Consider the following 57,671-nt stretch of genomic DNA (forward strand, 5'->3'; position numbering starts at 1 on the left):
CAGCCCAATTGCACCGGGCTCTGAAGTGTACCCCCTCTCCCACGCTGTTTGTGGGAGAGGGTCGCACGCGTGTCAGCGCGGCGGGGTGAGGGCCCCACGGCAGCCGAGGCCTCGGCTACAATGACCGCTGCTGCGCCCAGGCGGAAGGGCGTCCGCGGCTAGATCCTTCGCCCCGCGGGGATTCGCGTGCAGGTGGGTGCGGTGCGCCTGGGGCTGAATAGAAAAAGTCCAATTCGTTCAAATTCCAAACGGCGCCCGCGAACCTCTTTTCATTCCTCAGGGTCGGCCGCAGGACGGTGACAGACTCAGGATGACAAATGGGTGCGCGTAGATGGGGTGAGGGCCCCATAGTGGTCGACCGCACGCTGAACCTTCGCGAGCACGTCCTCGGGGGTGATGCGCTCCATGCGGTCCAGCTTGGGGAACCAGCCGCTGGGGTCGGGCTGCGCACCGGGATCGGTGTAGGTGTCGATCCACAGGTCGTGGTACTTTCGCCACGGCCCCACCCGCCACGGGTTGGTGTGCCCGTACAGTCCAATGACCGGCTTTTCCATCGCCCGCGCGATGTGCACCGGGCCGGTGTCGGGCCCCAGCACGAGTGAGCTGCCGTCCAAGAGCCAGGCAAGACGCCGGATGCCGTCCCCCAGCGCCCACACCGGCTTCGTCGCCGCCCGCTCGGTGATCTCGCGCGCGATCGCCTGCTCCCGCGCCCCTGGCCCGCCCACGAGGATCACCTGGAACCCGAAGTCGCGATCCAGCGCGTCCGCCACCCGCGCCCAGCGGTCCGCGTACCAGTCCTTCTTCGGGTTCGCCGTCGCGGGAACGACTGCCGCCACCGGCCGCCCATCCAGCCCACCGAAGAACTCCGCCTGCGCCGCCCGCTCGTCCTCCGTAATGGGGATGCGCCACGCCAGCTCGGCGGGCACCGGCAGCCCCACCGCCTCCATGAATTCCAGGAACATGTCCTGGGTGTGTGCGCGCGGCCGGCGCTGCAGGTGATGGTTGCTGAACATCCACACGCCCTCGAACGACCTGCCGCGGTCGAATCCCAGCCGGTGCGGCGCGCCGGAGAGGACCGTGGGCCACACGCTCTTGAAGTACACGTTCAGGTTGAGCGTGGTGTCGAACTTCCGCCCCGCCAGCTTGCGGCGCAGGTCCAGCACGCCCTGAAGTCCGCGCTTCTTCTCGTAGACGATCACCTCGTCCACGGAGGGATGCGGGGTCAGCAGGGGGGCGGGCATGGGCTCGACGATCCAGGTGATATGGCGCGCGGGATCGTCGTCCTTCAGCGCGTTCACCAGCGGCAGGCCGTGCACCACGTCGCCCAGGCCCGTGAGCAGGACGATGCAGATGTTCTGCGCGGGCCAGCGGAGATCGCTCACTCGGCCGCCTGTTGGGCGAGGTAGGCCAGCTGCATGAGCATCAGCTCGCGCAGGGGATGCCACTGGCGGACGCCGGCCTGCAGCTCATCGCCGGGAGCGTCCACGAAGATGTCCCGGAGCGGCGTTTCCCACGCGGGGCGCTCGCGCTGGACGCGCTCGGCCGCGGCGGAGCGGGCGACGGTGCGCCACTTGGGCCAGGGCTGGTGCCGCGCCCTCACCTGCCCCGTCGCCAAGGCCCGGACGCCGCGGGTGATCCGTAGCCCGGCGCTGAGCGGCAGGTTGGCCGCATGCCCAAAGAACGGGAACCGCCAACGCGCGTGCGGCACGAACCACGAGCGGCGGAACAGGGGTTTCATCGCCGCGTGGAAGAGCTTGCGGTTGTACTTCCACTCCTGCGGCACCGACGCGGCCAACGCGACGACGGCGACGGCGTGATACACCTCGTGGGCGGCGAACAGGCGCCGGTTGCCGTGCACGTTCGCCGAGTGCTTCCGCTGCGTGAACGGCCACAGCTTCTCCCACTCGGTCGCCGTCTTCGGACGGAACTCCGCCAGCCAGCGGCGGAACCGCAGCCGCCGCTCGATGACGGCATCGCGCAGCTCGGGGCGGATGACCTCCGCGTTCGGCAGTTCGAAGCGCTCAACGTTGAACGCGGTGTCGGGCGCGTGCTCGGCCTTGAGGAACGAGTCCGACGAGAGGCCGCCGAGCACCACGGGAAGGTCGCGGATGCCCAGCCGCTCGTGAAATCCCCACCCGTGCACGTCCATGAAGTTGTTGTGGGCGCCGATCATCCGCGCCACCGGTTCCAGCCCGTCCACGTAGTGGTCCGGCTCGCGCGGTCCGAAGGTGCACGCGGCGCCGTACGCCCGCGCCACGGCCTGCGCCACCTTCACCTCGCGGTTCTGCCAGTCGGCGTAGACGAACGCGCGCACCTGGATATCCGGCGGCACGGCGCCCAAGACAGCGCGCGCGTCCTCGCCCCCGCTCAGCAGCAGCCCCACCTCGCCGGCGCCCTCGCACGCGGCGCGAACGTCACTGACGACCGCGGACCGCAGCGCCTCCGCCGCTTGATCGAGCGACCCGTACCCGGAGCGCTCCACAGGCCGCCAGTACGCGTGCGCCTCGTCCCATGCGCCGTCCGACCCGAACCGGCGGGCGGTACCTGGCGGGAACTGCTCCACGCCGCCGTAGACCGTGTGCGGGAAGGTGCAGGTCAGGTTGATCGCCAGATCGGCGGCGGAAACGGGATCGATGTCGCTGCCGCGCCCCGCCGTGCGCGCCACCGCGTCCACGTGCGTCCCGACCACCAGCTCCCCATCCGCCACCCGCGCGACGAACACGGGCACGAATGAGGCGATGTCCGTCAGCACCATCCCGCCACCTCTCGTATCGATCGCGATAGCGGCGAACCCGCTCTCGATCGACCGCTCCCACGCGCGGCGCGGCGCGGACCGCAGCAGCCGGTGCACCGCACGCCTGCGATCCCCCACGCTCGCCCGGGCGGACGGCTCCCCGTCCGCGTGGACGACCGGCTCGCCGACCAGCACGCTCAACCAGCCGTCCTCCTCCACCAGCACATCCGCGGGATCGTGGTGGCCGCGCGCGACGGCCAGCGATCCCCATGCCCCGTGCCGCTCGTCGATGGAGACCGACACGTGCGCCAGGTAGCGGGCGAGCGCGGACTGCAACTCGCCGGGCGAACGCTGGCGGGTGGAGAACAGGAAGTCGCTCATTCGTCCGGCGCGGCGGGGAGCGGCGTCTGCCCTTCGACCGGCGGCTTGCTCTTCCAGCGGCGGTGGAACCAGAAATATTGCTCCGGCGCCTCGCGGATTTCTGCCTCCAGGCGTGCGGCGAGGGCAGCGGTCAATGCCTCCACGTCATCATCCAGCCGGCCGGTGCGTAACACGTCCACCTGCTGTCCGGAAACGCGGTACCGCACTCCCGGGCCCGGCAGCCGCCGCGCCACGCAGGCGAAGGCCGGAGCGCCGAACCGCAGGGAAAACACGGCCGGGCCGCGGTGCGTGGACGCGGGCCGCCCAAAGAAGGGCACGAAGATCCCCGCGCCCCGCGCGTCCTGGTCGCCCACGATCCCCACGACGCCATTCTGCCGCAGAAAGCGGGGCACGCGGGACGGCGCCTCGCGCTGGGAAATGGTCTGCACGCCCAGCCGCTCGCGAGTCGCGGTAAGCCGCGCGTCGAAGAGCGGGTTGCCCTGGCGGCGCACGATGGCGGCGATGGGGATGCCGCGAGCCGCCACGGCCGCGGCGGCAAGCTCCCAGTTTCCGTAGTGGCCCGTCACCAGCAGCAGGCCCTTTCCGCCAGCGAGCGCGGCCTCCAGCTTGGGCCAGTCGTCCGTGACGTCGGTGCGGTCGATCACCGCCTGCCGGTCCAGCCGGGCGAGGCGCAGCATGGCCGCCGCCTCGCGCCCCAGGTGCTCGTACGAGGCCCGCGCCGTGGCCTGCACCCACGCAGGATCGGCGGCCGGATAGGCGAGCCGGAGGTTGGATTCCACCACGTCCCGCCGCAGCTTCAGCCTGTGCGCCATCCGTCCCAGCCCCGCGCCGAAGTCGTCCGCTGCACCCTCGGAGAGCGAGCTTACGGCCGCTTCCAGGCTGCGCGTGAGCCCGAACTCCAGGCGATGCGCGAAGCGGGGCTTCTTCCCCGGGCGGGGGGCCGGCGCGGCGTCGTTCACGTCGTTCTTCATCGGCGGGTCAGATACGCGAGTTGCAGCAGCGCGAGGCGGCTGAGCGGTGGCCACCCCGTCCGCACGGCGGCGGCATCCGGGCCCGGCGCGAACACGGCGGCGATCGGCGACTCGGCGGCGGGGTGCCGGGCCTCAGCGTCGTTCATCCACCCCGTCTGCACGAGTTCGGCCCAGACGGGCCATGACTCCTGGTTGGCCCGCAGCTCTCCCGTGGCCAGAGCCCGCAGGCCGCGCGCGGCACCTAGCAGCGGCCTCACCGCCGCATTGAGCACTGGCGGAAAGTACGGCAGGCGGTTGCGGGTGTGCGGCACGTACCAGGAGCGGGCCAGCAGCGGGCGCATGGCGCGGTAGAACAGCTGCCGGCCCACCTTCCACGACTGCGGCACCGAGGCGGCGATGCGCGCGACCGGGTTGCTCATGTACGGCTCGTGGCTGCGCCACAGCCGCCGGTTGCCATGCAGATTGGCCGCGTACTTCCGCATGCTGAACGGGTAGATGAACGACCATTCGTCCGCCGACTCCGGCCGCAGCTCCGTGAGCGAGCGGCGGTAGGCGTCGCGCCGGGCCATCGCCTCAGCCAGCAGTTCGGGGCGGACGCCGGGGAGCGCGGGCGGGCGCAGCGTACGGAACCCGGCTTGGCCGCCGCGCCGCACGCGCTTCGATGCCTTGGGCGGCACATTGTCGGCCTTGAGGAGGGCGTCGGACGAGAAGCCGCCCAGCACCACGGGAAGGCGGTCGAGCCCGAGGGTGGCGTGAAGGCCGTAGCCATGCACGTCCACGAACTCGTTCTGCGTGCCGATCATGGCGGCTACCGTCTCCATGTGCAGCAGGTCGTGCCCCGGCGGGCGCGCAGCAAAGGTGAGCGGCACGCCGTAGGCGCGGGCCACGCGGCGGGCCGCGCGCACCTCGCGCCGCTCTGCTTCCGCGTAGATGAAGCCGCGTACCGGGACGCCACGCGGGATCGCGCCGAGCACGGCCCGCGCGTCTTCCCCGCCGCTCAGCAGCAGTCCTACGTCCGATTGGCCGTGGACGGCGAGCGCGAGGTCGTCCACCAGCGCCGACCGTAGCGCGCCGGCCGCCTCGTCCAGCGAGCCGAACGCGGTCTGCTCCACGGGACGCCAGTACACGTGCTCGCCCGTCCATCCATCCGTCGAAAACCGGTGCACGCAACCGGGACGCGCCTGTCGAACGGCGGGATACAGCGTCCGCGGATAGGTGATGGCGTAGTAGCCCATGAATTCCACCGCGGAAACGGGGTCGATCTCGCCCAGCACTCCCGCCGCCTGCGCCACCGCGTCGGTGTGGGTGCCGGCCACGACGCCGCCGTGCCGCGAATCCGCCTGGAAGACCGTGATCCAGGCGAAGAGGTCCGTCACCACTGACCCGCTGGTGCCGGACGCGTCGAACGCCAGCGCGGCGAACGGTCCGTCCAGCAGGTCCTCCCATCTGTCGTCGCCACCCGCCAGGAGCCGCTCGTGCAGCACCTGCCTGCGCGCGGCGTCCACGGCCGGGCCTTTCGGCAGCGGAGGAAGATCTGCGAAGGGCTCGCCGATCAGCACCGTAATGCCCCGATCGTCCTGCACGACCGGTGGCGGGTCGTGCGGCGCGCGGACGACGGCCAGTGTGCCCCAGGCGCCGGCGTACTCGTCCACGGCGGCGGTGACCGGGCCGAGCCAGCGGTGGAGAACGGCGTTCAGTTCGCCCGGTGGACGCGGACGCGAGCAGAAGAGGAAATCGCTCACTCGTCCTCCGGGCCCTTCGGCGCGAGCGCGGCTTCGTAGCCGCTGACCATCGCGTCCATGCTGAACCAGTGGGCGGCACGCCAAGTCGCCTCTCGCACGCGATCCGCCACGACGGGCGAGCCGGACCGGATGGCGTCCACCACCTCGCGCAGGCCAGCCGCGATCGCTTCCGCGTCGTTCGCCTGCACGATCCATCCCGCGGTCGAGCGGCCCATGCGCGGCGCAAGCGCGTCCGGGGCGCCACCCACGTCCGCCGCAACGACGGGCACGCCGGCCGCCATGGCTTCGAGCATCACCAGGCCGAAGCCCTCGGACCGGCTGGGCATCACGAACACGTCGCACGCAGCCGCCACCGCGCGCGCATCACTCCGGTGCCCCAGGAAGTGCACCCGGGCGCTCACCCCCAGCCGCCGGGCGCGCTCCTCCATCGCCGCGCGCGCCTCGGCTGTGCCGCCGCCGACAAGGACGACGTGGACGCCGCCGTCCAGCATCGCAGCGGCATCGATCAGCAGGTCGAAGCCCTTGTTGGGCTCCATCCCGCCGATCGCCACGGCGAGCACAGCATCATCCGGCACCCCCAACCCGTCACGGAGCGGGACCGGCGAAACGGGAACGATGTCGATGCCGTTGGGCACCAGGGATACACGATCCGCCAGGTCTGGCAGCGCCGCCGTCACGTGATTCGCGACGCGCAGGCTGTTGGTGACGATGGCGTGGTACCAGTGCCGCAACGCGTACCGCTCCAGGCTTCCGCGCTTCTCGCCGATCGGCTGGATGCCGCCGATGCGGAACACTACCCGCGGCACCCGGGCCACGCGTGCGGCCCAGCCGGAGATGAACGCCCGCTTCCACGAGGTGAGCAGGACTGCATCGAAGCGTCCGCGGCGCAGCCACGCGGCGAACCACAGCGCGTTCACCGGGTCGGTGTCGCCGCCGGGGCGGATGCCTGTGGCCGCAATGCCGAGCGCCTGCAGCTCGGCCATCACCGGACCGCCCTTGCGGCAGGAGACGGCGACGTGGTGGCCGCGGTCGCGCAGCCCGGCGGCGATGGCGATCACCTGCCGCTCGTTGCCGCGGATGATGGGGCCGTCCACGTGGATGGCAACCCTCATCCGCCACCGCTGGCCAGCAGCCGCTCCCAATCGTCCAGGAACCGCTCCCACCCGAACAGCCGCTCCGCCCGCTTCCGCGCCGCAACGCCCATCGCGCGTCTCGCATCCCCGTCGCGCACCAGCTCGGCGAGGGCGTCGCGCAGCGCATCCTCCTCCACCGGCACGACGATGCCGGGGCGGGGCTCGCCCGCGTCCGGCTCCAGCGCCTCCCGTGCGCCGCTGACCTCGGTGCTGACGACGGGAAGGCCGAACGCCATCGCCTCGAGCATGGCGTTCGCCAGCCCCTCGCGGTCGGACGAGACGACGAACAGGTCCAGCGCATCGAGCACGTCACCCACGTCGGCACGAAACCCGAGAAGGTGAAGCCGATCCCGCATCCCCAGCTCACGCGCCAGCGCTTCCAGCCGCGCCCGCTGTGGCCCCGCACCCGCGATTACGCAGTGGACGGGCTGTGGAACGCCAGCCAGCGCGCGCAGCAGCCGGTCGAAGCGCTTCTGCGACGCCAGCCTGCCGACGGCTCCCACGACCACGGCCTCCGCGGGAATTCCGAGCTCCCGGCGCACCGTTCCGGCGGGTGCCTGCCGGACCGGCGCGCGCACCCCGTCGAGCAAGGTGATCACGCGGGACGGGTCCAGGCGCGGATCGCCGGCCAGGAAACCGCGTCGCATGCCGTGTGCGTTCAGCGCTACTCGATGAACGAACCGGCGCAGCGCAAAGCGATACCGGGCCGAGCGGGCCGGCGTGTCGCCTTCCAGGCCGATCCGCTGGACCACGAAGGGCACCCCGGCAATGCGCGTGGCCATGCCGGCGAGCAGCAGCTTCTTGAAGGTCGTCAGCAGGACGGCATCCGGCCGCTCCCGGCGAAGGCGCGCCGCGAGGCGCAGCGCGTCCGGCAGCATCACGTCACCCCCGATGGGCTGTACGCCCGTGGGGATTCCGTATGCGCCGATGCGAGCGGCCAGTTCGTCGTTCCGGCAGAGCATGAGCACACGGTGGCCGCGGTCCCGCAGGCCGGCGAGCAGCAACGCCGTCCAGATCTCGCCGCCGCCCAGCACGGCCGACGCGTTGTGCGCGATGACGTACATGGAGGGAACTACAGTGCGTGAGTGCGGGGTGCGTGAGTGCGGAAGTGGCCAACGCGCACCCGGCCCAGCGGCGCGCTCGACATCCACTCACGCACTAGCGCACTAACGCACTCACGCACTTTCTTATTCTCCAAAGAAAGCACGCACCGATTCCGCCACGTACTCCAGCTGCGCCTGCGTGAGCTCCGGAAAGACCGGGAGCGACAGCACCTCGCGGCAGGCGCGCTCCGACTCGGGGAACTGCCCTTCGCGGTATCCCAGGTAGGCGAAGCACTCTTGCAGGTGCAGCGGCACCGGATAGTACACGCCACTGCCGACACCGCGCTCGCGGAGGAAGTCGGCCAGCGCGTCGCGCCGGCCATCGCGGACGCGGAGGGTGTACTGGTTGTAGATGGACTCGTGGTCCTCGCCCACGACGGGGGTCTGGATCCCGCCGATTCCCGCCAGCGCCTGGTCGTAGAAGGCGGCGTTGCGGCGGCGCGCGTCGCTCCAGCCCTTCAGGTGAGGCAGCTTGGCCGAGAGCACGGCGGCCTGGAGCGAGTCGAGGCGGGAGTTGTATCCCACTTCCTCGTGGTGGTACATCTGCCGCCCGCCGTGCACCCGCAGCTTCCGCAGCCGCTCGGCGGTGCCGTCGTCGCTCGCCACCGTCATCCCCGCGTCGCCGAATGCGCCCAGGTTCTTGGTGGGAAAGAACGAGAAGGCGCACGCGTCGCCCAGCGTGCCCGTAGTGATCCACGCGCCGCCCACCCGCTGCCGCGCCCCGATCGCCTGCGCCGCGTCTTCCAGCAGCGACACGCCGTGCCGGTCGGCGAGGGCGCGGAAGGCGGGCATGTCGGCCATCTGCCCGAACAGGTGCACCGGCATCACCACCCGGGTGCGCTCCGTGACCGCGGCCTCGGCGGCGGCGGGGTCCAGATTGAAGGTGCCTGGCAGGATGTCGGCGAACACCGGCCGCGCGCCGACGTTGTGGATGGCGCCCGCGGTGGCGAAAAAGGTGAACGGCGACGTGATCACCTCGTCGTCGCGGCCGCAGTCGAAGGCGCGCAGGGCCAGCAGGATGGCGTCCGTCCCGCTCGCGCAGCCGACGGCGTGGCGCACGCCCAGGTACGCCTCCATCTCGCGCTCGAAGCGGTCCACCACTGGACCCAGGATGAAGCGCTGCTCCTCGATGATCGTGTGAAGCTCCGGCATCACCTCCGTGGCGATCCCGCGATACTGAAGCGTAAGGTCCAGCAGGGGTACTTGCATCGATCCGTCAGCTTGAAAGGTCAGTCACCTGCAGGGGAGGGCCCCTCCCCCGGCCCCTCCCCCGGCAAACTGCGCCGGGACAGGGGAGAACTTCGGTCGCGCAGAGGCCAGGCCGGCGCATGCCACGGGTGCCCCCCTCTCCCGGCCTCTCCCCCGCAAACTACGCGGGAGAGAGGAGCACTTCTCACGAGGTTCGGCCGGCGATGGCTCATGCTGCGGGAGGCCCCCTCCCCCCCGGCCCCCATCCCCGGCCCCCATTCCCCGCTGCGCAGGGGAGGGGGAGACCTGAAATGCGCTGCCGAGACGCACTCGACCACGCGTGCAGTCCGCGAAGGCGGACTTCGGGCCTTTGTTGCCGCGACTTCAGTCGCCCCAGCGGCGCCGAGGGCTTCGCTCCCTACGCCGCCCGGTCCCCCGCGCCCGTGATCGACTGGGCATCGTCGGGGATGTCCGCCGGGGCGCTTTCGACGCCATCGTCCGCGTCCACGCGACCGGCGCCGGGCTCGGCTGCTTCGAGCGCGCCGGGGGGCTGCATCCCGAACTGCATGTCGTACAGGCGGCGGTAGGTGCCGCCGTGCGCCAGCAGCTCGTCGTGCGTGCCTCGCTCCACGATCTCGCCTCCGTCCAGCACCAGGATCTGCGTGGCCCGGCGGATGGTCGACAGGCGGTGCGCGATCACCAGCACGGTGCGGTGCGCCATCAGCTCCTCCACCGCCTGCTGGACGAGGCGCTCGCTCTCCGTGTCCAGCGCGCTCGTGGCCTCGTCCAGGATCAGGATCGGCGGGTTGCGCAGCAGCGCGCGCGCGATGGCGATCCGCTGCCGCTGCCCGCCCGAAAGCCGCGTCCCGCGCTCGCCCAGCACCGTGTCGTACCCCTGCGGAAGGAGCGCGATGAACTCGTGCGCGTTGGCCGCCCGCGCCGCCGACTCGATGTCGTCCTGGGTGGCGGCGTCCATCCCGTAGGCGATGTTGGCGCGCACCGTGTCGTGAAACAGGATGGTCTCCTGCGTGACGATGCCCAGCAGCGCGCGCACGTCCTGGAGCTTCAGCTCGCGGATGTCCACACCATCCAGGGTCACCCGCCCGTGCGTGGGATCGTAGAAGCGCGGCACCAGGTCGGCCAGCGTGCTCTTGCCAGCGCCGCTGGGCCCGACGAGCGCCACCACCTCGCCAGGGCGGACGACGAAGTCGATGCCGCGCAGCACGGGCGAGCCGGGGGCGTACTCGAACGAGACGGCCTCAAAGCGCAACTCGCGCTCGAAAGCCGTCAGCGAACGCGCGCCCGGCTGGTCCATCACCTCCACGGGCGCATCCAGCAGCTCCATCGCGCGCTCCGCCGCCGCCAGTCCCGGCTGCACGACGGACGGGTACTGCGCCACGGCCTTGAGCGGCGTCATCAGCCGCGCCGCCACCAGCAGCGCCGTGAGGAACGCGTTGGCACCCATCGACCGCTCCACCAGCACCAGGTGGCTGCCGTAGACCACCAGCACCATGATGGACGCCGCAGTCACCACCTCCGTGGCGGGCGAAAAGAACTTGCGCCACCGTTCGTTGCGCGCGAACGCCTTGTACTGGCTCTGCGTCAGCGCGCGAAAGCGGCGCTCTTCCCACCGTTCGGCGCCGCTTGCCTTCACCAGCCGCATCCCCGCAACCGTCTCCTGCAGCTGCCCCGCCACCTCGCCCACCGCGTTCAGCACGCGCAGCACGCCCTTGCGAAGGCGTTTGCGGAAGCGCGTCCACAGCAGCACCATCGGCGGGATGGCGACCAGCGCCACCAGCGTCAGCCGCCACGAGATGATCACCAGGAAGGTGATGAGCGCGATCGCCTGGATGACCGACGAGACGGCCTTGATCAGGTTGTTCGTCACCAGGCTGCGCATCTGGTCGACGTCGCCCGTCACCCGGCTGATGATCTGCCCCGCGCGCGTCCGCTGGAAGAAGGGAAACCCCAGCCGCAGCAGGTGCGCGTAGATGTCGTTGCGCAGGTCGCGCGTCACCAGCCCTTCCACCAGCGCCGTCGTGTAGTTCTGCGCGTACAGGGCCAGGTTCTTCAGCAGCAGCGCCACGAAGATCACCGCGACCACCACGTACAGCGCCTGCATGGGGGTGCGCTGGTCGGCCCCGGTGCCGATCACCATCGACATCACCGAGTCGACCACCCGCCCCGCCCCGCCACCGAACATCTCCGACGCGCCCCCCGGGCCGAACTCGCCCCCACTGAACAGCACGGCCAAAAAGGGCGAGAGCAGGCTGAGGCTGAACGCATCCAGCGCGGCGTGAAGCGTCATCGCCAGCACCGAAAGCGCCAGCAGCCCCCAGTGGGGGCGAAGGTAGCGCAGGATGCGCAGGTACAGCTTCATCGCGGCGTCAGCAGGGCCACCGGCAGGATCATCTCTTCCGGGCTGATGCCCCCGTGAAGAAAGCTGCCGCGGTAGCGCGCCTGGTACTGGCGCAGCTTGGTGGGATACACGAAGAACACGTCTTCCAGCGCGATCAGGTAGTTGGTGGCCGCGCGCCCGGCGGGAAAGCGCAGCACCTTTTCTTCGCTGGTGGAGAACGCGAGCGACGAGTCCTCGGCGCGCAGGTCGTCGCCGAACTTGTAGCGCAGGTTGGCGGTGGTGTCGCGCTTGGCGAACACCGTCGCGGGGCGGTGGCAGTGGATGGAGCCGTGGTCCGTGGTCACCAGCACCGGCACGCGGTGGCGCAGCGCCTCGCGGATGGCGGTGAGCGCCTCGGACCGCTCGAACCACTGGCGGGTGAGCGCGCGCAGGGCCTCCTTGTCGCGCGCCACCTCCAGCAGCACCGACGACTCCGAGCGGCCGTGCGTGAGCATGTCGACGAAGTTGAACACCAGCGCCGTCACCCCCGGCTGCGACAGGTAGCCCGGCAGCCGCTTCAGCATCTGCTCGCCGTCACCCGCGTCGAACACCTTTTCGTAGTGTACGGGCACGCGCTTTCCCGCCACGCGGTGCACGTGCTCGCGGAACAGCTCGGCTTCCAGGTTGTTCAGGCTGCCTTCGCCCTCGCGCCCCCACCACCCGGGCATGCGCTCGGCCAGGCCGTCGGGGTACAGCCCCGAAAAGATGGCGTTGCGCGAGAAGGGCGTGGCGGTGGGAAGGATGGAGTAGTACAGCGCCTCTTCTACCTGGGCCAGCGGCTCCAGCAGGGGCACCAGCGTGCGCCACTGGTCCAGGCGCAGGCAGTCGATGATGATGAACAGCGCCGAGCGGTCGGGCCCCAGCAGCGGTGCCAGGTACTCGGGAACGATGTCCACGGAGAGCGGGGGCCGGTCCTCGTCACCTGACGTCCAGTGGCCGTAGTCGTCGCAGACGAACTTGCAGAACTCGCGGCGAAAGTCGTCCAGCAGCGTCTCCAGTGACGCCAGCAGCCCCGTTTCGCCGGCACCGCGCAGGCGCAGCTCCCAGTCCACCAGCTCGGAGTAGGTGTCGCGCCACTGCCGCCACCCGCGGTAGGCGTTGCGCTCGCCCATCAGGTCGCGGAACCGCTGCGTGAACTCGCGCGCGGTCACCTGCTGCTGAAGCTGGCCGCCTTCCAGCAGCCGGGTGACGACGGACAGCACCTGCCGCGGCGACGTGGGCTTCACCAAGTAGTCCGCCACCCGCCGGCCGATGGCCTCGGTCATGGTGCGGTCTTCCTCGCTCTTGGTGACCATCACCACGGGCACGCGCGGGTCGATCCGGCGGATTTCGTCCAGCACCTCCATCCCGGTGCGGCCGGGCATCTGCTCGTCGAGCAGGATCAGGTCGTACCCCCGCCCGCGCACCAGCTCGATGGCGTCGTCGCCGTTGGAGGCGGCATCGACGTGATAGCCCCGCCCCTGCATCAGCAGCAGGTGCGGACGCAGAAGGTCGATCTCGTCGTCTACCCAGAGCAGTCGTTTCGTCGCGGCCGGCATGCGGGAAAGGTAAGTCCTTTGGTGGCAGGTACGAAAGTACGCGCCCCGGCCCTGCTGGGCGGGTGAACACACGCACCTGCCGAAGCGCATCTGTCATTCCGATGGAGCGACCTCGGAGAGCCCTGCCCGAACATTGTCGATGGCAGCGACTGAGGAATCCGCCACACACCCCGCAGCCCTGCGCCGGAACGGCAGACACGTCATTGCCCCGTTGCCGTTCGCGCGTGCGCGCATCCGCGTTCACGCCTGGAAAAACAGCGAACCGGCTCATTCCAAGGTCGGCAGCCGTTTGGCGAAGTGTGTGGCGGATCCCTCGGTCGCTGCGGTCTACGTCGCCAGGGCCGGTTCGGCGTGGCCGCTCCGTCGGGATGACAGCATGCGCGGCGCACTGGCCGAAGCGCCGTCGAATTCTCCCCTCTCCCGCTTGCGGGAGAGGGGCCGGGGGAGAGGGCAGGCGCGCTATGCGCCGGACCAACCCAGACGCAACAGACTCCGCCAGCGGTGCCCGCCCCCGCACCGGCAACGCTGGATGCACACGGCACTGGCTCCCTTCCCCCGCGCAGTTTGCGGGGGAAGGGCTGGGGGTGGGGGGCGCCGGCCCACGCACCGGACCCAATCCTCCGCGATCCGAGTTCTCCCCTCTTCGCACAGCAGTGTCGTGCCGCGAGGGGCCGGGGATCGCCCTCCGCACTTCCGCCCATCCACATTCGCGCCCATATTCCGGAACAGACGTAACGCCGTACGAGTACACTTCGTCTGCCCCGCCCGCGGTTCCTCCCACCCCCAGCTGTACCATGCCGCTCGCCCCCGCGCTCGCGGAGCGCCCCGCTACCACGGGCGCGCGCACCGGTCCACCCGCACGGCTCCGCGCCACCGTCGTCGCTCCGCACGAGCTGAACGCCGCCACGCGCAGCGCCGCCTTCGCCCTGTTCCGCGCCCACTACGAGGGCGCCGACCAGGAGCGCTTCGAGCGCGACCTAGCCGGCAAGCAGCGGGTGATCCTGCTTCGCGACCGGGCCACGGGAGCGCTGCAGGGGTTTTCGACCGTGCTGTACCGGCCCGTTCGCATCGGCGCGCGGGAGGCGATGGTCGTCTTCAGCGGCGACACCGTGATCGACCGCTCCTGCTGGGGGCAGAAGATCCTGCAGAGCGCCTTTGCCAGCCTGCTCTTCCGCCTCAAGCTCGGTCATCCCGGCCGGCCGCTCTACTGGTTCCTGATCTCCAAGGGATGGCGGACGTACCTGCTGATGGCCAACGCCTTTCCCCGCGCCGTGCCGCGATACGACACACCCGCGGCGCCCGAGCTTCGGACCGCGCTGGACGTGGTGGCGGCGGAGCGGTTCGGCGCGGAGTACGATGCGGCGGCGGGTGTCATCCGCTACGCGACACCGCACGAGCGCGTCCGCGAAGGCGTGGCCCCGGTGGACGCGTCGGTGCTCGCCAACCCGCACGTCCGCTATTTCGTCGAGCGGAATCCCGGGCACGCGGACGGCGAGGAGCTGGCCTGCCTGGCGGAGGTGCGGCTGCGCGACCTGGCGCGCGTTGCGGGCCGCATCGGCGGGGCGCGGATCTTCGGCCGGGGGGTGCGGTGAGCCTGGGGCCCCGCGTCGCCGGCGCGCTGTACCGGGCCGCCGCCGCACCCGCGTCCCTGCGCTTCGCGCGGGCGCTGCGCGATCCCGCGGCGGCGCAGGCGGCCATCCTCGCGCGCATCGTCCGCGAGAACCGCGACACGGCGTTCGGGCGCGAGCACGGGTTCGGGGAGATCCGCGATGCCGTCAGCTTCCGCGCTCGGGTGCCTGTCCGCGACTTCGCCGGGCTGGAGCCATGGATCCGCCGCGCGTGCGACGGTCAGCCGGATGAATTGACACGAGCGCCGGTGCGATTCGTGGAGCCTAGCGGCGGCACGTCCGGGCTGTCGAAGGAGATTCCCTACACCGCGCCGCTGCTGGCGGAGTTCTCCGCGGCGACCCTTCCGTGGATTGCCGACCTGCTGCGGAGCCGCCCCGCCCTGCGCGGCGGCCGTGCGTACTGGGCCGTGTCGCCTCCGGCGCGGCGGCGTGCGCGGACGGACGGTGGAATTCCCGTGGGGATGGAGCACGACAGCGACTACTTTCCGCCTGTCGCGCGAGCGCTGCTGGACCGCACGCTGGGCGTGCCGCGCGCCGTCTCGCGCATCGCCGACCTGGCCGCCTGTCGGCGCGTGACGCTGCGCGCGCTGCTCGCCATGCCTGACCTGGCGATGATCTCCGTGTGGAGCCCGACGTTCCTCACGCTCCTGGCCGGGGCGCTGGACGAGGCCTGGGAAGACGTCCTCGCGTCGATGGAGAGCGGCCGCCTTCCGGCCGCGCTCGCCCCGGAACTGCGCGGCGAGTTGGAGCGGGCGCTCCCCGCACGGCCGGACCTCGCCCGCCATCTCCGAAGCCGCTTCGGGCCACGCGCGTCGGAGGACCTGGGCGAAGTGTGGCCGCGGCTGGCGCTGATCTCCTGCTGGGCCGACGGGCACGCGCGGCGGGCGCTGGAGGGCATGACACGGCGCTTTCCGCGCGTCGAGGTGCAGGGTAAGGGATTGCTCGCGACGGAGGGCGTCGTCTCCATCCCCCTGTTCCACACCGAGGCGCCCGTGGCAGCGGTAACGTCGCACTACCTGGAGTTCCTGCCGGAGGGGGACGCGTCCGCCGCGGCCGGCGTGCACGAACTGGAGCCCGGCGCTACGTACGAGGTGGTGCTGACCACGGGTGGCGGGCTGTATCGCTACCGGCTGAAGGATCGGGTGCGCGTCGAGGGGCGGCTAGAGCGCACGCCCACGCTGCGCTTCGTCGGCCGGGCGGACCGGGCGAGCGACCTGGCCGGGGAGAAGCTGACACCGGAACTGGTGGAGCAGGTGCTGGCGCGCGCGGTGGCGGAAACGGGCGTCCATCCGCCATTCGCGCTGCTCGCGCCAGCCTGGGGCGAGCCGCCGCGCTACCGCCTGTACGCCGAGGCGCCCGCGCCGCACGTTCGCGCGCTCGCCCGGGCCGTCGAGCGGATTCTGCTGGATGCGCACCACTACGGCCTCTGCCGGCAGCTGGGTCAGCTGGGCGCCATCGAACCCGTCGCCGTCACGGATGGCGAGCGCGCGTACGAGCGGGTGTGCACCGCGCGCGGGCAGCGGGCGGGCTCCATCAAGCCCCCGGCGCTGGACGCGGGGACGGAATGGGCCGAGGTGTTCGCGCCGGCGGCCGGCCTAGCAGCCTCAGAAAAGGGACCAGGATGAGCGGGGGCGAGATGGTTTTGCGCGCGGTGTTGGCGCTTCTGGCGGTGTACCACCTGTCGATGGGACTGGTGTCGATCTTCTTTCAGCGCGGGGCGGCGGGGCTGGCTCGCGGGCTGTACGGCATCGAGATGGAGGACTCCGGCCAGCGCTTCAGCTACGCGCTGCGCATGCTGGGGCTGTATGCGCTCGCGTTCGGCTTTCTGCTGGCGCGCGCGGCGATGGATCCGGCCGGCCATCGCTCCGTGATCGCGGCCGCCATTCTCCTGCAGAGCGTGCGCGCGGCCTCGCGGCTGGCATCGGCGGGAACGCTGCGCGCGGCGTTTGGGGTGGCGCCGGCGCGCAACGGGCTGAGCGCCGCCGCCCTCGTCGCCCAGGCGGGGCTGCTCGCGTGGTTCTTTCCGTGAACGTCACGATGGATCGAGAAGAGCTGGCGTCGGAGCGCGCCGCGATCCGCGGAGAGGTGGACCACGGCCCCAACCAGGCTGCGCGCGCCACCGCCGCGGCGCGGGCGAAGATCTCGGCGGGCGTCGAGGCGCAGATCGCGGCGCTTCGGCAGCCGGACGCGCGCAAGCGGCTGGGCGAGCTGGCTACGTTCGGCGCACTGTGGATGGCCGGCGGGGCGCTGGTGATGTGGGGGTTGGCGCTGCCGCCGTCCGCGGCGCACTGGGCGTTGCGGGCGGCGGGGACGCTGCTCGCGGCGCTCACCATCCACGTCTGCCTCCTGCTGCTGCACGACGGCATCCACCACTCGCTCTTCCGCGGGCGCCAGCTGAACCGCTGGGCGTCGGTGGCGCTGGGCAGCGCGTCGCTGATCTCGTTCAGCGCGTACCAGGTGCTGCACGAGCGGCACCACATCTACCTGGGCGACCCGCGGGACCCCGACGACTATCGCAACTACAGCGGCAATCCGCGCGTCGTCTGGACGATGCACTACGTGCGGCTGTTCCTGGGCGCGTTCGTCTACATCCTGGCGATTCCCGTGGTGGCCTACCGGAAGGGCACGCCGCGCGACCGCCGCCGCATCGTGCAGGAGTACGCGGTGCTGGGCGTGGTCTACGCCTTCCTGGCGTGGATCGTCCCGGCGCAGGTGCTCGTCCACGCGTGGCTGCTCCCGATCATCCCGGCGGGGCTGATGGTGAACGTCCGCTCGCTGGCGGCGCACGGCATCACCGACGCCGCCGACCCATTCCTGGCCAGCCGCTCCATCCAGGCGCACCCCGTGGTCGCGTTCTTTCTGCGCAACGAGAACTACCACCTGGAGCACCACCTGTTTCCCGAGGTGCCCAGCTACAACCTGAAGCGCGTGCACCAACTGGTGTGGCACCGGATGCCGCGCGCGGTCGGCGGGCGCTCGTACCTGGGCTTCGTCGCGCGCTTCGTGCGCGCCTCCGCGCGGATGGACGACCGGCCCATCGGCCTCACCACGCCCGCCGCCGCGGCCGGGGGAGCGCCGGCCGCGGGATGAGCATGCTGCGGAGGATTCCGGCCTGGGTGTGGGTGGCGGGTGGGGTGACGGGGGCGGTGTTCGCCTTTGCGCGCAAGCAGAACCGGGGCGACCGGGTGGGCGGGCCCATCTCACTCCCGAAGACGCTCTGGCTGAACTACACGCTGATCTCCTGGTTCGTGATCCCGGGCGCGCTGCTGCGGCGCGACGACCTGTCGCCGGGCGCGCGGGCGGCGCTGCAGGCGCACCTGATGAGCTTCGTGGCGCGTGGATCGGCGGAGATGTGGCTCCTCTATCGCACGCACTCGTGGCGAGTGGCGTACGGCGTCGGGCACGACGCGCTCGATCTGGCGCTGATCACGGTGGCGCTGCGGCGGGGCGGTCGCGGGGGAGCGGCGGATGGGGTCGCACGGCGGCACCTGGATGCGATCCGCGCGACGCTGCTGTTCGAGATGGCGTTCGCGTCTCTCTTCCACCTGGCGATCGACGGCAGGACGAAGGGGGAGGACGGCATCTACTTCGCCTCCAACGAACCACAGTTCCGCCGCATCAACGCGCTCACGGCCGCGGTGGACGTGGCGGCCTACGCCCGGCTGATGCTCGTGATGCGCGACATGGTACGGCTTCGATAGAAGCGATGCGCAGGGCCTACCAGAGGTGGTCGGCGCCGATCACCCGCGCGATTTCCGGATCGCGGGTGATGAGTGGATAACCGAGGGCCGCGGCCGTGGCTGCGATCAGGCGATCGCCGCGCTCGGGAATCTGGAAGAGTTCGTGCGCGTGAAGGACAATTTCGGGGGTGAGGCTCACCAGTTGGTATCGCGACGGGGTCGCCTCGAGCCGACGCACGAAACCAGGGAATGGCTCAGGGAAGCTAATGCGGCGCCTGGTAACAGCTTCATCGATTTCGACCAGAGACATCGTGGAAACGCAGACGACAGCTCGGGCGCTATCCACCTGATCGAAGAACGCTTGGGCTTGCCGCCCGAGTTGGTGGCGCTGGTCAGAGAGCCACCAAAGCAACGCATGCGTATCCGCGACTGCGATCTCCGGAGTGGCCATTACGCCTCGTCGCTGTGGCCACCGAGAATGGAGTCGAGCTTCGCCCGTGCCAGTTCCGCCTGCTCCGCTCGGTCCCGAGCGAGAAACACTTCGGGATCCGCGTGCAACGTCGCGTATCCCCGGAGCGGCCGGGGCTCAACGCCTACGCGTGCACGAAGCGCGTCTAGGTCGGCCTGGAGCCCCTCGATTTCGCGTTTGCGAACCAGCACCACGTGTTCGTCGTAGCTGCGGTGCGAGAGTTCAACCCTGGACCGGCGACCGGTCAGCACCTCCTCGACCAGATCGAATAGCCGGCTGCGTGCGGCGGTGATGGGCAGGACTTCGTTCTTGTTCGGCTGAATCATCCCGGCCTCCAAGGTGTACAGGTTCACGTACAGGTAAGCTAATCCCGCAGCTCGGGCACAACAAGTCGGTGATCCGCTGAAGATCCGGAACCCACATCCAGGCAGTCCCATGCAGGTTCAGACCTCCATCTCCGTTCCCGCCATCACCGGGTGCCCGAGCGAGCGCCCGACCGATGCGTGCGAGTCGCGCCCCATCATGCGGTTCCGTTGCGGGACGCTGCACGAGAACTGGTACATCGCCGCCCTCTCCAAGCAGGTGACGGCGAAGAAGCCGTACGCGGCCACTATCATGGAGGAGCCGATCGTGCTCTTCCGCGGCGGGGACGGCCGGGCGACGGCGCTCATCGACCGCTGCCTGCATCGCAACGCCGCGCTCAGCAAGGGCGACCTGTTCGACGGGTGCATCGGTTGCCCCTACCACGGGTGGACGTACAACGCCGAGGGCGAGCTGGTGATCATTCCCTCCGAGAGCCCCGAGGTGCGGCCGCGGGAGGGGCGGCGGCTGGAGCGCTTTCCCGTCCGCGAGCAGGACGGCTTCGTGTGGGTGTACCTGGGAACGCCGGAGCGCGCGGCGGAAAAGGAGCCCTTCCGCTTTCCGCACGCGGACGAGCCGGGGTGGCGCTCGTACGTGATGCTGACGCCGTTCGAGGGGGACGTCACGGACCTGGTGGAGAACTTCATGGACGTGCCGCACACGGCGTTCGTGCACTCCGGCTGGTTCCGCAAGGCGGCGAACGTCAAGCGCGCCGAAGCGACCATCGAGCGCACGGCGGACGCGGTGCACGTGGAGTACTTTCAGCCGGACGACTCCATCGGCTTCAGCAAGTGGCTGCTGAACCCCGACGGCAAGCCGATGGTGCACACGGACCGCTTCTTCATGCCCAACATCACCCGCGTGGACTACATGTGGGGCGACCAGCGTGGCTTCGTCATCACCTCGCAGATCACGCCCATCACGCCCGACCGAGCGATGGTGTACACCGCCATCACCTTCCGCTTCGGCGTCTTCAACCCGCTCGCGCGGTGGCTGCTTCCGCCGTACACGCGCACCGTCATCCAGCAGGATGTGCGCATCATGGAGGTGCAGACCGGCAACCTCCGCCGCTTCGGGGCACGGCGGTTCAGCGGCACCGCGGCGGACGAGATCCATCGCGCCATCGAGGCCCTGCGCGACCACGCCGCCGCCGGAGAACAGGGCCCGCCGCCCGAGCCGATCAGCACCCGCATCGAGTTCTGGATGTGACGGATACGGCCACCGCCGCCATCCACCTCCGCCGCGCCAATGAGGACGATGGCGCGGCGATGTGCGAGCTGTTCGCGCGCGTGCCAATGGAAACGGAACTGGCGCTCTCCATCCGCCGCGACCCGGACTTCTCCGCCCTGCTCCGCCTGCAGTCGGACGATTGGGAGTGCTGGGTGGCGGAAGAGGATGGATGCGTGGAGGCGATGGCGTCGCTCGTCTTCCGCGACGGCTACCTGGGCGGGGTCGAGCATCGGATTGGCTACCTGGGGGACCTCCGCCTGTCCCCGGCGGTACAGGGGCGCCACCTGCTGAACCGCGTCTACGGCCCTACACTCACCGCGTCGATGGAGTCGCGCGGGTGCGCGGCGTCGCTGACGGCGGTGATTGCGTCGAACGAACGCGCCCTCCGCGCGCTCGCGGCGCAGAACCGGCGGCAGCGCGGGATGCCGCGCTACACGCCCCTGTGCGACTTCCGCATCCGCAACGTGCACCTGGCGCTGCCCCGGTTCCGCCAAGGCAGCGCATTTCGAGTGCGGAGGGCGACGGAAATCGACATCCCCACGCTCGCCGCGTTCCTGGACGCGGACGCGCGCCGCCGCCCGTTCGGCCAGCCCATGCCGGAGGCGGAGCTGCGGCGGCGCCTGCGCGAGTGGCCGGGGCTTCGCATCGACTCGTTCTACCTGGCGGAGGACGGCTCCGGCGCGCTCGCCGGATGCGTGGCGATGTGGGATGCGGCACCAGTCAAGCGCACCATCGTTGCCGCGTACCGTGGCGGGATGCGTCGCGTGAAGATGGGCTACGACCTGGCCGCGCGGCTGCTGCGTTTCCCCCGCCTGCCCGATCCCGGGCAGGAGCTGCGCTACCTGTACGCCACGCACCAGGCCGTGCCGTCCGGCGATCCAGCCGTGCTGCGCGCGCTGCTACACCGCGTCTACGCAGACCATCGCCGCCGCGGCTACGTGCTGCTCTCGTTCTTTGCGCCCGAAGGCGATCCGCTGGACGCCGCGTTCCGCGGGTTCCAGTTCACCGATTTGCCGGCCCGCCTGTTCGTCGTCACTCCGCCGGGCGTGGAGCCGCCGGCGGAGTGCTTCGCGCCCGGACGCCCCGGCTTCGAAATGGCCCTGGTATGACGCCCCCCATCTCGACCCCCGCCGCACCGCCGGCCCAGGTGCCGGCGCTACGCGTCGCCTCCGGCGGCCCGAAGGCGCCAGGCTGGCGCGGCACCATTCCGTCGCGCCGCGACATGCGGTGGCCTTTTGCCGCCATCCTGACGCTGTACGCGGTGATGGGCGTTTCGTGGCTGGGCTTCAACCGCTCGCCCGCGCAGATCCTGCTGACCATCGCCGCCGGCTGCGCGCTGGACGTGGTGCTGCACCGCATCCTGCGCCGCCGCGAGTGGCTGTTTCCGCTCAGCGCGTACATCAGCGCGCTCTCGCTGTCGCTGATCCTGAACTACTCGCACGACTACTTCCTGCTGCTGCTCCCGGTCGCCATCACCATCGGCTCCAAGTACCTGCTGACATTTGGCGGACAGCACACCATCAATCCCTCGCTCGCCGGCGTCGCCACCACGCTGCTGTTCGCGGGCGGGCTGATCACCACGGCACCCGCGTACCAGTGGGGCGGCCACTGGGCGATGTCGGCGTTCATGGTGACGGCGGCGCTCTCGCTGTTCGTGTTTCGCGTGGGCCGCGGGTGGCTGATCGTGTCGTTCCTCTTCTTCTACGCGCTGCAGACGGCCCTGCGCGCGTACGTCATGCGCCACCACCTGCCGCCGGAGATGCTGTTCCTGGGGACGATGACCACGCCCCCTTTCTTCCTCTTCACGTTCTTCATGCTGACGGATCCCAAGACGTCGCCACCCAATGCGCGCGGACAGGTGGCGCTGGCCTTCGGGATCACCGTGGTCGATCTGTATCTGCATACGAAGGAGAGCGTCTTCACCTTCTTCTACGCCGCGTTCGCCATCGCGATCAGCCGCTGGGCATTCCTTCACCTGCGCGAGATGTGGCGGATGGGGGCGCTCCCGCACCTGCGCGTGGCGGTGGACCGGGGGACGCTGCGGACGGTCGGCGTGCTGGGGGCGATGGTGACGATCGGCGGGACGGCGTACGCCACCGTCATCCGCCCGCACGTGGTGATGGACGACGCAGGGTTCGTGCTGCGCGAGGTGCCCGCGGCGGAGAGCGGGCTGGGCGTCACGATGGACCGCGGCAGCTACGACCTGGTGGATCCGCGGCTGCGCCACATCTCCAAGTGGCTCCTGTCCGTCGGCGCCTCGGTGGCCGCGGGCGACGTGAACGGTGACGGGCTGCCGGACCTGTTCCTCACCCATCCGCTCGCGAGGGACGAGGACCGCGCCGCGCTGTACCTGAACCGTGGCGGCTTCCATTTCGAGCGCGTCGCCGTCCCCGCGCTGGACTCGCTGCGGATGGCACCCGAGAGGCACGGCTTCGCCTCGTACGGGCTGTTCTTCGACTACGACGAGGACGGCGCGCTGGACCTGCTGGTTCCCGTCTCCTTCGGGCGGACGCGGCTGCTGCGCTCGCGGGTGGCGGAAACCGGCCGCGTGGAGTTCGAGGACATATCCGTGGCCGCTGGGATGCCGGAGTACACCATCTCCGTCGCCGCCAACGTGCTGGACTATGATCGCGACGGGCGCCCGGACCTGCTGATCGGCAACGTGCTCGATCCGTGGCTGCCCGGGTACGAGCACCCCACGCGCCTCAATATCTTCGAGCTTCCGCAGCCGGAATTCGACGGCGACCGGCGCATGTTCCGCTTCATGCACGACGGCTGGCACGACGCGCGGAACGGCGGGCGCAACGTGCTTCTGCGCAACGTGGGCGGCCGGTTTCAGGAGATGAACGCGGCGGCGATGGGTATGCCGGAGACGCACTGGACGCTCTCTATCGGCACGGCCGACCTGAACGGCGACGGGTGGACGGACCTGTACCTGGCCAGCGACTTCGGGCGCGACGACCTGTACCTGAACCAGGGTGGACGCGGCTTCCGGCGCGTGGCCGGGCGCCTTTTCGGACACGTGGGGATGGATACGTACAAGGGGATGAACTCGTCCATCACCGACTTCGACCGCAACGGCTGGCCAGACGTGTACGTGAGCAACGTGCACCAGGAGTTGCAGGCCGAGGGGTCGCTGCTGTGGATGAACCGCGGACCGGACGTCCGCGGCACGCCGCGGTTGCGCGACGAGGCGACGGGACGCGGCGCGCTGAACGAGGACCGCTTCGGGTGGGGCGCGGGGGTGGGAGACCTGAACAACGACGGCTGGCCGGACGTGGTGCAGGCCAACGGCATGGTCGACGACCGGCTGGACGAGCGGTACGCAGGGTGTCCGGACTACTGGTACGTGAACCACAAGCTGATGCAGGCCGGCCGCGAGGTGCACACCTATGCCGACATGTGGGGTGACATCCGGGGCCGCTGCACCTATCCCAACGAAAGGCGCCGCGTGTACCTGAACCGCGGTGGCGATGCCCGCCCGCAGTTCGTGGACGTGGCCCCGCTCGTGGGCCTCACGGCCGGCGACAACTCGCGCGGCGTCGCCATCGCCGACCTGGACGGCGACGGCCGCCAGGACGTGGTGATCGCGAACCAGCACGCAGGTCCCACCCTCCTGCGCAACGCCCCCTCCGCCAAGGCAAAGGCATCGCACTGGATCGGCCTGCGCCTGGTGGGAAACGGCAAGAGATGCGGTCGCGAAGCCTACGGCTCCACGGCCACGGTGCTCATCCCCGGCGAGCGCCCCCAAACGCGCGAGGTGCAAGCGGCCAACGGCTTCTCCTCCCAGCACGACACCCGCCTGCACTTCGGGCTAGGGGCCGCCGCGCCGACGGTGGTAAGCGTCCGCATTCGCTGGTGCGGCGGCGCCACCACGGAGCACCGGCTGACGCGGGACGGGTATCATGTCTTACGGCAGGGATGAAGCTCGCTTCAGAGAGAAAACCGTTGTGACTGCCCCAGTCCTCTACCTCGATACACTTCACATCTCGCGCTTGGCTCGCCATCCCGGCGAGACGTCCTGTGCGGCCGTGTTGGAGCTCCTACAAAAAGGATCCGCTCGACTGGCGTTTTCGGTGTTGCACATGGTCGAACTCTCTGACCCTGGATTCAAGAGCTTTCCCGACGTGTGCACTCTTCTCGACACAGTACCAATCGCATGGGCAATAACGCCAGAAAAGCTCTTCGACCGCGAAGTCGAGGCCGGATTCGCCCGCGCACTCGGAGCGCAGCCACCGAAAGTGCGTGCCTTCTTCGAAACCCCGGCAGCAGCCCTCAACTATCTGGCCTTGGAGAATGCTCCTCCTTCGGACGCTCTCCAAGTGATGCGCGAGAACCCGCACCTTCGTGCCATCCTCCTTGATGAGGCCGACGTCCACGCTCGAGATTACGACACGATAAAGACGGAAGCCGCTGCGGTACGACGGCCGCTTGAGCCGCTACGTGCCCGCATTCGTGATCAACAGATCCGACAGACACCTGCGGGAATTCATCTTCCGGTACCCTTACCGCCGGACGTCATCGTCGAGCGCGCTGGAGGACTGCGTGGTTTCCCCGCCTATGAGGTATTTCAGACACTCAACGTCACCCGGTTAAGAGACACCAAATATCGCACAGAGAGGAACACGATCATTGATGAATGGCACGCGGTTTATTCTCCTTACGTCGCAGCGGTGGCCCTCGACCGGGCAACAGCTAGGCGCTTTCTATCCACGCGCTTGCCGGCAACAGACCGCGTGACAGAGAAAATTGCGGATATTCCCGGTCTGCTTGGGGCTGCGGTTTAACCGTTTAGAGTTGCCGACAGCTGCACGGTATTCTACGGCACCGATCTGCGCCTTCTCAGCATTTCAAGAACAAGCCCCCACCGGAATCGGCAGGGGCGTCGGTATCGCGCGAACTCCGGCTAGTTGCCCTGGCTCGACGGCGGAACCATGCCCTTGATGCGCATGTACGTGACGATGTTGCCGTAGTGCTCGAAATCGTGCCCGGCGTTCATCACCAGTGCCGCCAAGCCCGTCCGCTCCTGGCCGAAGAGCCGCACCGTGCGCAGCGCCGCCTCGTCGGAGATGGCGTAGGCGCGGTCGCAGATGGCGTTCGCCGCACGGAGCGCTTCGATGATCGCCGCCTTGTCCGTGAGCTGCTCCGCGTTCTGCGCGTTCTGCCGCTGCTCACCGAGTACTGCGGAGCAGATGGCGCCCTCCGCGTTGGCGACGTGGCCGACCAGCTGTCCGAAGGTGCGCACGTTCTCCGTGGGCCGGAAGCCGTACTCTTCCGCCGGCATCTGCTCGGCGGCGGCGAGCACGTAGTCGCGCGCCGCGGTGTAGATCGAGCGCACGGAGCTTACGGCGGGATTAGCCGGTGCGGCGGCGGGCGCCTGCGCGAGGACGGGCGTCGCACACAGCGTGAGCACGGCGGTCATGAGCCACTTCATCGTTGCCTCTCGTTCGATGGACCTGCAGGACGGCAGGGGATTGCTCGGGTCGCGAGCGTCCGTGTATATGGGTGCTGCAGGGGCTGAATGCAAGGTTTTTCGCTCGACCCACCGATCCGGGATCAGTTGACCCACAACACGCCGATGTCGACATCCACGGGAAGCGCAAAGTCGGAACGTACTGATCGGTTACGCGACAGCTACGCGGACTGTGATTACGCCGCGCTCACCCCACGTAAGCTGGCGGGGGTCACACGGGAGCACGGGGTGGATTTCGCGACGGCGCTGCTGTACGACCGCATCCGCCACGCGGAGCCGCACCGCGCGTTCATCGACGCGGTAGATGCCATCGATCCCGCTGCGTCGCTTCCGCCGACCTCGGCGCGGCTGCTGATCGCGCCTGCTGCGTTCTGGCGCGAGTACCCGCAGTTGGGCGCGGATGGCGCCGCCGTGCTGAACATCGCTCGCGAACTGGGGATCAGCGCCGAACGCATCCCCACGCCCAGCACCGGCGGCGTCACCGAGAACGCACGGATCATTCGCGAGGCGCTGGCGAAGGAGGAGGACGGCTCCGTCATCCTAGTTTCGCTCAGTAAGGGCGGCGCGGACGTGCGGGTAGCGCTCGAAGAAGGCGGGGCGCCGCTGCGGAAGGTGCGCGCGTGGATCAACGTCTGCGGGCTGGTGCACGGAACGCCACTCGTGGACCAGTTCTTCGCTGGGCCGTGGTGGCGTCGGATAGTGGTTCGCGCGTTCCTGGCGCGCCATCGTGCGGACTTCCGCCTGATCCGCGAGCTGGGGCACGCGCCGGGGTCGCCGCTCTCCGCGCGCGCCGTGGCGCCTGAAGGCGTGCACGTGATCAACGTGATCGCCTGCCCGCTTTCGGATCACACCTCGGGCGCCCTCGCGAAGCGCCATCGCCAGCTCTCCGCGCTCGGCCCCAACGACGGGAGTACGCTGCTCACCGACGCCATCGTGGACGGCGGGGTGATCTATCCCGTCTGGGGTGCAGATCACTATTTTCGCACGCCCGATGCGCCGATGCTCATCCGGCGCATCCTGCTGCACCTGGGCACCGCCAGTCATCTCCCCGCCTCCCCCGCTGCATGACCGCCTCCACCGAAGCGCCGTTCGTCTTCGATCCGCCGTCGCGCGCCGCCGCCTGGTACCTGCTTGCCCCCTCGTCTTCCCTGCCCCGCGGCCGGGTGCTGACGCGGCGCATCGGCGAGGACGAGGTGGTGCTCTTCCGCGCCGAATCGGGTGCGGTGGGCGCCTTGGCCCCGCACTGCTGGCACATGGGCGCGCACCTGGGCAACGGCTGCGTCACCGGCGAGCACCTGCAGTGCCCGCTGCACCACTGGGCGTGGGATCGCGACGGCGTGGCCGGCGAGATGGCCGGCGGCGGGCGCGCGCCGGCGTCTGTGCGGCAGCCGGGGTACGCCGTGGCGGAGCGGCTGGGCGGAATCTGGGTGTGGATGGGGGACGGGCCGCCGGGCCCGGTGCCGGGTTTCGAGACGTTCGCGGACGACGAGCTGCTGACCTCGCACGGCCGCCCCGTGCGCCTCCGCTGCGCCTGGTACGCGCCCGCCGCGAACGGCTTCGACGAGCAGCACCTGAGCACCGTGCACGGCCGCGCCCTGCGCGAGCGCCCCGAGGTAGACGTGCCGGAGCCGGGCCGCATGCGGATGCGCTACCTGTCGCGCGTGACGGGAACGGGCTTGGCCGACCGCATCATGAAGCGGCTTTCCGGCGATCACATCCGCGTGCAGATCAACTGCTGGGCGGGCAGCACGGTGACGGTGGAAAGCGACCTGGGCCGCACCCGCAGCGCGCTTCTCCTTGCCTTCGTCCCCGTCGCCGGCGAGGTGGAGGTGACGCCCGTGTTCACCACGCGCCGTGGCGGCCTGCCGGGGATGGCGCGCCTGCGCCTGGCGGCGGCGCGTTTCCTCTTCACCCGCTTCATCGAAAAAGACGTGCAGGTGATGCAGGGGATGCGCTTCCGTCCGCGCACTCCACTCCGGGGCAATGAAGCGCTGGAAACCTTCCTCCGCTGGGCCTCCACCCTCCCCGGCGAACGCACTCCGTATTCAAGCACCCCCTGACGCCGCTCCACATCGCCGCCCCACCGCGCGATCTGTCATCCCGATGGAGCGACCGCCCCGAACCTGCCCGTGTACTGGGGTTCGCAGCGACTGAGGGATCCGCCACACAGCACGCAACTCAGCTCCGGAGTGGCAGACGCCGTCGATGCCGGTTGTCGTTCGCGCGTGCTCGTACGCCACCGGCGACACCCCCAGAACAGCGGATTCGTGCCCTCCCGGCCGCAACGCGTCCGCAAAATGTGTGGCGGATCCCTCAGTCGCTGCGGTCTACGTCGCTACGGCCGGTTCGACGTGGCCGCTCCGTCGGGATGACATCGTGCGCGCCCCACCTGCCGAAGCGCGATCGAATTCTCCCCTCTCCCGCTTGCGGGAGAGGGGTCGGGGGAAGAGGGCGGCCGAGGCATGCGCCGACCCGATTCGAGCCGCCGTGATGTCGCGGCCTCTGCACAGGTGACCGCTGCCGCGCCCGAGCTTGGAAGTGCCCCAAGCTAGATCCTTCGCCCCGCGAGGGATGTTGTGCGAGCTAGTACGGCGCGCTTGGGGCTCAGGATGACAGTTGTGCGGAAAGGCCGGTGTAACGCACGGCACTAGCTCCCTTCCCCCGCGCAGTTTGCGGGGGAAGGGCTGGGGATGGGGGGCGGCCGAGGCATGCGCCGGCCCACGTCGTACCTCACCCAAGGCCCGCCAGGGTAATCCGTTCGGCTGCGGCGCACCTTGCCGTCCCCCCTCCCGCACGGCAGGTTCCCGGGAATGGATTGGAAGACCTACGTAGGCCGGCACGCGCTGGCGGACTTCGTTCCGCTGGAGCACCAAGGCGCTCGCATGCTGGTGCGCAGCGGCTACGAAGACGCCGCGCGCCTGCTGGTCGAGCAAAAGGCGCTTCCGGCCATGGAGATGCTGGGGGGCGGCCGCCAGGCGCACCCCGTGGTCCTGCTGCAGACGGGCGAAAAGGTCGTCGTGCGCCACTACCGCCGCGGCGGGCTGGTGCAGCGCATCAACTCGTCGCGCTACTTCGGCGGGAACCGCGCATTCGACGAGCTTCGCGCCACGGAGCGGGCGCGCGCGGGGGGCGTGAGGACGGCGCGGGTGCTGGCCGCCATCGAGCGGCCGCGGACGCTGGGATACCACGCCACGCTCGCCACCCTGCTCATCCCGGGCGCGACGGACGCGGCTGCATGGCTGGAATCGGCGGCGGAGGGGCGGCGCGAGGCGATGCTGCGCGAAGCGGGACACCAGATCGCGACGATGCACGAGGCCGGCGTGGCGCATCCGGACGTGAACCTGCGCAACCTGCTGGTGGTGGAGCGCGACACGGCGCCGGAGGTGTGGCTGCTGGACTTCGACAAGGCGCGCGTGCACCCCGGCCCCGTCCCCCGCGCGCGCCGTGCGGCGGAGCTGCGGCGGCTGGCGCGCTCCGCCCGCAAGCTGCGCGCGCCCATCGATCCCGACGGGTGGATGGCGGTGCGCGAAGGCTACGGCGACGGCTGGCCGCGCGGGCTGGTCCTGGGATAGTCCCGCAGCGCCCGTTCGACCTTTCCCGCCACCTCGTCCACCGTGATGCGCTCCATCCGCCCCGGCCGGTGCCCCGCCGTCACGGCGTAGTCCTCTCCCGCCTCGCCGAACGCATCCACCATCAGGTCCAGAAAGCGGCGGTACGGCCCGTAGCGCTTGGGATTGGTGTAGCCCATCAGCGCCACCGTGGGCGTGCCGAGCGCAACGCCCACGTGCAGCGGCCCCGTGTCGGGCGACACGAGCACGTCCGCCCGCTCCGTCAGGTACGCCAGACGCCGCAGGTCCCACTCGCGCAGGTCCAGCGGCGGGTTCCGGGCGAGCCGCCGAATGGTCGTCGCCGCTTCCTCCTCTCGCGCCGACCGACCGCCCACGAGTACCGTCCACGCGCCGAACTCCGCCACCAGCCGATCGGCCAGCGCGGCGTACCGCTCCGCGGGCCACTCCTTTTCCGGCTTCGTCGTCCCGACCACCATCGCCACCGTGGGACCGGGCGAGTCTGGAAGCAGGGGAGCGTACCGCGCGCGCTCGTCGGCCGACGCTTCCAGCCCCCACTCCAGCCGCCGCGGCACGCCCAGAAAATCGAGGAACTCCAGGAATTCGTCCTGCACGTGCGCACGCGGGCGCGCCGGCAGCTTCTGCGTGCTGAACAGCCAGGTGAGGTCCCGCGCCCGCGCCCGGTCGTAGCCCACGCGGACCGGCGCGCGGGTGAGCGAGGTCGCGACGCCGGCCTTGAAGTACGCCTGCAGGTTCAGCGCGACGTCGAAGCGGCGGCCCGCCAGTGCCCGTCGCAGGTCGCGCAATCCGCCGATCCCCCGGTCCCGGTCGAACACGACGGTTTCGTCCACCGCCGGGTGCCCCTGCACCAGCGCCGCGCCACCGCGCTGCAGGATCCACGTGATCCGCGCCTCCGGCCGGTGCGCCTTGAGCGAGTTGATCACCGGCAGCGTGTGCACCGCGTTGCCGACGGTGCTCATCATCACCACCGCGATGCTGTCGAGCGGCGCGTTCACCGGTGCGCCCGCGTCCACAGGTCCACCTTCTCCAGCACCTGCTCGACGGTGATTCGGCTCGTGTGGCCGGGGCGTTTTTCGATCGACACGGGATACGCCTCGCCGGGATCGCCGTACGCGTCCACAATCAGTTCCCGGAAGCGGTACGGACCGGTGCGCCTGGGATTCGTGTAGCCCATCAACGCGATCGTCGGCGTGTTCAGCGCGACGGAGATGTGCATCGGCCCCGTGTCGAGCGAGATGGTGAGCGCCGATCCGTCGATAATCCCGACTAGTTCGCGGAACGGCACGCCGAGCGTGGAGATGATGGGATGCCGGGCGCGAGCGATGATCTCGTGCTCCGTCTCCAGTTCCCGCTCCGATCGCCCGCCCCCGAGCACCGGCTGCAGCTCGTACCGCTCCCACAGCGCATCCGCCAACGCGGCCCATCGCTCCGCAACCCACTCCTTTTCGGGATGCGTGCTGCCGATCACCAGGCACGCCGCGGGACGTGGAAGCCCGGCGTGGAAGGCGTCGCGCGCCGCCTGCTCGTGCTCCCACGGACCCAGGTTCCACTCCACCGGCTCGTACGCGACGCCGAGCGCATCCAGGAACTCGAAGTACTGGTCCTGCACGTGCTGCGGCGCGTGAGGCGGAATCCGGGGACCGGTAACCAGCCAGTTCCAGTCGCGCGCCCGCGCCCGATCGAACCCCAGCTTCACCGGCGCCTGCGCCAGCGCGGTGACGATGCTGGCCTTGAAGTACACCTGGAGGTCCAGCACCAGGTCGAAGCGGTGCCCCGCCAGCTTGCGCCGCACGTCGGCGAAGGCGCGCCAGCCGCCCTTGCGCTCGAAGACGACGATCTCGTCCACGCCGGGATGCCCGCGCACCAGTGACGCCGGGCCGGGCTGGAGCACCCAGGTGATGTGGAGCGTGGGATCGTGCCGCTTGAGCGCGGTGACCACCGGCAGCACGTGCACGGCGTCGCCCACGGCGCTCATCATCACGATCAGCACGCGCGCCGAGCGGGGAAGCGGAACCAGCGCCAACGATGAACCTGCGGATGGGGGAAGCGAGATCACCCTGTGGAGAGGGGCCCGGACGCGCTGAAGATAGCGTGGGGGGCGGATGCGGCAAACGCGGGGCGTGGCGCCGGGATGCGCCCCCATGTACATTCGCGCCGCTGTCACCGGGGCCGCCGCCCCGCCAACGGGACATGGGCAATGAACGAAAGCATCGGCACCCTGATCGCGCGCCTGGCCGAGACCAACGTCGAGCTGTGGCACGAAGAAGACAAGGCGCGCGTGGACGACGACCACCAGGTGGCGGCCGCCAAGCGCGCCGTCGACAAGCTGAACCAGCGGCGCAACGACCTGATCGAGCGCATCGACGAGGCGGTGATGGAGGCAGTGCGCACCGCCCGCGGGGGCACCGATGGCTGAAACGGTCGGCTCGCTGGTCGACAAGCTCAGCATCATCGAGCTCAAGATCTACCACATGGCCGAGCAGGCCGCGCGCGACGACATCACCCCCGACTTCCGCGACCGCTGCAACCAGCGGCTGGAGGTGATGCACCTTCAGCGCGACGACCTGGCCGAGGAGCTGTCGACCCTGCTCACGGACATCGCCTCGGGCCGCGTGGTGCCCAAGGTCTATCGCCAGTTCAAGATGTACAACGACCCGCAGTACAAGCGCCCCTCCGCCTGACGGGCGGATGCTCTCAATTCGAACGCCGCCGGGTGAAGCTCACCGGCGGCGTTTTCGCATTCGAACCCTATCGATCGTTACCCCTCAGAGTCACGCCGGCCATTCGTAGAATTGGCTTCACGCGGACCAGAGTAGTTGGAGCCGCCGATCGGAGTGAGTTTGCCGAGCGGCGCTGGGACGAAATCAGGACGAGGCGTCATTGGCTGACGATTGATACCACCTTTGGAGAACGTTCCCTCCTCAATCGGGCTGACATCTTTCTGCATATCTCACTCCCTCCGAAGGGGTCGGGACGACAAACCAAGCGGCTCGATCGTGAGGGCTTCGGCCGGTCGGGCTAAATATACGCGATCTGCCCCGTAAAGTTTACCCCCTGTGGCCGAGTCGAACACCTCGACCTGACCCAGCAGCAACTCGGCCTTGTCGTACGTGTCCGAGAATGCCTCTACCCATCCGAAATACGTAAGCTGATGCGCTTGGTCTCGCACCGTGATCCAGGTGGTTTCCGGTGAATTGAACATCAGCGCCCACACGTCGAGATCTCCAAAAGCACGGGAAAGCCTCAGCCGCCGTGCGACGCGATGCGCGACCTTATGGTTGATTGCAGCAGAAGCGATCCCGCCTAGGAGGATTGCGATGAGTCCGGTCAGGGCAATTTCGCCACCAGCCAGACTCTTGCTACCGTCCAGGAGTGTGACGAAGAAGCTGACATGCGGAGGCGCGGGCAAGCCGAGAAGTGCGGCACCACCGGCGGAAACCGCCCAGCCGGTGTACAGCAGCAGATAGGAACCCACGCCCAGGACGAACGCGTTCGTAAGGAACTGTGCCGGTGTCCTCTCCCGATGGGCAGTCAGCGAGTCTACCAGAAGTGCGCAGAGCACCCCTGGAAAAAACAGCAGCACCACGCGAAGTGTGAACGTCGACAGTTCCATCAGGACATCTCCTCGGCACCTCACAAGTGAACGGAGTTGGCACACTGTAATCTGGACGTCTGGATCACGCAAGCATCTTCTTCGGACCGTTCGTTGTCACGCCACGGGCTGGCGCGTTATCATGTGTGAACCCGCGATTCCACACCTTCAGCGACGAACGCGTATGATACCGCGCTCACGCAGCACCCTGCTGGCCCTGCTCGCGCTTTCCGCCTGCGCTACTGCGCCGCGGCCCGGCACGAACCCCGTGCCTGTGCCCCCGCGCTCGCCCGGCTGGCCGCACCCGGGGCCCGGAACGCCGGCCGAGCGCGCGAACGCCGCGGACATGGTGCTGCTGGGCGGCCGCGTGTTCCTGGCCGACGAGGCCAACACCGTCGCGGAGGCGCTCGCCATCCGCGACGGCCGCGTGCTCGCCGTGGGCTCCGACGCGGCCATCCGCGACTATGCCGGGCCCGGCACGCAGATCGTCGATCTGGACGGCAAGCTGGTGACGCCCGGGTTCAACGACGCGCACATCCACTTCGGCGCCGGAGGCCAGGGGCTGCTGAACGTGAGCCTGCTGGGCACCACCTCGCTGGCCGAGATCGAGCGCCGCGTGGCCGCCGCCGCCGCGCAGGCGCAGCCCGGGGAGTGGATCCTGGGACGCGGCTGGGACCACACGCGCCTTCCCGCCTCGGAACTGGGCGCGGGCGGCTGGCCCACCAAGGAGGTGCTGGACCGGGCCGCGCCCAACAACCCCGTCCTGCTTTCGCGCGTGGACGGCCACACCTCGTGGGCCAACACCGCGGCCCTGCGCATCGCCGGGGTCACCCGCACCACGGCCAACCCGTCCGGCGGCGAAGTGGTGCGCGACGCGCGCGGCGAGGCCACGGGCATCCTCAAGGAAACCGCGGAAGGGCTGGTGAGCCGGCACGTTCCGGCACCCACGCTGGCGCAGGCCCGCCGCGGCATCCGCGCGGCGCTGGACCTGGCCGCGCGCACGGGCGTCACCAGCGTCCAGACGGACGTGTGGGGCGCCGACATGGCCGTCTACAAGCAGCTGCGCGACGCGGACTCGCTCACCGTGCGCGTGTACGGCTGGCACCCGCTGGAACGGCGGGTGATCGAGGGGATGCGCGAGCTGGGCATCACCGCCGGCTATGGCGACGAGTGGCTGCGGATGGGGATGCTGAAGGGGTACACCGACGGCACGCTGGGCTCGCGCACCGCCTTCATGCTGGAGCCCTTCGCCGACGACCACTCGCACCGGGGGCTGCCGCAGTACACCAACGCGCAGCTCGACTCGCTGGTCACCGCGGCCGACGCGGCGGGGCTGCAGGTGATCCTTCACGCCATCGGCGACGCGGCCAACCGCCAGGCGCTGGACGCCTTCGAGCGCGCCGCCCGGGTGAACAGCGAGCGCCCGCGCCGGCACCGCATCGAGCACGCCCAGGTGCTGGACCAGGCCGACATCCCCCGTTTCCGGCAGCTGGGCGTAATCGCCTCCATGCAGCCCACGCACGCCACCAGCGACATGCGCTGGGTGGATACGCGCATCGGCCGCGAGCGCGCTACGGAGGGCGCCTACGTGTGGCGCTCGCTGCTGAACGCCGGCGCCACCGTCGTCTTTGGCACCGACTTCCCGGTGGAGCCCATGCCGCCGGTGGAGGGCATCTACTCGGCCGTCACCCGCCAGAGCCGCGAAGAGCCGGGGACTCCGCCGGGCGGCTGGATGCCCGAGCAACGGCTGACCCGCCAGGAGGCGATCCGCCTGTACACCGCCACCCCGGCGTACGGCGAGTGGCAGGAGACCCGCAAGGGAGTGCTGCACGCCGGCATGCTGGCCGACCTGGTGGTGTGGGACCGCGACCTGCTGACCGTTCCGGAAGGCGAGATCCTGCAGGCCGCGCCGGTGATGACGGTGGTGGGCGGCCGCGTCGTGTACCGCCGCTGAACGTGGAAGAGCGGCGGGCGGCGCGCAGCGAGGCCGGGCGCGAGTTCGCGCCCACGGAAGGCGCCACGACGGACCGCGGGGAGCTGGCGGTGGTGCTTACCGGCGGCGGCGCGCGCGGCGCGTACCAGGTGGGGCTGCTGAACTACCTGGCCAAGGCGCACCCCGACATCAAGGTGCCCATCTGGACCGGGGTGTCGGCCGGTGCCATCAACATGGCGCTGATGGCGCAGCACCACGGCACCTTCGCGCAGGCCGCCAACGAGCTGGCCTGCCTGTGGAGCGAGCTGCTCCCGGAGCGCATCTTTCGCGTGGACGCCCGGTCCCTGGCCGCCAACTTCGGGCGCTGGGGACTGCGGCTGGCCGGCGGTCCGGAGGGGCGGGTGCGCGGGATGGTGGATACGGGACCGCTGCGGGCGTTCCTGGAAGAAGCGCTCGCCCCGGTGAACGGCGAGCTGACGGGGCTGGACTACAACCTTCACCGCGGCACCCTGCGCGCCGCCGCCATCAGCACCACCGACTACACCACCGGCACGTCGGTGGTCTGGGTGCAGGGGCGCGACATCGAAACGTGGGAGCGGCCGGGGCGCACCAGCCGCCACTGCCGGTTCACCATAGACCACGTGATGGCATCGGCCGCGCTGCCGCTGTTCTTTCCCGCGGTGCAGATCGGGCCGCACTGGTACGGCGACGGCGGCATCAAGATGACGGCGCCGCTCTCCCCCGCCCTGCACCTGGGCGCCAGCCGCATCCTGGCCGTTTCCACCCGCTACGACCGCACCCGCGCCGAGGCCGCGGCGCCGGACGTGGCCGGGTATCCGCCGCCGGCCCAGATCATCGGGATGATGCTGGACTCGGTGTTCCTGGAGATGGTGGACCAGGACGTCGCGCGGATGGAGCGCATCAATACGGTGGTGGAGCACGTGCCGCCGGAGCATCGCAAGGGGATGCGCCCGGTGAAGCTGATGGTGATGCGGCCGTCGCGAGACCTGGCGCGCCTCTCCGCCGAGTACGAGCCCCGCCTTCCACGCGCGTTCCGCATGCTGACGCGCGGGCTGGGCACGCGGCAAACGTCCAGCCCCGACGTGCTCAGCATGCTGATGTTCCAGCATGACTACGCCAAACGCCTGATGGCCCTGGGCGAAGAAGACGCCGAGCGCCGCGGCGCCGAGCTGGCGGCGTTCCTGGGCGACGAGTAGCCCGGTCTGCGGGTCTCTCTCACAAATGAGTCATTCGACCCACGCCCCCGGCCGGGGTTGAGCGCATCTTATCAGGCGTAGACCGCGAGGGGTGGATGGACCACCTCCGCAGCAGAAACTACCGCCTGGAGTAAAAGACGATGCGTGCCCGTGAACTGTTCTCGCTCGCTGCCTGCCTGACGATCTTCGTGGGCGGCCACATGGTTTCGGCGCAGGCGCTTCGCGCTCACGAGAGCGAGGCGGACGCGAAGAGCACGGCCGAGCAGGTGGACGCGCGCTGGCACACCGGTCCGCGCGGGCTCACTCCCGGCCAATGAAGCGCCGTCTCCACGTCACCATGTAAGAACCGCCGCGTCGAAGCTCGACACGGCGGTTCTTTGTATCCAGGGCTCCACCGAATGGGTCATGCGCCTTGGGGCTCGTTGGTGTGCCCTCGCGCAATCGAGAAGAGCCGGACCGGGGTGTGAAAGGGTGGGGAGGTTGCAGAGATCGTCTTGCGGGATCTTCACACCGGCTGAGCCGTCGCGGACGGCAAGATTCTGTGACTTGCCGCGTCCAATTTGATCGGACGTATTTTCCAGACCATCCCAGCAGACCGGCCATGAGGCGGTGATTGCGCGAGAAGCCAAATGGCACGACCTGTTGCATCTCAGTTTACAACTGGAACCACGCGTCGTGATCTGTAGTAATGTCGCGCCGGATGTGATCGACGGCCCAACAGGGCTAATTCCGCTCGGAATCACACGCTCGCGCACAGTCACGGTGGTATGAGGCGGGACGGCAAGATGTGGCGCTGTGTGGTCATCCCTCCACCTGCGGCTCTGCTGCGGGGGCCGTCCCGCCCCCCGCGTCGGCGGCCGGTGCAGGCAGGGCCCGCTGTTCCGCGACGAACTGCTCCAGCGAAAGAGTGATCCCCAAGGCTTCGGCAGCCGCCAATGCGTGGCGAATCCGCTCAGTCGCCGCAGTTATCAGCGCCTCGGGTGAGGCTGCAGCGTCGCGCTCAGCGACGAGCCGGGCGTTCTCGGCTGGGAGGGTCGCCAGTTGAATAGCCGTACGAGCCCGAATGGCCTCCGCTGTTGCAGAGATGAGGTCCGCCTTCGCCTCAGCTACATGAGCCTCCGCCGTCTCACGTGCTGCCGACGCATGCACGCGGTCAGCTTCTCCACGCGCTAATTCGACCTTAGCGTCAACGAACTCCCCCGCTCGGCTGGTGAACAGCGGGAAACGATTCTTCAGATGCTCCCAGAGTTTGGGAATTACCCCGAGCAACCCCGCGGTGAAGCCGCTACCTCCTTCAGGGCGTTCTTCGCGTAATGTGACATCAATGCGTTCGTCGCTCATCGGATCATTACTCCTTCCGATTAAGCGTACGCGGACACGGCGACACCTATGTCGATCCCATCGACTTCGAGGCCGTTCCCCCCAAGCGCGATGTCGAGAGCACTAAGGCCTCGGACTGCGTCGCCCAACACTTCGGCTGCGGTATCCGCGTCAACCCATACGGGGACCTCGGCCGACACACGAAGGAGTGGAGTTGGCGCGTCGTCAGTGCGGCCTCGAGCCACCTCCACTCGCTCGGTGCGGGTGAAGGTGGTCGCACCAGCACCACCAGGCCCATCAGGAACCAGCTTCGGGGGAGGATGCGCTGCATCCGGTCCCGCTTCCTCTGTAGCGACGGAGTTGCCCTGGTCGGCTGATGGGCCTATCCACATAACATCCGAATACGCGCGCCGTCCCCAGCGGAAGAAGCTCCAAGGGTCGCGCCCATTGTACGGCCGGTTCCACTCCACCGGCTCCCGCGGCGGCACGTCGCGCCGCACGCCCTTCGCCTCCAGCCACGCGTCGTTATAGACCGTGTCCTGGTAGCGGTAGCCCTCGTCGGGAAAGATCACGGCCGTGAGCGAGTCAGGATGGTTGCGCGCCCACCAGTCCGCGACCAAGAACGCCGCGCCGCTCGTAGGGCCCATATGCAGCGCGTGCTCGCGGTGCAGCCGCCGCGTGGCCTGGAACGCCTCCGCCGCGCCCACCCAGTGCACCAAGTCGAACGCCGTGTGATCCACGTTGGCGGGTATCAGGCTGTTCCCCACCTCGCGCAGCAGCCATCCGTCGTTCCCCGCGTCCGTCTCCCCGAAGATCACGCTGCCGTGCGTATCCACTCCGATGACGTTGAGCTCCGGCAGGATCAGCCGCAGGTACGACGAGATTCCGCAGACGCTGCCGCCGGAGCCCACCGAGCCCACCAGGCAGTCGATCCCGCCCACCGCGTGCGCCAGCTGCTCCGCGCAGGGCGCGTAGCTGCCGGGATTGTGGGGGTTGCTGTACTGGCGGGGGCAAAAGCTGCCGGGGGTGCTGGCGAGCACCTTCTCCAGCACCTCCTGCCGCACCTGCCGAAAACCCCCGGACGCTCCCGCCTCGCGAACGATGTGCACGGTGGCGCCCAAATCCTCCAGCCGCCGGAGGAGCGGCGGGTCAATGGCGGGGTCGCCCACCAGCGTCAGCGGGTGCCCCTGCAGCGCCGACACCATGGCCAGGGAAAGCCCGAAAGTCCCGGAGGTGGCCTCGACGATCAGGCCACCCGGCCGCAGTTCGCCCTCTTCCAGCGCCTTGCGGATGATGAAGCGCGCCGGCAGCAGCTTCATCAGCGTAAAGACGAGGCCGATGAGGTTGGGGCGCAGCCACACCAAGCGGGGCAGCGCAATGGCGTCGACCAAGTTGGCGCTGATGACGGGGCCGCTCATGAAACCACCTCCAGGTGCATTGAGATGTCGGTGGGAAACTCCAGATATCGCCCAAGCCCATTAAGAGGCGAATAGACTATAGATTTTTCTCGTCTTGGCGTCAATCGTGACGCGCTTGTAGGCCAATGGGGGGGCGGTTACTTCCGATCAGAATCACATGGGGTAAGGGGCTTGCCCTGGGCGGCGGGGCCGAAGTGCAGTAAAAAAATCCCCGCCGGGCGTTTGCCCGGTGGGATTTTCTAGTCAAACCTAAATCGTTCCCAATGGGAATAACGCCTAGCAGCCTCTAAGAGCGTGGCGCAAAAACTTGCCGTCCGTCTAGGGGTTCCGCGGCCGGTTAGGTCTAAAGAGAACGGAGTGACCGCAAGAAGCCAGAAACCGCCACAGACGTGCATCGGTGCTCCGTCCGTGTCTGCTATTGTACGCGGCTAGCAATCTGTAGACTACGATCCTCAATGCCGGGCCGAGTAGCGCGCCAGCATCCACACGGCGGCGCGCTGCATCACCACCAGCCCGGCCGTGATGGCCACGGCGATGGCGAAGAGCGCGATGTTGCTCTCGTCGCCCGCGCGGAGCGAAAAGCTCAGCGCGGTGGAAACGGCCGGCGGATGGACCGCATCGGACAGGATCATCACCAGAATGGTGGCGACCATCGACAGGGCGGCGCCGGTGTACCCGGGGCCCAGCATCATGAACGCCGCCAGCCCCAGCACGGCCGCGCCCAGCTGCGAGATCACCAGCGTCCGCACGCGGTTGGTCCCGTGCTCCGGGTCCATGTAGATCAGGAACGCGCTCGACGCCAGCGACGCGAACAGCAGGCGCTGCTCGCTGAGCGTCTCCACCAGGAACAGCACCAGCAGCACCGTGGCGGTCGGCAGGGCGGCCAGCATCAGCTCGCCCCGCAGGTGCAGCCTCTGGCGGATGGTGCGCGTGATCCGCTCGCCCGGCCGCAGGCTCTCCTGTTCCATCAGCGCGCGCCTTCCACCGCCTTCGGCCCGGCGGAATCGCGCCGCGCCGGCCGCCGGGTGGGCGCGGGCGAGCCCCGCCCGCGGGTGATGCCCATGACGTTGTCCTCCAGCTCGCGGTCGATCAGCTTGTGCAGCGGATCGATCCCCGCCCGCCGCGGCCACTCGTCCGTTACGATGCGGAAGGTGCGCGCGGCGCCGGTGAACCGGAACTTTTTCAGGTAGATGGGCTCGTCCTCGTCCGCGCCGAAGACCCCCACCTCGATCCAGTCGTCGATCCGCACGTCCTCCTCCCGTCCCAGCCCGCCGGCCCTCATCTTTCGCGCGGAGACGGTGAAATCCACCTGGTAGCGGCCGTCCGGCAGCTGCGTGCCTTCCGCCCGCGACGCCGACAGGTCCCACAGCGTCACCGTCTCGAACAGGTCTTCCACCAGCCCGTCCAGCGAGTCGGGCGTAGCGGCGTGCAGGTGCCGCAGCAGGTCGCGCGAGGTGGGATATGGCCCGGCGGGGCGATGGCGCGACTCGGCCAGAAAGGCGCGCAGGGCGCCGTTCACCGCCTGCTCGCCCACGTAGTCGCGCAGCGCGTACATGGCCAGCGCGCCCTTGTTGTAGTGGATGTACTGCTGGTACTCCACCAGCGCCACCGGCATCTCCGCCCGCCGCTCCATGCCGCGGCCCTTGAGGTAGCCGTCCAGCTCGTAGCGCAGGAACCGCCCGATCTGCTCGCGCCCGTACTCCTTTTCCATCACCATCAGCGCGCTGTACTCGGCCAGCGTTTCGGTGAGCATGGCCGAGCCCTGCACGTGCGCGCCCACCGCCTGGTGCCCCCACCACTGGTGCGCCACCTCGTGCGCCGTGACGAAGTACGGGTAGTCGATGTCGCCCGCGTCCACGTCGGCGATGAAGCCGATGCCCTCGCTGTACGGAATGGTGCCCGCGAACGACTGCGCGAAGTCGCCGTAGCGCGGAAACTCCACGATCCTCACCTGCCGGTGCTGGTACGGGCCGAACTCGCGGGTGAAGTAGTCCAGCGACGCCTTCACCGAGCGGATCATCCGCGCCACGTTGTACTCGTGCCCGGGATGGTGGAACACCTCGATGTCTACGCCCTTCCACCGGTCGCGCCGCACCGTGAAGCGCGCCGACAGGAACGAGTAGAAGTTCAGCATCGGCCCTTCCATCTCGTAGCGGAAGAACCGCCGCCCACCCCGCCGCCACTCGCGCACCAGCCGCCCCGGCGCGATCGCCACCTGGTCGGCCGAGGTAGAGACGGTCGCGGCGAAGCGGATCCAGTCGGCGTCGCGCGACAGGTCGTTCCGCATCAGCGCGCGCGGATCGCCGATCGCCGGCACGCGGGGGCGCTCGGCCAAGCCGTGCCGCTCACGCGCGCCCTCGTCCTGCAGCTCGCCCTCGGGGTTGTAGCCGATGCCGGGGAGCCACTGGTTGTCGAAGAAGGTGCCGTTCTGCACCACGGGATGGAACGAGGGCTCGTCCGCAAAGCCGCGTGTCACGAACCGCAGGGTGAAGCGCAGCTCCGTCGAGTCGCCCGGCGCCAGGGGGCGCGCCAGGCGAAAGGCGTGGTACCCCTTCTCCTTGTCGCGGATGATGGGCTGCGCGGGGACGCCCAGCTCCAGCCGGTCGACCGTGATGGTGTTGACGATGTCGACGTGCACCTGGTCGATGGGGCGCCCGGCGCGGTTCACCAGCCGGTACACGCCACGGATGGCCAGGTCGCGCGACGCCGGATGGATGTCCACCTCCAGCCGCACGTCGGTGATGCGCGGCTGGGGAAGCGCCTCGAACTTCTTATACTGCTTTTCGTACAGCGCCTGGATGCGCTCCGCGTCTTCCTCGGTCTCCCACTCGTTCAGCACGGTGGTGTTGTGGACGATGAAGCCGCCCGTCCCCAGCACCAGGGCGAACGCCAGCGCCGCCGCCGCCAGCACGGGGCGCTTGGCGCGGGCGCGGGCCATCTTCATCCGCCATCCCCCGCCCTGCTCCTGCCCTCGCACCCAGAGCAGGTTGCTGGCGATGGCCATCAGCACGGCCACGCCGCCCCAGAACGCGGTGTACCACGCCCACGGCCGTAGCGTGTGGCCGTAGCCGTTCATGTCCGAGTAGAACGTCTCCGGCGACGCCGAGTAGTGAAACAGGTTGTGCGAAAGGCTGGTGGAGTACAGGTACGGCGTCAGCACGAAGTACAGGATGACGATCAGGTGCCCCACGTACTTGTGGTTCGCCAGCGACTGCACCGTCATGGCGAACACGATCCACAGCACGAACTCCGGCAGCCGAATCCCGAACAGTTCGCGCAGGTACAGCCCCGGCTCCATCCGGAAGTAGCCGGACGCAGCCTGGATCAGCATTCCCGTCAGCATGCTGGCGAAGAGGAGGACGGCCACCATTCCCGTCAGCGCCAGTGCCTTTCCCGCGAAGGGCACCCAGTTGGGCACGGGCATGGAGTCGTGGATCTGCGCCGTCCGCGCCTCGCGCTCTTCCCACACCAGCTCGCCCGCGTACACGGCCACGATCACGATGATGAACAGCATGAACGAGCCGCTGACCATCTCCAGCATCATGTACGTAACGGGGTGCGGCTCCACGCCGTAGATGGTGCCGCGCTGGCCGCCCATCACCAGCCCCAGCGCCACGCACATCCCGGCCAGGATCCAGAACCAGACACCGCGCACCATGCGCAGGAACGACGCATGGGCCACCCCGCCCAGCTGCGCGGCCCGCGCCGCGAACCCGAAGGAGCGATGGGGCTGCGGAAGCGTCAGCCGCGCCGCCAGCGACAGGGCCTGCGGCGGCTCGGGGGGCAGCCGTCCGCCCGTCTCGCTGGCGAACTGGGCGAAGCGGAACTGTGCGATGCCGTAGGCCAGGATCGCTCCGCCCACGACCATCCACAGCACCCGGTTCAGCAGCAGCGCGTCGGTCAGGGGCAGGGGCATGCCGTTGGATTCCGCCACCGTCCAGTAGCGCATGGCCCAGTTCAGCGGCGCCAGGCCAAACGGGTCGGAAAGCTGGGTGAACCAGTCGAAGTCCAGCCCGTTCACGAACAGGCGCGAGATGCTCCACCCCAGCAGCAGCGCCAGCCCGCCCACCTGCACCGCCACGAACTTGCGGCTGAGCGCGCCCATCACCAGGAACAGCGCCGACGTGGCCAGCACGTTGGGAACGACGATCAGCGCGAAAGGGAGTGCGTACGCCCCGGCGCCGTACGAGGCGATGCGGTCCGGGTCGGCGAAGGGCAGCGAGGCGGCGGTCGCCGCGCCCAGGGGAATGCCCAGCAGCACCAGCAGATTGGCGATCACCGCGCCCAGGTAGCGGGCGCCCAGGTACGCCGATTTGCGGACGGGGGTGGTGAAGAAGAGCGGGTGGATGCCCGCCTGGAAGTCGCGGTGCGCGGCGTGCCCGGCCAGCGCCGCCGTCACGGGCACCGCCAGCACGGAAAAGATGGACGTGAGGTTGGCAATGCGGCTGGGCGAGTTGGCGATGCTCACGGGCGAGCCCAGGTCGAACCCCGCCCACACCCCCGCCGCCGCGGCCATGAACACGAAGCCCAGTCCGAAGAAGACGGCGAAGTACACCCAGGTGCTGACACGCCGCAGGTGGTCGCGCAGCTCGTACGCCGTCAGGTGAAGCAGGGTCGTCACGCCGCCCCCGCGTCGCGAGGCGCCCCGTCCGAATCACCGTCCTCGCGGACCGATGGTGAGACCGCCACGTCGGCCGGCACTTCAGCCGCCACCTCCGACGTCACCACGGACGGCTCCGCCGACGCCACCTCGACGGGCGCCGGCCGGGCCAGGCTCAGCCCGCGCATCAACGTGAAGTAGACGTCCTTCAGGTCGGGTTCCACGGGGCGGAACGTCTCGTCGGGCGGGGCGTCCGCGAACACGTGCACCACGGTACGTCCCCCTACCAGCGTGGTGGAGATGACGGGATGCGCCTGCTCGAACGCGGCCAGCTCGTCGCGGGGCACCTCGCGGCTCCACACCCGCCCACGGATGGCGCGGACGGCCTCCATGGGTTCCGCCTCCAGCAGGATGCGGCCGGACTGGATGACGGCCATCCGCTGGCACAGGTCGCTCACGTCCTCCACGATGTGCGTGGACAGGATGACGACGGCCTGCTCACCAAGCTCGCTCAGCAGGTTCAGGAAGCGGACGCGCTCGGCGGGGTCCAGCCCGGCGGTGGGCTCGTCGACGATGATCAGCCGCGGGTTGCCGATCAGCGCGACGGCGATGCCGAAGCGCTGGCGCATGCCGCCCGAGAACCCGCCCAGGCGGCGGCCGCGCGCGTCCCACAGGTTGGTTTGCTCGAGGAGAGACTTCACCACGTCGCGCCGCTCGGCCGCGCGGGTGACGCCCTTCAGCAGAGCGAAGTGGCCCAGCAGTTCCTCGGCCGTGGCGCGGGGATACAGGCCGAACTCCTGCGGCAGGTATCCGAGGGTGCGCCGCACCCCCTCCTTGTCGCCCAGCACGTCCAGCTCACCAAGCCGTGCCTGGCCGGAATCCGCCTCCTGCAGCGTGGCCAGAATGCGCATCAGCGTGCTCTTGCCGGCGCCGTTGGGGCCCAGCAGCCCGAACATGCCGCGCGGCACGGTGAGCGAAACGTCGCGCAGGGCGTGCACGCCGTTGGGGTACGTCTTGGAAAGACGTTCGATCGTCAGGTCCACGAACTTCGATGGTGAGGGTTGGATCAGCGCGGCTGGCCCGCGGCCGGCGGCGGGGCGACAGCCGGGATCGGCGCGGACATGGCGGGGCGCCGCGGATGGGCCCGCCGTACGTCGAACACCACCCCCGTCATCACCGTCCTGACCGGCTGCCGCCCGGTGCGCACGCCCGGTTCATCGGGGTGGTACTTCCAGGCGGTGCCGAAGGCGCCTGTCACGTAGAAGTGCATCCCGTACGGGCCGCCGGTACGATAGGCGACGGTGGGGGCCCAGTACCGGGGCTCCACCTGCTCGTAGTTGTCGGCGAGCACGATCTCGATCTGCCGCCGTGCCAGGAAGGCGTATCCCTGGGTGGTGTACCAGCCGGACCCGTTCGGCCGCATGCGCCCCAGCTGCACGTAGGGCATGGCGTGAGTGCCCGCAGCGAGCACCCCCGCGCCCGCGTCGAGCCCGAGCGGCGAGCCCGGGGCCTGCACGTACAGGTCCAGCTCCGACGATACGACCGGGGCGGAATACGTGAATCCCGCGCTGAAGCCGAGCGTGGAGTCGGTAGCCGCCCAGCCGTAGCGCACCCCGGCCCCCAACTGCGGAACCAGGATGGTCTCGCACGTTTCCGGGGGGCACAGCGACTTGCCGGCACCCATCGTACCGTAGCCCGTGATGCCTTGCTCCACGCGCGGACCATGGGTCACGATGGGCGCGCACGCCGCGGCAGACGCCAGCAGCAGCAGCGCGGAACACGCTTTCATGACCATGTCGGCATCACCTCGGAGAAAAATATCGGCGGCCGGAGCGGACCGAAACCGCTCGACCGCCGCATCCGCACACGACCGTGAGCCGGATCAGCGCGGCTGGCCAGGCGGCGGCACAGGTGGAACGGGCCCCCGGGCGGGCGGCAGGCGGCTGGGCGGCGGCGCCGGCTGCACGTCGAACACGATTCCCATCATCACCGCCCTCAGCGGCTGCCGCTCCGTGTACAGGCCGGGCCCGTCCTCGCGCCGCTTCGTAACCCTCGACGTCCCGAACGCGCCGGTCGCGTAGAAATGCATGCCATACTGGCCCCGGGCGCGATACGCGATGCTGGGTGACCAGTACCGGGGCTGTTCCTTCTTTTCGGTGTCGACGTCGATCCCCCAATCCATGTCCCGCCGCGACAGGAAGGCGAATCCCTGGGTGGTGTACCAGCCTGACCCGTTGGGCTTCATGCGGCCGGCCTGCACGTACGGCATGCCGTGGGTGCCCGCCAGCAGCACCCCCGCGCCTACGTCCAGCCTGCTCAGCGAGGTCGGCGCCTGGACGTACACGTCAAGCTCGGACGACACGATGAAGGTGGAAACCGTCAGTCCCGCGCTCATGCCCGCCGCGGAGGCGGTCGCCGCGCGGCCGTAGCGAACCCCGGCCCCGTACTGCGGCGTCAGCTGCGTGTCGCACTCCGGAGGGCCGCACAGCTCCCGTCCGCCGCCCAGGGTGCCATGGAACGAAAGGCCGTTCTGCACCCGCGGAGTGTGGGTGACGATCGGCGCGCACGCCGCGGCGAACGCCAGCAGCAGCGCGGAACACGCTTTCATGAACATGCAGGCATCGCCGGGAGAGGGGAGCCGTTGTCCGCGGATTGGAAGCGCACCAGCCGGATCAGCGCGGCTGGCCCGGCGGCGGCGGCACGGCCGGGGCGGCCCCCCGCGCGGGTGGCAGGCTGCCGGGCGGCGGATCGGTCTGCACGTCGAACACCACGCCCATCAGCACCGCCCGCACCGGCTGGCGCTCCGTGCGCGGGGCCGACTCGTCGGGATCGTGCGTCGTCACACGGGCCGAGCCGAGCGCGCCCGAGGCGTAAACGTGCACGCCATACCGGCCGCGCGTCCGGTACGCGATGGCCGGCGCCCAGTACCGCGGCGTCACCTGCACCAGGGGATCGTCAAGCGTCCAGCCGATCGCCCGCTCCGCCATCCAGGCGAAGCCCTGCGTGGTGTACCAGCCGGAGCCGTCCGGCCGCATGCGCCCCAGCTGCACGTAGGGCATGACATGGCTGCCCGCGGCCAGCACGCCCGCGCCCGCGTCCAGATCCAGTTGCGACGCGGGCGCCTGCACGTACAGGTCCACCTCCGAAGAAATGAAGCCGGCGGAATACGTGAATCCCACACTGAAGCCGGGCGTGGAGTCGGTTGCCACCCGGCCGTAGCGGGCGCCCCCACCCATCTGCGGAACCAGGTCGGTGTCGCACGCTTCCTGGCTGCACAACGACCGTGAGCCGCCCATGGTTCCATAGAGCGTGACGCCCGGCTCCACCCTTGGGCTGTGGGTAACGACGGGTGCGCACGCGGCGGCGCTCGCCAGCAGCACGATGGCTGAAAATCTCATGATCACGGGGTATTGTCTTGGATCAGCGTGGCACGGCCGCCGGCGGCACCGGCGGGATGGAGCGTGGCGCGGGCGCACGCGGGGGCACCGGCTGCACGTCGAAGACGATCCCCATCATCACGATGCTCACCGGCTGGCGGGTGTCGGTACGCGTGGGCAGCGAATCCGCGGAATACACCACCGCCTTCGCACTGCCGAAGGCCCCCGAAAGGTACACGTGAACGCCGGGCCGCCCCCGCGTTCGATACGCCACCGTCGGCGCCCAGTAGCGCGGCGTCACCTCGTCGGCGCCCGCGGGACCATCGAAATCCAGGGTCCAATCCGGGAATCTGGACGACAGGAAAGCATACCCCTGCGTAGTGTACCAGCCGGACCCGTCCTCGCGGATTTTCCCCACCTGCACGTACGGCATGTCGTGCGTGGGCGCGGTCAGCACCCCGGCCCCCATGTCCAGGCCCCAGGACGTGGGCGCCTGCAGGTACAGGTCCAGCTCCGACGACACGATCGCCGTCGAGAACGTGACGGCCGCGCTGACGCCGGGACGCGTGGCCGTCGCCGCCTGGCCGTAGCGAACGCCCAGGCCCTGCTGCGGCACCAGCTGGGTTTCGCAGCGCAGGGTGTCGCACAGCCGCGCGCCGCCGCCGGCCGTGCCGAACAGCGAAAAGCCCTCCTCCACGCGCGGTGTGTGGGTAACGATGGGCGCGCAGGCCGCCGCGCACGCCAGCAGCAGCGCGGCACACACTTTCAAGAACATGTGGATACGGATGGGTAGAAGCGACGGCAAGGAGGGGGAGTACCATCAACGATCGGCCGGCCCCGATCCGGACGGGTGAGGGCATCCCGCACCCGCTCCTCCGGATCCGTGGCCGGCCAATCGACCTTCGGCTTCCCGCGGTTCCGTTCAGTCCAGCATGGGCAGCCGCACCCCGTGGGCGCGGGCCGTGTCCACCGCCTCGCCGTAGCCCGCGTCGGCGTGGCGGATGACGCCCATGCCGGGATCGTTGGTCAGCACCCGCTCCAGCCGCTCGCGCGTTTCGGGGGTGCCGTCGGCCACGATCACCTGCCCCGCGTGCAGCGAGTTGCCGATGCCCACGCCCCCGCCGTGGTGGAACGACACCCAGGTGGCGCCGCTGGCCACGTTCACCAGCGCGTTCAGGATGGGCCAGTCGGCGATGGCGTCGCTGCCGTCCTTCATCGCCTCCGTTTCGCGGAAGGGCGACGCGACGGAGCCCGTGTCCAGGTGGTCGCGCCCGATGACGATGGGCGCCTTCAATTCGCCCGACGCCACCAGGTCGTTCAGCGCCACGCCGAAGCGCGCGCGCTCGCCCTGCCCCAGCCAGCAGATGCGGGCGGGAAGCCCCTGGAACTCCACCTTTTCCCGCGCGTGGGTGATCCACCGGCGCAGGTGCTCGTCTTCCGGAAACAGCTCCAGCACCAGCTCGTCGGTGCGGGCGATGTCGGCCGGGTCGCCGGAAAGCGCCACCCAGCGGAACGGGCCCTTGCCCTCGCAGAACAGCGGGCGCACGTACGCCGGCACGAAGCCGGGAAAGGCGAACGCGTCGTTATAGCCGGCATCGCGCGCCTGGCCGCGCAGGTTGTTGCCGTAGTCGAAGGTGACGGCGCCGCGGCGCTGCATCTCGACCATCGCCTCGCAGTGCGCGCGCATGCTCTCCATCGAACGCAGCTGGTACCCGGCCGGATCCGCTTCGCGGAGCGCATCGGCCTCGTCCAGCGACATGCCGGCGGGAACGTAGCCCACCAGGGCGTCGTGGGCGCTGGTCTGGTCCGTCAGCACGTCGGGCGTCACCCCGCGCCTCACCAGCTCGGGGAGCACCTCGGCGCAGTTGCCCACGAGGCCCACCGACAACGCCTGGCCGGCCTTGCGGGCATGGTCCATCCAGCCGAGCGCCTCGTCCAGGTCGTGCGTCATGCGGTCGCAGTAGCGCGTGTCGATGCGGCGCTGGATGCGTGCCGGGTCCACGTCCATGCAGAGAACGGCGCCCTCGTTCATGGTGACGGCCAGCGGCTGCGCGCCGCCCATCCCGCCCATGCCGCCGGTGAGCGTCCAGGTGCCGCGCAGGCTGCCCCCGAAGTGCTTTCGGGCGACTGCGCCGAACGTTTCGTACGTGCCCTGCAGAATGCCCTGCGTGCCGATGTAGATCCACGAGCCGGCCGTCATCTGGCCATACATGGTCAGCCCCTGCCGCTCCAGCTCGCGAAACGTTTCCCAGTTGGCCCAGCGCCCCACCAGGTTGCTGTTGGCGATCAGCACGCGCGGCGAGTGGCGGTGGGTGCGGAACACGCCGACGGGCTTGCCGGACTGCACCAGCATGGTCTCGTCGTCGGCCAGGGTGCGCAGCGTGGCCACCATGGCGTCGAACGCCTCCCACGAGCGCGCGGCGCGCCCCGTTCCGCCGTAGACCACGAGGTCTTCGGGGCGCTCGGCGACATCGGGATCCAGGTTGTTCATCAGCATGCGCAGCGCGGCCTCCTGCTGCCATCCGCGGCAGGAGATCTCGGTGCCGCGCGGCGCGCGCACGGTGCGGGGTTCGGCGATGGTAGTCATGAGAATTCGATCAGGGGACGCGGCGCAGCGCTTCGTTAGTCACTGAATACGTCGTCTATCTGGACGTCGAGTTGCGGACCACCCGGCACAGGTTGCCAGACGATGCTACCGGACGAGACCACTCTCGGAAAGCGATCCCCTCCGGCGCGATAGATCTCGATGCGGCGCAAGCGAGGGTCGATCACCCAGTACTCGGGCACGCCAAACTGAGCGTATCTCTCCCGCTTGAGGCCACGGTCGCGGTCTGCTGTGGAAGGGGAAATGATCTCGACTACAAGGTCTGGCGGCGACTCCACCCCGCGCTCAGTGACGGTCCCGCGTTGCTGCTCTCGAACGAACACGAGGTCGGGCACGAGGTAGTCGCCCGGACCGAACAGCACGTCAATGGGCCCGGGATAAACACGCCCGAGCTTGTGCCGACGAACGAAGGGACTCAGCAGTTCCACCAGATTGCCGGCGACTACCTGGTGCGCCGGCCGGGGAGAAGGAGTCACGAAAAGCTCTCCGTCGATGACTTCGTAGCGATTGCCGTCGTCGGGGAGCCTGGCGAATTCCGCGTAGCTCCACCCGCGCCGGGCGGGATGCGTTGCCATGTGCTGCTCCTTCGGGTGTGGCAGAAACGATGCGTCTAAATCGGAGTGCTCATTCAAGTCCGCCCTCCGACGATAACTAGTTCGCCGTGCGCGGACGCGAGTAGTCCGTGGGTGCGCGCATCAGGTGCGGAACGTCGATGACCAGTTCCGGGCCACCAGGCGCGGGGCGCCACCGCAGGAAGTCCGTTGCGACCTCCGTCCGGCGCAAATCGCCGCCGCTGAGCCGGTAGACGTCTACCTGCACCAAATCGGTGTCGATGATCCAGTATTCCGGGACGCCGTACGCCGCGTAACGCTCGCGCTTCAACCCCCGGTCACGCCGCGAGGTCGAGGGAGAGAGAACTTCGACCACGAGGTCCGGGGCGCCCACCATCGCGTGGTCCTTGACGATCTCCTCACGCTCGCGACGCACGAACAGCAGGTCCGGCTCCAGGTAGTCGCCCTCGCCGAAGATCACGTCGTACGGCGCGCCGAACAGCGTTCCGAGCCCGTGCTCCTGCGTGAAGACTTCGAGCATCGCGGTCAGGCGCGCGACGACTCTCTGGTGGATGCTCGTCGGTGATGGGGTCACGTACAGTTCTCCGGCGATGACTTCGTAGCGATTGCCATCATCGGGGAGATTCGCGAATTCCTCGTACGTCCATCCGCGGACCGCCGGCTGTGTGGACATCGTCTCTCCCCCTCGTGTGAATGCCGGGCTGTGCGTGCCCCAGTATCAAAGATCGATCAATGCGCCCTCGCGCACCAGCGCGGCGGCGGCCTCGATGTCGGGCGCCAGCGCGCGGTCCGCGTCCAGGTGCCCGATGGTGGCGCGCAGCTTCTGGTACGCGCGCTCCACCCCGCGCCCCGGCCGCAGCGGCTTGCGGAACTCCAGCGCCTGCGCGGCGCACAGCAGCTCCACCGCCAGCACCGCCTCGGTGTTCCGCAGCACGCGGCGCGCCTTGACGGCCCCGTGCGCGCCCATGGACACGTGGTCTTCCTTGTTGGCGCCGGTGGGAATGCTGTCGACGCTGGCGGGATGCGAGAGAACCTTGTTCTCGCTGGCCAGCGCCGCCGCCGTGATCTGCGCGATCATGAAGCCGGAGCACACGCCGGGATCGCGCGTCAAAAAGGCGGGAAGGTCGCCCGACAGGTCCGGGTTCACCAGCCGCTCGGTGCGCCGCTCGGAGATGGAGCACAGGTCGGTGAGCGCCATCGCCAGCAGGTCCAGCACCTGCGCGATGGGCTGGCCGTGGAAGTTGCCGCCCGAGATCACCAGGCCGTCCGGCCCCTCGTCCGGAAAGATCAGCGGATTGTCGGTGGCGCTGTTGGCCTCGATCTCGATCACCTGCCGCACGTACGCCAGCGCGCTGCGGGCGGCGCCGTGCACCTGCGGCATGCAGCGGATGGAGTAGGCGTCCTGCACCCTCGGGTCGCCGTGCCGGTGCGACTCGCGGATCTCGCTGTCGGCGAGCAGGGCGCGCAGGCGCTCGGCGCTGGCGGCCTGCCCCGGGTGCGGGCGGGCGCGCATGATGGCGGGATGGAACGCGTCCGGCGTGCCGCGCAGCCCCTCGAGCGACATGGCGCCGGCCACCTCGGCCGCCTCCACCACGCGCTCGGCGCCGCGGACCAGCAGTGCGCCGATGCCGGCCATCACCTGCGTGCCGTTGTTCAGCGCCAGCCCCTCCTTGGCGCGCAGGCGAAGCGGCTCCAGTCCCGCGCGGGCCAGCGCCTCCGCCCCCGGCAGCACCTGCCCGCCCACCTCGGCCTGCCCCTCGCCGATCAGCACCAGCGCCAGGTGCGACAGGGGAGCGAGGTCGCCCGAGGCGCCCACGGAGCCCTGCTCGGGGATGACGGGATGGATGCCGTGGTTCAGCAGGTCCAGCAGCCGCTGCACCACCATGGGGCGCACGCCGGAAAAGCCCTTCGCCAGCACGTTGGCGCGCAGCAGCACGATGGCCCGCGTCTCGGCCCGGGCCAGCGGCGCGCCCACGCCGCATGCGTGGCTGCGGATCAGGTTCAGCTGCAGCTCTTCCAGCCGCTCGGGCGGGATGGGCGTCTCGGCCAGGCGGCCGAACCCGGTCGTGACGCCGTAGACCACCGCGCCGCTGGCCAGCGCGCGCTCCACCACGTCGCGCGAGCGCTGGATGCGCTCTTCGCTGCCGGCGGCCAGCACCACGCGGGTGCCCAGGTCCGTCGCCACCTGCTCTACCTGCTCCAGCGTCAGGCTGTCGCCGTCGATCTCGATCTGCCGCATCGGTTCGGTTGCGTTGGGGATGGAAGCAGCTCTGAAATTAGACACCCCGCACGAGCCTGTCAACGGTCGTGCGCATCCCTGAAACGTGGAGACCCGCGCCGGGGCAGGTGCCCGGCGCGGGTCTCCATCGCGTTCCCGACCGCCGTTACCGCGGCGCCACGTTCAGCCGCGGCTCGTTGGGAATCGTCTGGTACGCCCAGTCGAAGATCATCAGGTCGCGGCCCGCCTGGTTGCTTCCCAGCAGCTGCACGCGAACCACGCCGTGGTGCACCTGCCCGTTCGCGCCGGGCACGCGGAACACGTAGCTGTACTCGGGCGTCACGGCGATGGGCGCGCTGCTGTACCCGGTCGTCGGAGCGACCTTGGCGGCGATGCAGTCCGCGTCGGCGCCGGGGCCGCAGGTGAGCGCCGTGGTGCGGCCGAACTCCACCACCTGCGCGCCGTTCAGCGGCACCAGCCGCCACCCGGCGGATCCCGTCTCCAGGCGGAAGTGCGCGCTGGTGGACGTGCCCGCGACGACCGGGTTCTGCGATTCGCTCGTCACGAAGCGGAAGCCGCTCTGCGTGGGGTCTCCGGCGTGTGCGTAGATCAGCTCGCCGGTGAAGTCCGGGCGCGGCACCGCCAGCATCTGCGCGCTCAGGTTGCTCACGTGGCCCATCGTGTCGACCGTGGCTACACGGTAGCCGTATTCGAACCCGTTCTGCGCCTGCTCGTCCAGAAAGCCGCGCCCGTCGGTCTCGCCCACGCGGTACAGCTCCGGCTGCCCCTGCAGCTGCGTGAGGAACACCATGTAGCGGGCCACGTTGGCGCCGTTGGTGTTGTCCGTCCACCGCAGGTACACGGCGTCGTCCAGCCCCACCGGCGTTCCCGCCACCGGCGCGGCCGGGCGGGTGTTGGCCGGCACGGACACCTCTTCGGCGAACTCGCTGGAGGTTTCGAGGTCGCTGGCCTCGTCCACGGCGGCGACGTAGTAGGTGTACGCGCTCCCGTGCTGCACGTTGCGGTCGGCGTACACGCACCCCGCCTCCGTGCAGGAGGTGACGGTGGCGATCAGCGAATAGGCACTGGAGGTCGACCGCTTGCCGTACACGCGGAACACTTCGTTGCCCCAGTCGCTGGGCGGACGCCAGGTGAGCTGCACGGTCGGGTGGCCCACCGGCGTGGTGCCGTTGAACCCCTCGAACACCCACTGGTAGCTCACGGCCAGGTCGCGCGGCTCGCCCGGTTCATCGCCGGGGCCCACGATCACCCCGCGGTCGGTGGGATCGCAGGCGGCCAGCATCAGCAGGCCCGCCGCGGCGGACATCCATCGTTTCGTGCTCGTCATGGGAGGGTCTTTCCCGATTGTTACGGTTGGGTGCGGGCTCGGTGGTCCCGGCCTCTGCAAAAGCAACCGCCGTTCCGCCCGTGGCCCGATGAGGACATCCACCGCAAGCGTTTGTACAACAATCACTTGCCCTGATCTACGCACGACACGACCCCCGCGCGCCTGTCCCGTATGAACGTCGAACGGGTGTCGCCTGCGAGGGACACCCGTTCGGGAACAGCCTTCCACCGGCGAGCGCGGCTACTGCTAAGGCGTCCTGGGCCGCGTGGTGCCTTCGGTCCGGTTGCCGCCCAGGTTCTGGCGGCGGTAGTCGGCCTTCAGGTCCGGCAGGTCCGTCAGGTGCGCCGAGAACGAGAACGACGTGTTGCCGTTGGGGGCGCGCACGATGTCGAAGTTGGCCTGCCAGCGGTACAGGTCGCGCTTCAGGTTCAGCACCTGCATGGCGAACTCGTTCTCGGTGATGGAATACTGCGTGTTCCAGTTCACCGCCCAGTTGCGCGTGGGATAGAACGTCACGTTCAGCCGCAGGTTCTGGTTGTCGCCCGACAGGCTGCGCCGGGGCACGTCGTCAAGCGGGCTGGGGCGCTGGCGCTGCAGCGAGTAGCCCACGGACACGTTCCATGGCCCGGCGCCCCCCGTACCCGTGGTCAGCTCCTGCCCCGTCGCCGTCTGCGAGCCGGGCGGGTCCACCGGGGCAACCCCCTCCTCGGGCGGGGTGTTGCCGCGCTCCGTCCGCCGCTCCCCCTCGTCGGCCCGGGCAAAACCCAGCCAGCGGAAGAGCGCCGAGTTGGCGCCGAAGCTCACCTGCGTTCCCAACTGGGTGAGGAAGGGCGAGAACCGCCCGCGCCGCGTTCCCACCGTGGTGCCGGAGCCCGCCCGCTCCTCCTCGAACAGGTCGTGCGCCAGGGTGATGTTCAATCCCCCGAACAGGTCCGAGCGCAGCGTGCTGGACAGGTCGTCCGTCTGGAACCGATAGAACGGCGTCTCCTGCGTACGGGGCGTGCCCGGCGCCGGGATCAGCGAGCGGTCCGGCCGCGGCGCGAAGTTGTAGGCCAGCGCGCTGGTGTTGATGGCCAGCAGCGTCACCTTGCGGTCCTGGTCCGGCGCGTCGCCGCTGACGCCGGGCCGCCCACCCGCCGAGTCGGGCACGGCGGCGGCGGGGTTCCCCGGCGCCGCGGGAAGCCCCAGGGTGTCGGTCTGCGCGCCGGGGTTGCCCGCGCCTGCGTCCGACGGGTTGCCCGTCCCCGCGCGGGCAATCTGCTCGTTTCGCTCCGACTGCGCGGGGCGGCGCACCTTGGCCTCGAACGTCTGGTCGAACTGCAGCGTCACCTCGTTCTGCTCGCGTCCGCCCTGCTCGCCGAACACCGCCCGCTGCAGGTCGTTCTGCGGCACCTGCGGCGAGTACGTGTAGCGCAGCCCCGGGGTGATGTGGTGCCGGATGGCCGAGTACTGGCCGAAGCCGGGAAAGAAGCCGAACAATTCCGTCTGCAGCCCCGCCCCGAAGTTCACCCGCGGGGTGCCCGCGATGAAGCGGCCGAACGCCTGCTGCTTTTCGACGGAAAGCACCGAGTCGGGGTGGATGATGGAGTCGCGCCGCACCACCTGCTGCCCGAGGCTGATGTTGGGCGTGAGCCGGGTGGCGCCGATCAGCCGGAACTCGTAGCCGGTGGATGCGCTCCAGTCCAGCGTCTCGTTGCGGAGCCCGGGAAGAAAGCCCAGGCCGCCGCCGCCGGGGGCGGGGTCCACCAGCAGGCTGTCGATGGAAGCCAGGGACTCGCGGTCGTCGCGGCTGTAGCGCAGCCCCCCGCCCACCGCGATGGGCCCGATGCGGACGTTGCCCGTGAGGTTGGCCCCGGCCCGCGCATCGTTGGCCAGCCGCCGCTCGTACGCCTGGTCGCGCGTGTTGCGGTCGTAGTTCACGTCGCCGGTGAGCGTCAGCGACGCGTCGTTGTACCAGCGCAGCGTGCCCTCGCCCGCGGGGAAGATGGTGACGGTCTGCGGGCTGATGCTCAGCCGCGAACCCAGCCGGCTGTCGCCCGTGGCGATGTCCTGCCGCAGCTCGGCGCCGCTGCTGATCTGACCCCAGTCTGCCCGGCGGGTGAGCGAAAAGGTGGAGCTGATCTCGCTCGTCTGCCGCAGCGGGTCGATGGACCGGTTGCGCTCGAACTCGGTGCTCGACGCGTAGTTGAGCGCGGTGTTCAGGGTGGTGCGCTCGTTGGGCTGCCAGTTTCCGCCGCCGCGCAGGTTGATGCTGTTGGCGCCCTGCTCGCGCCAGAACCGCTGGAACGAGAGGTCGGCGTTCATGAAGCGGCGCCGGTTGGTGTACTGGTAGCCCCCGGTCAGCGACATCCACGACTGGCTGCGCCAGTCGAAGGAAACCTGCGCCCCCGTGTACTCGCTGAGCGCCCAGTAGTACCCGATGTTGCCGATGTGCCGCCCCGTGCCCCGCTCGCCCCGGCCGGGGGCGTCCGTACGGACGATGTCGGTGATTTCGAACTCCGGGATGAGCACGCCGCTGCGCCGCCCCTTGGCCAGGTCCTGCACGATGAAGGGCAGGATGAAGACGGGCACGTTGCGGAAGTACAGGTACGCCGGGCGGCCGATCAGCACGCGGTTCCGGATCACCTTCATCCGGTCGACCTTGAAGTGGTACGCGGGCTCCTCGCGCTCGTCGGAGGTGAAGGTGCTGCTCGTGCCGTACACGCGCGCGCCCTGCTCCTCGGACGTGACGTTGCCCTGCACGTACCAGGTGGCGCCCTCGTCGATGGTCGTCTTGGCCCCGCGCACGCTGGCCCGCTCGGCGGCCAGGTCGTAGTAGATCACGTCGCCGGTGATGTCCTGGCCTTCGCCCGTCACGTGGGGCTTGCCGTAGATCTCGACGAAGTCGCTGAGCTCGCGGTAGACGATGGAGTCGGTGGCGGTGAGCTCCGTTCCCTGCCGGTTGACCACCGCGTTGCCGCGCAGCCGCAGCGTGCGCTCGGCGTTGCGGAACTCGGCACTGTCGGCCTGATACTCCACGGGCACGTAGCCTTCCAGCTTCAGCAGCTGGTCGATCACGCTGTCCTGCACCACTTCCCGTCGGGCGGCGCTGTCCTTGGGCACCGTGTCGGCCTGCGGGCGCGGGCGCGCGGGGGCCTGCCCCGTGGGGCGCCCGCGGGGGCTGGTGGGGATCTGCGCCTCGGCGGGCGCGGCGGCCAGCGCCAGGGCCAGCAGCGCCAGCCCGGGCGCCAGCGCGCGGGCCGCCATCGGGTACCACTTCATCGACATCGGATTCAATCCCACGAAAGTCCAGCTCATTCAGGCGCCCGCGGCGGCGTGGGCAAGGCGGCGGCGGGCCACCAGGCGCGACAGCACGATGCTCAGCTCGTACAGCAGGGTCAGCGGCACCATCATCATCAGCGTCACGGTGATCACGTCACCCGGGGTGAGCACCGAGGCGACCACGGTGATGCCGGCGATGGCGTGGCGCCGCTTGGAGGCCAGGAACTCGGGCGTCACCAGCCCCATGGCCGACAGGATCAGGATGACCACCGGCAGCTCGAAGACGATGCCGAACGCCAGCAGCAGCCGCGTGACCATCGCCATATAGGGGCCCACGACGATGTTTTGTTCCAGGAACCGGGTCTGGAACCCCATCGTGAACTCCAGCGTCACGGGCAGCACGAAGCGGTAGGCCATGTACACGCCGCCCAGGAACAGGACGACGCCCAGGTACAGCGACGGCACGATTACCCGCTTTTCCGACGGCAGCAGCGCGGGGGCCAGGAACGCCCACACCTGGTAGATCACCACGGGCGACGCCAGCACCAGCCCCGTGGTGATCGCCAGCTTCAGGGTGACGAAGAACGGGTCGGTG

The 57,671-nt window shown here is 69.7% G+C and carries 48 protein-coding genes (1 of these 48 running past the window's edge); 17 read left to right on the forward strand and 31 right to left on the reverse strand.

The window, feature by feature from the left end; genetic code table 11:
* Positions 1–305: 305 nt before the first annotated feature.
* The 9 genes from VF632_RS01775 to VF632_RS01815 all read right to left on the reverse strand — a co-directional run bounded on the left by VF632_RS01775 (position 306) and on the right by VF632_RS01815 (position 13,188).
* Positions 306–1,382, reverse strand: coding sequence for a glycosyltransferase family 9 protein (locus tag VF632_RS01775; protein ID WP_331021124.1), 1,077 nt, complete (start codon positions 1,380–1,382; stop codon positions 306–308).
* Positions 1,379–3,115, reverse strand: a complete 1,737-nt coding sequence (locus tag VF632_RS01780; RefSeq protein ID WP_331021125.1) for a hypothetical protein — start codon at positions 3,113–3,115, stop codon at positions 1,379–1,381. The genes VF632_RS01775 and VF632_RS01780 overlap by 4 nt, the downstream gene beginning before the upstream one ends.
* The gene (locus VF632_RS01785; protein ID WP_331021126.1) at positions 3,112–4,086 is read right to left on the reverse strand and encodes a lysophospholipid acyltransferase family protein; all 975 of its coding nucleotides are present in this window, start codon (positions 4,084–4,086) and stop codon (positions 3,112–3,114) included. Before VF632_RS01785 ends, VF632_RS01780 begins: the two co-directional genes overlap by 4 nt.
* Positions 4,083–5,828 (reverse strand): hypothetical protein, encoded by a 1,746-nt coding sequence (locus VF632_RS01790; RefSeq protein ID WP_331021127.1) that lies wholly within the window; start codon positions 5,826–5,828, stop codon positions 4,083–4,085. Before VF632_RS01790 ends, VF632_RS01785 begins: the two co-directional genes overlap by 4 nt.
* Entirely contained in the window at positions 5,825–6,940 is a 1,116-nt protein-coding gene (locus VF632_RS01795) for a glycosyltransferase (RefSeq protein WP_331021128.1), read from the reverse strand. Before VF632_RS01795 ends, VF632_RS01790 begins: the two co-directional genes overlap by 4 nt.
* A complete protein-coding gene (locus VF632_RS01800; protein ID WP_331021129.1) occupies positions 6,937–8,025 on the reverse strand; it encodes a glycosyltransferase in 1,089 nt (362 codons plus the stop codon). The genes VF632_RS01795 and VF632_RS01800 overlap by 4 nt, the downstream gene beginning before the upstream one ends.
* Before the next feature lie 123 nt (positions 8,026–8,148).
* On the reverse strand, positions 8,149–9,273 hold the full coding sequence (locus VF632_RS01805; protein WP_331021130.1) for a DegT/DnrJ/EryC1/StrS family aminotransferase: 1,125 nt from the start codon (positions 9,271–9,273) through the stop codon (positions 8,149–8,151).
* A 397-nt stretch (positions 9,274–9,670) separates the two neighbouring features.
* The gene (locus VF632_RS01810; RefSeq protein ID WP_331021131.1) at positions 9,671–11,632 is read right to left on the reverse strand and encodes an ABC transporter ATP-binding protein; all 1,962 of its coding nucleotides are present in this window, start codon (positions 11,630–11,632) and stop codon (positions 9,671–9,673) included.
* On the reverse strand, positions 11,629–13,188 hold the full coding sequence (locus VF632_RS01815) for a response regulator (RefSeq protein ID WP_331021132.1): 1,560 nt from the start codon (positions 13,186–13,188) through the stop codon (positions 11,629–11,631). The genes VF632_RS01810 and VF632_RS01815 overlap by 4 nt, the downstream gene beginning before the upstream one ends.
* A gap of 794 nt (positions 13,189–13,982) precedes the next feature.
* Between VF632_RS01815 and VF632_RS01820 the strand changes: the two genes are divergently transcribed.
* The 5 genes from VF632_RS01820 to VF632_RS01840 are packed head-to-tail and all read left to right on the forward strand — an operon-like array spanning position 13,983 to position 18,517.
* A complete protein-coding gene (locus VF632_RS01820) occupies positions 13,983–14,780 on the forward strand; it encodes a hypothetical protein (protein ID WP_331021133.1) in 798 nt (265 codons plus the stop codon).
* Positions 14,777–16,441 carry a GH3 family domain-containing protein gene (locus VF632_RS01825; protein WP_331021134.1) on the forward strand — a complete coding sequence of 555 codons (1,665 nt, stop codon included), beginning with the start codon at positions 14,777–14,779 and terminating at the stop codon, positions 16,439–16,441. Before VF632_RS01820 ends, VF632_RS01825 begins: the two co-directional genes overlap by 4 nt.
* Positions 16,438–16,845, forward strand: a complete 408-nt coding sequence (locus VF632_RS01830) for a hypothetical protein (protein WP_331021135.1) — start codon at positions 16,438–16,440, stop codon at positions 16,843–16,845. Before VF632_RS01825 ends, VF632_RS01830 begins: the two co-directional genes overlap by 4 nt.
* An 8-nt stretch (positions 16,846–16,853) precedes the next feature.
* Positions 16,854–17,906: a fatty acid desaturase gene (locus VF632_RS01835; RefSeq protein WP_331021136.1), complete on the forward strand. Its 1,053-nt coding sequence runs from the start codon at positions 16,854–16,856 to the stop codon at positions 17,904–17,906.
* A gap of 2 nt (positions 17,907–17,908) precedes the next feature.
* Positions 17,909–18,517: a hypothetical protein gene (locus tag VF632_RS01840; protein WP_331021137.1), complete on the forward strand. Its 609-nt coding sequence runs from the start codon at positions 17,909–17,911 to the stop codon at positions 18,515–18,517.
* 16 nt (positions 18,518–18,533) lie between these two features.
* Here the strand turns inward: VF632_RS01840 and VF632_RS01845 are convergent, their stop codons facing one another.
* Both VF632_RS01845 and VF632_RS01850 read right to left on the reverse strand, forming a co-directional pair.
* Positions 18,534–18,947 carry a type II toxin-antitoxin system VapC family toxin gene (locus VF632_RS01845; RefSeq protein WP_331021138.1) on the reverse strand — a complete coding sequence of 138 codons (414 nt, stop codon included), beginning with the start codon at positions 18,945–18,947 and terminating at the stop codon, positions 18,534–18,536.
* Positions 18,947–19,291: a hypothetical protein gene (locus VF632_RS01850; protein WP_331021139.1), complete on the reverse strand. Its 345-nt coding sequence runs from the start codon at positions 19,289–19,291 to the stop codon at positions 18,947–18,949. The genes VF632_RS01845 and VF632_RS01850 overlap by 1 nt, the downstream gene beginning before the upstream one ends.
* Positions 19,292–19,400: 109 nt before the next feature.
* Between VF632_RS01850 and VF632_RS01855 the strand changes: the two genes are divergently transcribed.
* From VF632_RS01855 to VF632_RS01870, 4 genes are read left to right on the forward strand one after another with little or no spacing between them, the layout of a single operon-like run.
* Entirely contained in the window at positions 19,401–20,534 is a 1,134-nt protein-coding gene (locus tag VF632_RS01855; RefSeq protein ID WP_331021140.1) for an aromatic ring-hydroxylating dioxygenase subunit alpha, read from the forward strand.
* On the forward strand, positions 20,531–21,664 hold the full coding sequence (locus VF632_RS01860) for a GNAT family N-acetyltransferase (protein ID WP_331021141.1): 1,134 nt from the start codon (positions 20,531–20,533) through the stop codon (positions 21,662–21,664). The genes VF632_RS01855 and VF632_RS01860 overlap by 4 nt, the downstream gene beginning before the upstream one ends.
* Entirely contained in the window at positions 21,661–24,480 is a 2,820-nt protein-coding gene (locus VF632_RS01865) for a CRTAC1 family protein (protein WP_331021142.1), read from the forward strand. The genes VF632_RS01860 and VF632_RS01865 overlap by 4 nt, the downstream gene beginning before the upstream one ends.
* Positions 24,461–25,342 carry a hypothetical protein gene (locus VF632_RS01870; RefSeq protein ID WP_331021143.1) on the forward strand — a complete coding sequence of 294 codons (882 nt, stop codon included), beginning with the start codon at positions 24,461–24,463 and terminating at the stop codon, positions 25,340–25,342. Before VF632_RS01865 ends, VF632_RS01870 begins: the two co-directional genes overlap by 20 nt.
* 119 nt (positions 25,343–25,461) lie before the next feature.
* On the opposite strand, the gene VF632_RS01875 is transcribed toward VF632_RS01870, so the two are convergent.
* On the reverse strand, positions 25,462–25,989 hold the full coding sequence (locus VF632_RS01875) for a DinB family protein (RefSeq protein ID WP_331021144.1): 528 nt from the start codon (positions 25,987–25,989) through the stop codon (positions 25,462–25,464).
* Between the two features lie 267 nt (positions 25,990–26,256).
* On the opposite strand from VF632_RS01875, the gene VF632_RS01880 reads away from it, so the two are divergent.
* The 3 genes from VF632_RS01880 (at position 26,257) to VF632_RS01890 (ending at position 29,600) form a co-directional block, all read left to right on the forward strand.
* On the forward strand, positions 26,257–27,096 hold the full coding sequence (locus tag VF632_RS01880; protein WP_331021145.1) for a hypothetical protein: 840 nt from the start codon (positions 26,257–26,259) through the stop codon (positions 27,094–27,096).
* Positions 27,093–28,088, forward strand: a complete 996-nt coding sequence (locus tag VF632_RS01885) for a Rieske 2Fe-2S domain-containing protein (RefSeq protein ID WP_331021146.1) — start codon at positions 27,093–27,095, stop codon at positions 28,086–28,088. The genes VF632_RS01880 and VF632_RS01885 overlap by 4 nt, the downstream gene beginning before the upstream one ends.
* Positions 28,089–28,838: 750 nt before the next feature.
* On the forward strand, positions 28,839–29,600 hold the full coding sequence (locus VF632_RS01890; RefSeq protein ID WP_331021147.1) for a lipopolysaccharide kinase InaA family protein: 762 nt from the start codon (positions 28,839–28,841) through the stop codon (positions 29,598–29,600).
* On the opposite strand, the gene VF632_RS01895 is transcribed toward VF632_RS01890, so the two are convergent.
* Positions 29,561–30,628, reverse strand: a complete 1,068-nt coding sequence (locus VF632_RS01895; RefSeq protein WP_331021148.1) for a glycosyltransferase family 9 protein — start codon at positions 30,626–30,628, stop codon at positions 29,561–29,563. The genes VF632_RS01890 and VF632_RS01895 overlap by 40 nt on opposite strands.
* Positions 30,607–31,638 carry a glycosyltransferase family 9 protein gene (locus VF632_RS01900; RefSeq protein ID WP_331021149.1) on the reverse strand — a complete coding sequence of 344 codons (1,032 nt, stop codon included), beginning with the start codon at positions 31,636–31,638 and terminating at the stop codon, positions 30,607–30,609. The genes VF632_RS01895 and VF632_RS01900 overlap by 22 nt, the downstream gene beginning before the upstream one ends.
* A gap of 174 nt (positions 31,639–31,812) precedes the next feature.
* On the opposite strand from VF632_RS01900, the gene VF632_RS01905 reads away from it, so the two are divergent.
* Positions 31,813–32,031, forward strand: coding sequence for a DUF4254 domain-containing protein (locus VF632_RS01905; protein ID WP_331021150.1), 219 nt, complete (start codon positions 31,813–31,815; stop codon positions 32,029–32,031).
* Entirely contained in the window at positions 32,024–32,296 is a 273-nt protein-coding gene (locus tag VF632_RS01910) for a DUF4254 domain-containing protein (RefSeq protein WP_331021151.1), read from the forward strand. Before VF632_RS01905 ends, VF632_RS01910 begins: the two co-directional genes overlap by 8 nt.
* A 269-nt stretch (positions 32,297–32,565) precedes the next feature.
* Here VF632_RS01910 and VF632_RS01915 read toward each other — a convergent pair whose 3' ends face one another.
* Entirely contained in the window at positions 32,566–33,228 is a 663-nt protein-coding gene (locus VF632_RS01915) for a DUF6338 family protein (protein WP_331021152.1), read from the reverse strand.
* A gap of 163 nt (positions 33,229–33,391) precedes the next feature.
* Here VF632_RS01915 and VF632_RS01920 point away from each other — a divergent pair, with 163 nt between their 5' ends.
* From VF632_RS01920 to VF632_RS01930, 3 genes are all read left to right on the forward strand, one after another.
* Complete coding sequence (locus tag VF632_RS01920; protein ID WP_331021153.1) at positions 33,392–35,161, forward strand: amidohydrolase; 1,770 nt, start codon at positions 33,392–33,394, stop codon at positions 35,159–35,161.
* A gap of 2 nt (positions 35,162–35,163) precedes the next feature.
* Positions 35,164–36,357 carry a patatin-like phospholipase family protein gene (locus VF632_RS01925; protein WP_331021154.1) on the forward strand — a complete coding sequence of 398 codons (1,194 nt, stop codon included), beginning with the start codon at positions 35,164–35,166 and terminating at the stop codon, positions 36,355–36,357.
* A 140-nt stretch (positions 36,358–36,497) separates the two neighbouring features.
* Positions 36,498–36,674, forward strand: coding sequence for a hypothetical protein (locus VF632_RS01930; protein ID WP_331021155.1), 177 nt, complete (start codon positions 36,498–36,500; stop codon positions 36,672–36,674).
* A 484-nt stretch (positions 36,675–37,158) separates the two neighbouring features.
* Here VF632_RS01930 and VF632_RS01935 read toward each other — a convergent pair whose 3' ends face one another.
* The 16 genes from VF632_RS01935 to tatC all read right to left on the reverse strand — a co-directional run.
* A complete protein-coding gene (locus VF632_RS01935) occupies positions 37,159–37,698 on the reverse strand; it encodes a hypothetical protein (RefSeq protein WP_331021156.1) in 540 nt (179 codons plus the stop codon).
* 20 nt (positions 37,699–37,718) lie between these two features.
* Complete coding sequence (locus VF632_RS01940; protein ID WP_331021157.1) at positions 37,719–39,095, reverse strand: pyridoxal-phosphate dependent enzyme; 1,377 nt, start codon at positions 39,093–39,095, stop codon at positions 37,719–37,721.
* A gap of 452 nt (positions 39,096–39,547) precedes the next feature.
* On the reverse strand, positions 39,548–40,063 hold the full coding sequence (locus tag VF632_RS01945; RefSeq protein ID WP_331021158.1) for an HPP family protein: 516 nt from the start codon (positions 40,061–40,063) through the stop codon (positions 39,548–39,550).
* Entirely contained in the window at positions 40,063–43,716 is a 3,654-nt protein-coding gene (locus tag VF632_RS01950; protein ID WP_331021159.1) for an ABC transporter permease/M1 family aminopeptidase, read from the reverse strand. The genes VF632_RS01945 and VF632_RS01950 overlap by 1 nt, the downstream gene beginning before the upstream one ends.
* Positions 43,713–44,738, reverse strand: coding sequence for an ABC transporter ATP-binding protein (locus tag VF632_RS01955; RefSeq protein ID WP_331021160.1), 1,026 nt, complete (start codon positions 44,736–44,738; stop codon positions 43,713–43,715). The genes VF632_RS01950 and VF632_RS01955 overlap by 4 nt, the downstream gene beginning before the upstream one ends.
* A 23-nt stretch (positions 44,739–44,761) precedes the next feature.
* The gene (locus VF632_RS01960) at positions 44,762–45,484 is read right to left on the reverse strand and encodes a hypothetical protein (protein ID WP_331021161.1); all 723 of its coding nucleotides are present in this window, start codon (positions 45,482–45,484) and stop codon (positions 44,762–44,764) included.
* 93 nt (positions 45,485–45,577) lie between these two features.
* On the reverse strand, positions 45,578–46,303 hold the full coding sequence (locus VF632_RS01965; RefSeq protein ID WP_331021162.1) for a hypothetical protein: 726 nt from the start codon (positions 46,301–46,303) through the stop codon (positions 45,578–45,580).
* Positions 46,304–46,367: 64 nt separating this feature from the next.
* Positions 46,368–47,093, reverse strand: a complete 726-nt coding sequence (locus VF632_RS01970; protein ID WP_331021163.1) for a hypothetical protein — start codon at positions 47,091–47,093, stop codon at positions 46,368–46,370.
* Positions 47,094–47,115: 22 nt separating this feature from the next.
* On the reverse strand, positions 47,116–47,847 hold the full coding sequence (locus VF632_RS01975) for a hypothetical protein (protein ID WP_331021164.1): 732 nt from the start codon (positions 47,845–47,847) through the stop codon (positions 47,116–47,118).
* A gap of 147 nt (positions 47,848–47,994) precedes the next feature.
* On the reverse strand, positions 47,995–49,659 hold the full coding sequence (gene hutU / locus VF632_RS01980) for a urocanate hydratase (RefSeq protein ID WP_331021165.1): 1,665 nt from the start codon (positions 49,657–49,659) through the stop codon (positions 47,995–47,997).
* Between the two features lie 35 nt (positions 49,660–49,694).
* Positions 49,695–50,252, reverse strand: a complete 558-nt coding sequence (locus VF632_RS01985) for a Uma2 family endonuclease (RefSeq protein WP_331021166.1) — start codon at positions 50,250–50,252, stop codon at positions 49,695–49,697.
* Positions 50,253–50,328: 76 nt separating this feature from the next.
* The gene (locus VF632_RS01990) at positions 50,329–50,922 is read right to left on the reverse strand and encodes a Uma2 family endonuclease (RefSeq protein ID WP_331021167.1); all 594 of its coding nucleotides are present in this window, start codon (positions 50,920–50,922) and stop codon (positions 50,329–50,331) included.
* A gap of 45 nt (positions 50,923–50,967) precedes the next feature.
* On the reverse strand, positions 50,968–52,488 hold the full coding sequence (gene hutH / locus VF632_RS01995; RefSeq protein ID WP_331021168.1) for a histidine ammonia-lyase: 1,521 nt from the start codon (positions 52,486–52,488) through the stop codon (positions 50,968–50,970).
* Between the two features lie 145 nt (positions 52,489–52,633).
* Entirely contained in the window at positions 52,634–53,815 is a 1,182-nt protein-coding gene (locus tag VF632_RS02000; protein ID WP_331021169.1) for a fibronectin type III domain-containing protein, read from the reverse strand.
* Positions 53,816–54,061: 246 nt separating this feature from the next.
* On the reverse strand, positions 54,062–57,082 hold the full coding sequence (locus VF632_RS02005; RefSeq protein ID WP_331021170.1) for a putative LPS assembly protein LptD: 3,021 nt from the start codon (positions 57,080–57,082) through the stop codon (positions 54,062–54,064).
* Between the two features lie 30 nt (positions 57,083–57,112).
* Positions 57,113–57,671 carry the 3' portion of a twin-arginine translocase subunit TatC gene (gene tatC / locus VF632_RS02010; protein ID WP_331021171.1) on the reverse strand. Its footprint extends 209 nt past the window's final position, so the window shows 559 of its 768 coding nt (coding positions 210–768); its start codon lies beyond the right edge, outside the window — the gene reads right to left on this strand; it ends in the stop codon at positions 57,113–57,115.

The organism is Longimicrobium sp. (assembly GCF_036388275.1).
GTDB lineage: Bacteria > Gemmatimonadota > Gemmatimonadetes > Longimicrobiales > Longimicrobiaceae > Longimicrobium.

Bases quoted from the DNA above. Each gene is read 5' to 3' on its own strand.
- VF632_RS01780 (WP_331021125.1), bottom strand. From the start codon at position 3,115: ATGAGCGACTTCCTGTTCTCCACCCGCCAGCGTTCGCCCGGCGAGTTG.
- VF632_RS01785 (WP_331021126.1), bottom strand. From the start codon at position 4,086: ATGAAGAACGACGTGAACGACGCCGCGCCGGCCCCCCGCCCGGGGAAG.
- VF632_RS01795 (WP_331021128.1), bottom strand. From the start codon at position 6,940: ATGAGGGTTGCCATCCACGTGGACGGCCCCATCATCCGCGGCAACGAG.
- VF632_RS01800 (WP_331021129.1), bottom strand. From the start codon at position 8,025: ATGTACGTCATCGCGCACAACGCGTCGGCCGTGCTGGGCGGCGGCGAG.
- VF632_RS01805 (WP_331021130.1), bottom strand. From the start codon at position 9,273: ATGCAAGTACCCCTGCTGGACCTTACGCTTCAGTATCGCGGGATCGCC.
- VF632_RS01810 (WP_331021131.1), bottom strand. From the start codon at position 11,632: ATGAAGCTGTACCTGCGCATCCTGCGCTACCTTCGCCCCCACTGGGGG.
- VF632_RS01815 (WP_331021132.1), bottom strand. From the start codon at position 13,188: ATGCCGGCCGCGACGAAACGACTGCTCTGGGTAGACGACGAGATCGAC.
- VF632_RS01820 (WP_331021133.1), top strand. From the start codon at position 13,983: ATGCCGCTCGCCCCCGCGCTCGCGGAGCGCCCCGCTACCACGGGCGCG.
- VF632_RS01830 (WP_331021135.1), top strand. From the start codon at position 16,438: ATGAGCGGGGGCGAGATGGTTTTGCGCGCGGTGTTGGCGCTTCTGGCG.
- VF632_RS01835 (WP_331021136.1), top strand. From the start codon at position 16,854: ATGGATCGAGAAGAGCTGGCGTCGGAGCGCGCCGCGATCCGCGGAGAG.
- VF632_RS01840 (WP_331021137.1), top strand. From the start codon at position 17,909: ATGCTGCGGAGGATTCCGGCCTGGGTGTGGGTGGCGGGTGGGGTGACG.
- VF632_RS01845 (WP_331021138.1), bottom strand. From the start codon at position 18,947: ATGGCCACTCCGGAGATCGCAGTCGCGGATACGCATGCGTTGCTTTGG.
- VF632_RS01850 (WP_331021139.1), bottom strand. From the start codon at position 19,291: ATGATTCAGCCGAACAAGAACGAAGTCCTGCCCATCACCGCCGCACGC.
- VF632_RS01855 (WP_331021140.1), top strand. From the start codon at position 19,401: ATGCAGGTTCAGACCTCCATCTCCGTTCCCGCCATCACCGGGTGCCCG.
- VF632_RS01865 (WP_331021142.1), top strand. From the start codon at position 21,661: ATGACGCCCCCCATCTCGACCCCCGCCGCACCGCCGGCCCAGGTGCCG.
- VF632_RS01870 (WP_331021143.1), top strand. From the start codon at position 24,461: ATGTCTTACGGCAGGGATGAAGCTCGCTTCAGAGAGAAAACCGTTGTG.
- VF632_RS01875 (WP_331021144.1), bottom strand. From the start codon at position 25,989: ATGAAGTGGCTCATGACCGCCGTGCTCACGCTGTGTGCGACGCCCGTC.
- VF632_RS01885 (WP_331021146.1), top strand. From the start codon at position 27,093: ATGACCGCCTCCACCGAAGCGCCGTTCGTCTTCGATCCGCCGTCGCGC.
- VF632_RS01890 (WP_331021147.1), top strand. From the start codon at position 28,839: ATGGATTGGAAGACCTACGTAGGCCGGCACGCGCTGGCGGACTTCGTT.
- VF632_RS01905 (WP_331021150.1), top strand. From the start codon at position 31,813: ATGAACGAAAGCATCGGCACCCTGATCGCGCGCCTGGCCGAGACCAAC.
- VF632_RS01910 (WP_331021151.1), top strand. From the start codon at position 32,024: ATGGCTGAAACGGTCGGCTCGCTGGTCGACAAGCTCAGCATCATCGAG.
- VF632_RS01915 (WP_331021152.1), bottom strand. From the start codon at position 33,228: ATGGAACTGTCGACGTTCACACTTCGCGTGGTGCTGCTGTTTTTTCCA.
- VF632_RS01920 (WP_331021153.1), top strand. From the start codon at position 33,392: ATGATACCGCGCTCACGCAGCACCCTGCTGGCCCTGCTCGCGCTTTCC.
- VF632_RS01930 (WP_331021155.1), top strand. From the start codon at position 36,498: ATGCGTGCCCGTGAACTGTTCTCGCTCGCTGCCTGCCTGACGATCTTC.
- VF632_RS01935 (WP_331021156.1), bottom strand. From the start codon at position 37,698: ATGAGCGACGAACGCATTGATGTCACATTACGCGAAGAACGCCCTGAA.
- VF632_RS01940 (WP_331021157.1), bottom strand. From the start codon at position 39,095: ATGAGCGGCCCCGTCATCAGCGCCAACTTGGTCGACGCCATTGCGCTG.
- VF632_RS01945 (WP_331021158.1), bottom strand. From the start codon at position 40,063: ATGGAACAGGAGAGCCTGCGGCCGGGCGAGCGGATCACGCGCACCATC.
- VF632_RS01960 (WP_331021161.1), bottom strand. From the start codon at position 45,484: ATGAAAGCGTGTTCCGCGCTGCTGCTGCTGGCGTCTGCCGCGGCGTGC.
- VF632_RS01965 (WP_331021162.1), bottom strand. From the start codon at position 46,303: ATGAAAGCGTGTTCCGCGCTGCTGCTGGCGTTCGCCGCGGCGTGCGCG.
- VF632_RS01970 (WP_331021163.1), bottom strand. From the start codon at position 47,093: ATGAGATTTTCAGCCATCGTGCTGCTGGCGAGCGCCGCCGCGTGCGCA.
- VF632_RS01975 (WP_331021164.1), bottom strand. From the start codon at position 47,847: ATGTTCTTGAAAGTGTGTGCCGCGCTGCTGCTGGCGTGCGCGGCGGCC.
- hutU (WP_331021165.1), bottom strand. From the start codon at position 49,659: ATGACTACCATCGCCGAACCCCGCACCGTGCGCGCGCCGCGCGGCACC.
- VF632_RS01985 (WP_331021166.1), bottom strand. From the start codon at position 50,252: ATGGCAACGCATCCCGCCCGGCGCGGGTGGAGCTACGCGGAATTCGCC.
- VF632_RS01990 (WP_331021167.1), bottom strand. From the start codon at position 50,922: ATGTCCACACAGCCGGCGGTCCGCGGATGGACGTACGAGGAATTCGCG.
- hutH (WP_331021168.1), bottom strand. From the start codon at position 52,488: ATGCGGCAGATCGAGATCGACGGCGACAGCCTGACGCTGGAGCAGGTA.
- VF632_RS02000 (WP_331021169.1), bottom strand. From the start codon at position 53,815: ATGACGAGCACGAAACGATGGATGTCCGCCGCGGCGGGCCTGCTGATG.
- VF632_RS02005 (WP_331021170.1), bottom strand. From the start codon at position 57,082: ATGTCGATGAAGTGGTACCCGATGGCGGCCCGCGCGCTGGCGCCCGGG.